Source organism: Citrobacter sp. wls716, from assembly GCF_005280975.1.
GTDB classification, from domain to species: domain Bacteria; phylum Pseudomonadota; class Gammaproteobacteria; order Enterobacterales; family Enterobacteriaceae; genus Citrobacter; species Citrobacter youngae.
This window is the reverse complement of record NZ_SZWX01000055.1, coordinates 57,672-114,635: the sequence shown is the minus strand read 5'-3', so window position 1 is coordinate 114,635 and position 56,964 is coordinate 57,672. Positions and strand designations below refer to the sequence as shown.

Genomic DNA, 56,964 nt, shown 5'->3' with positions numbered 1-56,964 from the left:
GTGAATCATCTTCGCGCGAGTAAGTACGGTGCTCGGCATCCAGCGCCTGATGAACGGCACGGATGTCAGTTTTCGGCAGTGCCGCTTTTTCGATATCCGAAAGCGGCATTGCGTCAATATACTCAGTTGTCTTATTCATTGGCAGGTAACTGGTAGCTCCAGGTTTCACTCAACGGCTGATCGGCATTGGCCAACGCAGCACGCATTTCAGTGGTTTTCTTCGCATCTTTCACTTTCACGCGCAGCATCAAGCGCCACCCTTTCGTAACCGGGTTGTAACGCACGGTGCTTTCCACGATTTCACCGTTGTCGCCAATACTGGTTTGCGCGGTAATCGGGGTGTCCTGCGGCAGCTTCTTCATCTCGGTGCCGGTGAAATCCACCACAAACGCGATAGTGCCGTCAGGCTGACGAATGAGATTAGATTGTTTGACATCCCCTGTGGAACGGCGAGTCTGCTGCACCCAGGCATTTTCTGGCGCATGAAGCTTATCTTCATCGCGCGTAAACGTCAGGGTGTACTTAAAGTTCATCTCTTTACCTGCTTCCGGCAGTTGATCCGGTGTCCAGTAGGCAACGATGTTATCGTTTGTTTCGTCGTTAGTGGGGATCTCAACTAATTCAATTTTGCCTTTACCCCAGTCGCCTTTTGGCGTGATCCAGGCACTTGGGCGCAGGTCATAACGGTCGTCGATATCTTCGAAACGGGAGAACTGACGTCCACGTTGCAACAGGCCGAATCCTTGCGGGTTTTCCATCGCAAAGCTGCTCACCGCGAGATGTTTCGGGTTATTCAGCGGACGCCAAATCCACTCGCCGTTACCAGCATGGATAGACAATCCGTTTGAGTCGTGCAGTTCCGGACGATAATTTGTCGTCGGAGATGGCTGGTTCGGTCCGAACAGGAACATACTGGTTAACGGAGCTACGCCCAGCTTGCCCACTTTATCGCGCAGATAGACTTTGGACTGAACATCCACAACCGTGTCACGGCCTGGAATAATCACAAAGCGATACGCCCCGGTTGCACGCGGGGAGTCCAGCAGGGCATAAATGGTTAAACGTTTGTCAGTCGGTTTTGGACGTTCGATCCAAAACTCACGGAAGCGGGGAAACTCTTCACCAGAAGGCAGTGCGGTATCTATCGCGAGACCGCGCGCAGACAGACCATAGACCTGGCCTGCGCCAAGTACGCGGAAATAGCTGGCGCCGAGCATGCTGACGATTTCATCGTTTTTGTCTTTGCTGTTGAGCGGATACAGTACCTTAAACCCGGCGAAACCGAGATCTTTTACCGTGTCTTTATCGTGCTGCACATCGCCAAAATTAAAATAATCCGGGCTGTATTTGATTTTTTTCACCGCAGTTGCGGTAACTTCGTTGATCTTGACCGGCGTGTCGAAGTACATACCCTGGTGGTAGAATTCGAGCTTAAATGGGGTCTTAAGATTGCTCCAGTATGCTTTGTCGCGATTAAACTGGATCTGCTGATAATCCGCATATTTCATGTCGCGGAAAACGGAGGGCAAGTTACTTTTTGGCGCCTCGTAGCCTTTATCGGCTAAGGATTGAGCTTGCTTTGCAACATCATCAATACTGAACGCCCAGCTCGATGACGTATACAGCGTTAACATTACTGCTGCACCCAACCAACGCATTTTCATCATTTGTAGTTTATGTTTCATAATTAGTAAGCACTTCCCCCTTTGTGTGCTTATATTGATCCGATCCATTTTAATGGATAATCGGGTATTCCGACAACTGAATCCCTGTATTGTTCGCGTGCTGGCTCATGGTTTAAGCAGGTTCGCCTGCCTGTTTTCACTTTGAGTGCTTATCCTGGAGACAGGTTGTTGGACTTCGTGTAGGGTTGCCTTCGAATGTAACCATAATTCGTCTTAGGGATAAGACGAAAAGTCTGAGAATACGTAACTGTCTATGAGCTCTGTATCTCCACCACGTGAATATTTTCTGGATTCCATCCGTGCCTGGCTGATGTTGTTGGGGATTCCCTTCCATATCTCGCTGATCTACTCCACACATACCTGGCATGTGAACAGCGCAGAACCGTCATGGATATTGACCCTCTTTAACGATTTCATACATGCATTTCGCATGCAGGTCTTCTTTGTTATTTCGGGTTACTTTTCATACATGCTGTTTTTGCGCTATCCCTTAAAGCGGTGGTGGAAAGTGCGTGTTGAACGCGTGGGTATCCCTATGCTGACCGCCATCCCGCTACTCACACTGCCGCAATTTATCATGCTGCAATATGTGAAAGGCAAAGCCGACAGTTGGCATACTCTCAGTGGGTACGATAAATACAACGCACTGGCATGGGAGCTGATTTCCCATCTGTGGTTTTTACTCGTCCTTGTCGTTTTAACAACCGTGAGTATGTGGGTGTTTAGCCAAATGAAACACCGGTTGACGAGCCCCGATGGCGTCAGCACGTCCACGATATCGATGACAAAACTGACGTTGATCTTTTTGTTGCTTGGCGTCGGATACGCCGCCGTCAGAAGAACAATTTTTATCGTCTACCCGTCTATTCTCAGCGATGGCATGTTTAATTTTATCGTCATGCAAACGCTGTTCTATGTGCCGTTCTTTATGCTCGGCGCGCTGGCGTTTATCAATCCGCAGTTGAAAGCACTGTTCACAACGCCCTCGCGCAGCTGCACGTTAGGCGCGGCATGCGCTTTTATGGCTTATCTGCTTAATCAACGCTATGGAAACGGCGATGCCTGGATGTATGAAACCGAATACGTGATAACAATGGTGATGGGACTGTGGATGGTTAACGTCGTTTTCTCGCTCGGCCACCGTTTATTGAATTTCCAGTCAGCCCGCGTCACCTATTTTGTCAATGCATCACTGTTTATCTATCTGGTGCATCATCCGTTAACGCTGTTTTTCGGCGCCTATATCACACCGCACATTACATCAAACCTGCTGGGTTTTCTCTGTGGGCTGCTGTTTGTTGTCGGGATTGCGGTAATATTGTACGAAATCCACTTGCGGATACCGGTGCTGAAGTTCCTCTTTTCAGGGAAACCCATCGTTAAGCAGGATAAAAGCAAGGTCATTGCCGGATAGCAGGCCTGTCATTGCATGGTTCAGAGCAACCATTCAATCGGTAATACAGAGGCCAGCCTCACCAGAACCCGCTTCCAGAATCCTGTGGCGGGTTCTTTTTTCACTACCCGCTCACTGCCGCCAGGACAATCTACCCAGTTTATCCGGCCCCAGCGGTCCAGGCGCAATTGCCAGGCCACATCACGCTGGCTTTGCATAAAGCGTTTATGAATCAATGACGCCAGCACTTCACTCTCAATCACAAATCCCATTTCCGTATTGAGCAACGTTGAGCGCGGATCAAAATTAAGCGAGCCGATGAAGACTTTGCGGCCATCAATGCTGAAGGTTTTCGCATGCAGACTAGAGCCTGAATTGCCGGTCAACCCGCGATCGTGTACCACCGTACCGCGATCGCGGGTTGGTTTTAGCTCATACAGTTCTACACCATAGCGCAGCAATTTTTTCCGCCAGCGCGCATATCCTGCATGCACAATTGCCACATCATTCGCGGCCAGCGAGTTAGTTAAAATAGCAATCTTTACCCCTTTTCGGACCAGGCGCAGGAGTTGTGCGACTCCGGCACGTGTCGGCACAAAGTAAGCGGAAATAATATCAATACGCTCAGTGGGTGAGCCCATGACGTCAAACAAACGCTGCGGTAATAGCGAGTGACGCGGCGCTTTCCCCTCTCCTTTTGCCGGATCGTCACTGAGCAGGCGCGTTTTGGCCCAAATCAGCGACAGTGAACCCTGGTCAAGATGCGTCATAAACTGGCTGGTCTCCAGTTTGTGCAAATAGCGTCGGGTAATATCGTCGTTATACCAGGATTCAGGCAGTTCAATGCGTTGAGTCGTTTCTGGTTCAGACAACTCCAGGACTCTTTGTAACGTTGAAACTGACTGACATTGCCAGTATCGCTCAAAATCATCCGCGACCTCTTTCACCACTGGACCGATGGCCATCACGTCAAGATCGGAAAACAACGGTTCTTCACCCGCACCGAAATAGGCATCTCCGATATTACGCCCGCCGACCAGCGTCACTACACCGTCCGCGGTATAACTTTTATTGTGCATGCGGCGATTGAGCCGGGCGAAATCGGTTAAATACCCCAATGCGCGAAGGATGCGAAATGAAAAGGGATTAAACAGGCGGACTTCAATATTTGGATGGTTATCCAACAGACGCAGCGTGTCATCAAGGCCCGGAGTGTTGTTATCATCCAACAGCAAACGAACCCGTACCCCGCGTTTCGCCGCGGCCAGCAGAACAGAAAACAGCAGCAGCCCGGACATGTCGTTCTCCCAGATGTAATACTGCACATCCAGCGTTCGTTCCGCCATTTCTGTCAGCCGATAACGGGCTGCGAAAGCATCCAGACTGTCATCCAGTGCCAGAATGCCGCACTGGTCCGGATGGCTTGCGCACAATGGGGTAATGGCACGCTCAAGTCGCGTCATATCAGGCCGTGTTATCATCGCCTTGTTGGGTGAGTAATCTCTTGTATAACCTGGCATTTTCCTCATCAAAACACACGAAGTAGATTTGATCAGGTAGCGCACGGCGGGTGATAAATTTTTGCACCGTATTCACCGCAATCTCCGCCGCCGCTGCACGTGGATATCCGTAGGCTCCGGTGCTGATAGCCGGGAACGCAATAGATTGATAGCCATTGGCCAGTGCCAGTTGTAATGAATTGCGATAGGCCTCTTCAAGGCGTTCTGCTTCATGATGATCGCCGCCCTGCCAGACGGGCCCAACAGTGTGGATCACCGCTTTAGCGGGAAGATTGCCCGCCAGGGTGATAACCGCATGGCCGGTTGGGCATTCGCCCTGTTGCTGTAATACCTGTTTGCAGGCCTCCAACAGTGCAGGTCCAGCGACGCGATGAATCGCTCCATCAACGCCACCGCCGCCCAGCAACGAGGAGCTGGCCGCATTGACAATCACATCAACGGCGATTGTCGTAATGTCGCCCTGTAAAACATGAACACGCGATTGCATAAGTTCCCCCTGACAAAACACTCTCCGTTAAGTGTACAGCAGGGTTTTCTATGAAATCTCACTTTTTAACTATACAGGTGCATATCTACGCCAGAACGATTCATTTATATTCAATATTAAGAATTGCCAGATTTTTCTGTTCATTAAGGTACTGCATTCTCATACTGGCAATTTGCTGGAGGCTTTCAGGGGCCATCGTTATCTGTTGTGTGTTATAGCGACTACTCCGTAACTTGCCATCACGTATACATGACACTTCAATCTGCTGTTGTTGCGAGCTCACATCACAAGGCGATTCAACTATTGCGCCACGAAAATGGATAATCCCGCCAGGTGTGATTTGCTGCGCCGTTGCGGGGAAGATAAAAAAAGAAGTAACACATAAACTGGTACTTAAAATACGTTTTAATAAGGTGCTCATAAGGGTTCCTCAATGATAAACCATCCTTGAGGGATCGAAGTGATCCTTCACCGCTGCGATTAACGACCAAATAAAAACGTTTTCACGTCTCTATATTCATAGAACAGCACCGCTTTCCCAGCCACACCTTTAAAGCAAATACAGCAAAAAATCATGAGCGATTGCTTGAATCAGGCCACTGCTGGGACAGATGCAATGACTGCCCATCCGAAACGGTAACGACAATGTTGACCGTATCTTCAGGTGAAATATTAAAGCTCAGTTTTGTTAATTCAATCGGCCGATTAGCAGGGATCGACAGGCTTGTTTTCTGTTGCGTTTGGCTTTGCCCCCCCGACCCTTTACGTATGGCAAGAACTTGTACCTCGCACACGCAGGGTTGCGATAATGTCACCTGCGGAATAATGGTATACATCTCACCTTGCTGGGTTGTATTAAAGGTTATTTGATTTGAAAGCGCGGCAATGAGTAATAGCGTATGCATAATATGCTCCCGAAAAAAAACAGGGCTTTCGCCCTGTTTATTATCAGTTATAAAACTGAATTAGTGCTGGTTAGCTGTCGCATTGTTGCCATAACCAACCTGCTGAATCAGAACATTCGAGTCAGATGCAGTCTGATTAACCACCGCACCGTTACGACCACCGAACTGAGTTACACTGATGTCAGCATTTTTTGCATTCCACTGATTGATATCAGCGCTGTTCTGGAAGCCAGTCTGTTTCAGGCTAATGGTACTGTCATCAGCACCTTGCCCGACGGTAGCGCCGTTACCATGTCCGTGTTGTGTGATGGTCACGTCTGATTTACGTGCATCACTTTGCAGCGCATTCGCAACGTTACTTGACCCATATTGGTAAATACTCAATGAAGAGTCCGGGCCATAATTACTACCGCCACCATGATGATTGCCGCCCCATTGCGGAACAACACCAGCCAGAGCACTGCCAGAAACTACGATTGCTGCGAATGCTGCCACTTTTAAAAGTTTCATGGTAAACCCCCATCGGATTGATTTAAACGTCGTTTACGGATTAGCGTTGAGTAACGCGAATTGCCATTTGCGACTGTCTCTGCACCACAACTGCTGTTTTTTGTGTACCGTACTGGGTAATATTTGCTTTATTACCAGAACCTTTCTGGATAATCATCGCTGTATTACCGTAAGAACTTTGTTTAATACTCGCATCATTGGAGCTTCCCGTTTGATCAATATATGCAAAATTATATGATCCTGTCTGATCTGTTCTCGCCCGGTTACCTGAACCTTCTTGCGAAATGACCGACAATAACTTGCTGCCCTCCTGGCGAGTATTTGCACTGTTAGCAGTGCCAACCTGACCAATAATGGCTGCCTGATTAAATGAAGACTTACTTAATTCATTTACCGCAAAGTTATATTCTGAATTAGCTAAATCATAACTGGTTGCGGATGCAATCCCAGGCACACCCAGTATTGTAAACATCATAAATAACAACTTGTTTTTCATGCTGTCACCCTGGACCTGGTCGTACATGAAGTTAAATTAATTACCACTCAAATTGTTGTTAACATGACTTACATTTGTTAACGCCACGTTACGATGAAGAGTATGTCCGTTGAAACATTTTAAATAACTCACCCGCGAGTGGTATTTTGATATCCAGATTCACCCCAAAGTACTAATTAACAGTGAATAACACCGCTACAGGTATAGGTTTTATTTTTATTTCTCAATCAGAAATGAATTTCTATGCAGTCACTGAAAAAGTGCATTTTCCGCGATTTCAGGGCTTCGCAGCACCGTGTCGCGATAGTCATCGATGCAAGTCGTGACAAAGGTCAGTTTTTTCCTCTTAAAATTGTCCAACGTAAAGTGGGACAAAGAATTTAGAATTCATTAGAAATCTAAAACTCGCTAATCATTAATTAAAACCTTATAAATCAATAAATTATTATAATTTGTATGATTTTTTAAATCTATGCAGTAACGGTAAAATGTACAACTTTCCTATCAAATCTAAACTCCAATAAAACCTAAAAATCACATTTTAATATATAATTTTACATCCTGTTACATGTTTAACACTTGCTTTAAGATTTGTAATAGCTAGATTGAAATCAGTTGAAGTCCATTTGTTTTAATATTTTCACCCCTTTGGGTCGATATTTTATTTCTACACAGCAGTGCAACATCTGTCAGTACTTCTGGTGCCTCTATTTTAGTAGAGACAGCTGTCAGGTGTGCGACTAAAAAGTGGAGTTTCATCATGTTTAATGAAGTCCATAGCATTCATGGTCATACATTATTGTTGATCACGAAACCTTCTTTGCAGGCAACTGCATTATTACAACATTTAAAACAATCACTGGCGCTAACCGGAAAACTACATAATATTCAACGTTCTCTGGATGATATTTCCTCCAGCTGCATTGTTTTACTGGATATGATGGAGGCAGATAAAAAACTGATCCATTACTGGCAAGATAATTTGAGCAGAAAAAACAACAATATAAAGACGTTATTGTTGAATACCCCTGATGACTACCCTTATCGGGATATCGAAAACTGGCCACATATCAATGGCGTGTTTTACGCAACTGAAGACGAACAGCGTGTTGTTAGCGGCTTGCAGGGCGTCTTACGCGGTGAATGTTACTTCACGCAAAAGCTTGCCAGTTATCTGATCACGCATTCTGGAAATTATCGTTATAACAGCACGGAATCAGCGCTGCTGACACACCGTGAAAAAGAGATACTTAATAAATTGCGTATCGGCGCCTCAAATATTGAAATCGCTCGCTCACTATTTATCAGTGAAAATACGGTAAAAACACATCTTTATAATCTTTTCAAAAAGATAGCTGTCAAAAATCGTACGCAGGCGGTCTCATGGGCCAATGATAACCTCAGGCGATAAAGCCATGAAACGCTATTTGACCTGGATTGTGGCAGCAAATTTATTCTTTGCTGCCGGGAATTTGCACGCGGCTACAAGCGTAGAAGTGGAGGTTCCCGGACTGTTAACTGACCACACTGTCTCTTCAATCGGGCATGATTTTTATCGTGCATTTAGTGACAAGTGGGAAAGTGAGTACACAGGAAATTTAACTATCAATGAAAGACCCAGTGCGCGTTGGGGAAGTTGGATCACCATAACGGTCAATCAGGACGTTATCTTCCAGACTTTTTTATTCCCCACGAAAAGAGACTTCGACAAAATTGTCGTCTTCGCATTGGCACAAACTGAGGAAGCATTAAATCGCCGGCAAATAGATCAAACACTATTAAGCACGAGCGATTTAGCGCGCGATGAATTCTAAAACATGATTTTGTCCGGAGGCTTTCATGCGTGTCAAACATGCAGTGGTTTTGCTCATGCTAATTTCACCATTAAGTTGGGCCGGAAACATGACGTTCCAGTTCCGAAATCCAAACTTTGGTGGCAACCCGAATAACGGCGCTTTTTTGTTGAACAGCGCTCAGGCGCAGAACTCCTATAAAGATCCGAGCTATAGCGATTACGGAATTGAAACACCGTCAGCGCTGGATAACTTTACTCAGGCGATTCAGTCACAAATTCTCGGCGGCCTGCTCACCAACATTAATACCGGTAAGCCGGGAAGAATGGTGACCAATGATTTTATCATTGATATCGCTAACCGGGACGGGCAGCTGCAATTGAATGTTACCGACAGGAAATCGGGAAAAACATCAACGATCGAAGTGTCGGGTTTACAAACACAGTCAACCGATTTCTAAGCCATAGCCACGAAAGGAAAAAATCATGCAGCGCTTACTTATAATGGTTGCAGTATTTTTACTCAGCGGATGCTTAACGTCCCCACCGCAAGAAGCCGCTAAACCGACATTAATGCCTCGCGCCCAAAGTTACAAAGACTTGACGCATCTCCCGATGCCTACGGGTAAAATCTTTGTATCGGTTTACAATATCCAGGATGAAACTGGTCAGTTTAAACCTTATCCGGCAAGTAACTTCTCCACTGCCGTACCGCAAAGTGCCACGGCAATGCTGGTTACCGCACTGAAAGATTCGCGTTGGTTCGTCCCGCTGGAGCGTCAGGGATTACAGAACTTACTGAACGAACGAAAAATCATCCGTGCGGCACAGGAAAACGGCACGGTTGCCATTAACAACCGAATTCCGCTGCAATCATTAACCGCAGCTAACGTGATGGTGGAAGGTTCAATCATCGGCTATGAAAGCAACGTTAAATCAGGTGGTGTCGGCGCGCGTTATTTCGGTATTGGTGCCGATACGCAATATCAACTCGACCAGATAGCGGTAAACCTGCGCGTAGTTAACGTCAGTACCGGTGAGATCCTTTCTTCGGTCAATACCAGTAAAACCATCCTGTCTTATGAAGTGCAGGCAGGGGTATTCCGTTTCATTGACTACCAACGGCTTCTGGAAGGGGAAATTGGTTATACCTCTAACGAACCGGTCATGCTTTGCCTGATGTCAGCCATTGAAACTGGCGTTATCTTCCTGATAAATGACGGTATCGATCGCGGCTTGTGGGATTTGCAGGATAAGAAACAAGTTGATAACGACATTCTGGTCAAATACCGCCATATGTCGGTACCTCCAGAGTCCTGATACTAAAGAGAGAATAAAAAGCGTGAGGAAGCCCTCACGCTTTTTTTATTTACTGGTCAGCGTGGATGAAGCCGGGTTTTCGCGACGTGATGCCAGCCACAATCCGCTGTTTTTCATCGCATAGCCGAATACCAGACCTAGCGCCAGAGACGGCACAACCAGTTGCCAATCCCCTTGCCCTGCAAACGTTGCGCATGCGCCAATAAACGTGCCTGGCACAAATGAAAGCAGCCATTGCTTTGCCTGGATACACATCATAAATGCGACAATTCCCGTCATGACATAGCCAAGGATGTCCATATGTGGAGCAAGTGCACTACCATTAATAATCACCAACGCCCACACCACACCGCTTAGCAGCGTACACGCCGAGATCCACAGCCCTTTCAGTCCACCTTGTGGGCAGGCAAAATAGGCTGTACAGCCCAGGAAGCCAGCCCAACTGAGTAAACCAAGAGAAACGGCCACCCATCCCCAGAGTCCGGAGAGAATGCCCGTTGTGATTGCAATAGAGAGAAGTATGTTCATGCCGCGCATCTTAGCAGAAAAACGGCATGGTAATGAGATCGTGCACACAATTCATGCAAGATGATGAATTACGTTGCAGTATATAGTGACTTAAATCACATTTATTCGTCTGTATCTTCCTGTAATTCATCCCACATTGCACTAATTGCATCGCGCGTCAGTGGCGCCATAGTTCGCCAGAAAGCGGTATTCGCATGCGCCTCAACTTTACCAAGGAACGTGTCGCACCAGGGAAGCAGGTAGTCAACAAACAAGGTTTCCAGTGCTTCACTCTCATCTTCTGCGGACTGGTCTTCAAGCCAGGATGCCGCCAGCAACAAGGTACCAATATGATCGGCAGGTGTATCCGCCAGCGGCATTCCACGCGCAGACAGGAATGCACGAACATCCGCTTCCTTCGCCCCTTCTACCCAGGCGCTACGATAAGGCGGCACTGAACACTCTTTCCCGACAAACAGCGCGTTGTAATCTGCAGCAAGCTGGGGCATATCACAGCTTTTCTGCAAACGGGCCAACAGCTCATCCTGTTCCAGTGGCCAGTTAGCAGACAGTTTACCTTCGCTAATCAAGGTAAACAGGGGAACCAGTAAAGGGTCCTGCGGTTGGCGGTAAAACAGCGAGCCCAGTACACGGCACAGGATAGAAAACTCGTTCATTGATATATTCCAGTTAGTAACAATTAAAGTTCAGCAAATTCCGCGATAGGCTCCATGCCCCGCGATTCCAGAAACGACAGCAAGCGTTTTGGTGAAACGTTCAGAATTCGGTCTTCCGGGAAGCCCACATCATCCAGAATCTTACGGCATTCACCGAACTCTCCCAACGTGAATGCGGTATGAGAATCTGAACCCAGGGCCACCCAGCCACCTGCATCACGTACTGCCGCAGCCACAGCGCGACAGTTATCTTCACTGCCCTTACGCGAATGCAAAAACGAGGAATTATTGATTTCCAGCGCAACCTGATATTTTGCCGCCGCCTGTGCAATTGCAGTGATATCGACGGGATATTTGGGATTTCCTGGATGGCTGATAATATGCACATTGCCGCTCGCCATCGTGGCGATCATCGCCTGGGTATTCGTGTCTTTATCGTGAGGTGCAAAAACCGGCTCATGGAAGCCCGCAATAATCAGATCGAGTGAGTCAAACATCGGCCCTGAGCAGTCAATTTCACCTTCAATATTCTTAATATTCGCCTCAATGCCGCGCAGGATCCCTACGCCATCTACAACACGCGGCCAAATACGCATGTTAATAAAGTGCCAGTGATGAGGCGCATCCGCCATGTCCGGTCCATGATCGGTAATGGCAAACAGCTTGATGCCTTTGCGATGAGCTTCAGCGATGTAATCACTTAAGGTGCTGTAGGCATGGGTGCTGGCAACGGTATGCATATGCAGGTCAACGGGATACATAACTCTCTCCTGTAGTCGTTTTCCGTCAAGGATAGCAGGTATCGCCGCCATTAATACCCTAAATAATTCGGGTTGTATTTAGTCGAAACCCGGCGCTGGCCGGGTTGACATTGATATCAGTAACCCCGAACGCGATCAACCTGACCGGTAACCGCTTTTCCACTTTCCAGGCTCAGGATTGTACGAGAAATATAATCCACCGCTTCCGCTGGGCGCGTTACCGCAGCAATGTGCGGCGTCATCGCCACACGTGGGTGTTTCCACAATGGGTTGTCTTCCGGTAGCGGTTCTCGGCTATAGACATCCAGCATCGCACCTTTCAGTTTTCCGCTATCCAACGATGCCAGAAGATCGTCTTCATTGAGATGAACACCACGCGCCAGGTTCAGCACATAGGCTCCATCCTGTAATTGATTCAACAGTCCGGCATTAATAATGCCTACCGTTTCTGCCGTATTGGGCAGAAGATTAACCAGCACACGCGTCTGGCTTAAAAATGCACTCAATTCTTCGGTGCCCGCAAAACTTTCCACACCAGGCCAGGATTTACGGGTACGGCTCCAACAGCGCAGTGGGAACCCCCATGCCTGCAGGCTCTCTGCCACTTTAGCCCCTAATACACCAGCTCCCATGATGCCGATGGTAAATTCATCACGGGTGTACTCTTGCAACGGCTGCCACTTTGCCTGGGATTTTAATGCCTGATAGTCATCAAAGCGGCGGAACCAGTGCAACACCTGACTCACCGCATACTCCTGCATTTGCAGACCCATACCGGTATCTTCCAGACGGAAAAGTGGAATCGAGGTATCCAGCATCTCCGGGTGTGCTTTAAGCTTACTGAGGATGGAATCCACTCCGGCTCCCAATGCAAAGACAGCTTTTAACTTTCGCCCTGCCAGCATTTCAACCGGAGGATGCCAGACCAGCGCATAGTCGGCATGGGCATTATCACCCGCTTTCCACTCGCGAACGTTAGCGCCAGGGATGGCTTTCGTCAGCGCCTTTACCCACCAGGCCGTATCAAATGTAGGGTGATAGAAAATTATTTCCATATTGTCTCCTGAACATTGTTATGCGGAACATTCTCGCACTTATTATCATCATTTTCCGAGGGAACATCAGATTAGCAAATTTCAGAGTGCTGGCAAAAAAAACAATTCCCGCTCATTTAAGCCCCATGTTGCTTGAAGTTTGTGTAAATGCACGTTTTTTTGAAAAAGTAGATTGACGCCGGGGCGGTATTTCCCCTACATTAGCGCCCGTTCCAGCAGTACAGGAACAACAATATGGTGAGGTGTCCGAGTGGCTGAAGGAGCACGCCTGGAAAGTGTGTATACGGCAACGTATCCGGGGTTCGAATCCCCGCCTCACCGCCATATTCGAGAAAGAGCTCGTACGCATGTACGGGCTTTTTTTTCGCATGTTGCACAGTCTGGCGGGGATGAGAAGCCCGGACCGGAGTACGGGCTTTTTTTCGCCTCTGTCCCATACAGACTATCAACCGCCCTCAGAACCCGTCGATGGATCTTCGCTTTCAGTCAGTTCCTACGCCATATATGCATTCCTGACATACACTAGTTAAAACGATAAAAGTGAGGCAACAGGATGATAGCATTCCCGGCCAGCTTACTGATCCTGAATGGAAAAAGTGCTGATAACCTTCCCCTGCGTGACGCTATTGCTCAACTGCGCAATGAGAGTGTCGAAATCCATGTTCGCGTGACCTGGGAAAAAGGCGATGCACAACGTTACGTTGATGAAGCGCTCCGGTTGGGCGTAGCAACGGTGATTGCCGGCGGTGGTGACGGTACCATCAACGAAGTATCCACTGCGCTGATCCACTGTCAGGGGGAGAATGTTCCGGCGCTCGGGATTTTGCCATTGGGAACGGCAAATGATTTTGCTACCAGCGTTGGCATTCCTGAAGCGCTGGACAAGGCATTAAAGCTGGCCATTGCCGGGAATTCGGTAGAGATTGATATGGCGCAGGTCAACGATAAAACCTGCTTTATCAATATGGCGACCGGAGGGTTCGGTACTCGGATCACCACCGAAACACCGGAGAAACTCAAAGCCGCCCTTGGCGGTGTGTCGTACTTTATTCACGGGTTAATGCGCATGGATACGCTGAAGCCAGACAGTTGCGAAATTCGCGGCGAAAACTTTCACTGGCAGGGGGACGCGCTGGTGATTGGTATTGGCAATGGGCGTCAGGCCGGTGGTGGACAGCAACTTTGCCCGACAGCGCTCATTAATGACGGCCTGCTGCAACTGCGAATCTTTACCGGTGAGGAGCTGATTCCGGCACTGCTATCGGCGATAACTCAGTCCGAAGACAATCCGAATATCATTGATGGCACATCATCATGGTTTGATATCCGTGCGCCACATGAAATTACCTTCAATCTGGATGGTGAACCGCTCAGCGGGCAAGAGTTTCATGTTGAAATCCTGCCTGCAGCCCTGCGCTGCAGGCTACCGCCGGGTTGCCCATTATTGCGCTAATCCGACGGCACTCTACTGACATCAGGCAATCGTGACTTTGTTATCCAGATAAACATCCTGGACGGCATTAATCAGCTTCACGCCGTCAGCCATGGTTTTCTTGAACGCTTTACGTCCAAGAATTAACCCCATGCCACCGGCACGCTTGTTAATCACCGCGGTACGTACCGCATCGCTGAGATCGGTTTCTCCGCCGGCCGCACCACCGGAGTTAATGAGTCCGGCGCGTCCCATATAGCAGTTCGCCAGTTGATAACGCACCAGGTCAATCGGGTTATCACTGGTCAGCTTGCTATAGACACGATCGTCGGTATAGCCGAAGTTAACCGCTTTATACCCGCCGTTATTCTCCGCCATTTTCTGTTTAACGATATCCGCGCCGATAGTTGCCGCCAGATGGTTTGCCTGCCCGGTCAAATCAGCCGAAACATGATAATCCACACCGTCTTTCTTAAACGCAGAGTTGCGCAAATAGGCCCACAGTACCGTCACCATGCCCAGCTCATGGGCGCGCTCAAAGGCTGCAGAGATCTCTTCAATCTGGCGGCGCGACTCCTCTGAACCAAAATAAATGGTTGCCCCCACCGCGACCGCGCCCATATTGAACGCTTGCTCCACGCTGGCATACAGCGTCTGGTCAAAGGTATTCGGGTAGCTAAGCGTTTCGTTATGGTTAATTTTCACCAGGAATGGAATGCGATGCGCATAACGGCGGGAAACAGACGCCAGCACGCCATAGGTTGACGCGACGCAGTTGCAGCCCGCTTCAATCGCCAGCTCAACAATATTTTTCGGATCAAAATACAGCGGGTTTGCGGCAAACGATGCCCCAGCAGAATGTTCCACACCCTGGTCTACAGGCAGAATCGACAAATAACCGGTCCCGGCGAGCCGTCCGGTGTTGTACAGCGTCTGCATATTACGCAGCACGGCGGGGGGACGGTTATTGTCAACCATCACGCGGTCGACGTAATCATGTCCTGGCAGGTAAAGTTGGTCAGAAGGAATGGTCATACAACGATGCTGTAAAAGGTTGTCGGCATCTTTGCCAAGCAACTGCGCAATATCAGTCATAGCTATGCTCCCGTAAGTTCCGATTTGATCTCGGAAGTGGATTGTCCTGACCCGCCTGATGGCGGGCAGCAATAAGTCTGGTACTGACTGCGCATTTTTTCCATCTTTAGCGCACTTTTCAGCGATTTCCGCTGGCTCGATTCAGGCATCAAAAAATGATACAGCGGTCAAATTTAGACCATAAAGGTATTTAAAAGGTATTGTTGAGTGGTACTATCCAGACGTACCTTACCTGTCATGAAGGATTTAAAGATGAAAACTACAGTTAAGCTGTCGTTCATGATGTTTGTGGAGTGGTTTATCTGGGGCGCCTGGTTTGTGCCGCTTTGGCTCTGGCTGAGTAAAAGCGGCTTTACTGCTGGTGAAATTGGCTGGTCTTATGCCTGTACCGCCATTGCCGCGATCCTCTCCCCGATCTTCGTCGGTTCGATCACTGACCGCTTTTTCTCTGCGCAAAAAGTACTGGCAGTGCTGATGTTTGTCGGCGCGATTTTGATGTATTTTGCAGCGCAGCAGACGACGTTCGGCGGATTCTTTCCGCTATTGCTGGCGTATTCACTCACCTATATGCCGACGATTGCACTAACCAACAGTATCGCCTTCGCCAACGTCCCGGATGTAGAACGTGATTTTCCGCGCATTCGCGTAATGGGCACGATCGGCTGGATTGCTTCCGGCCTGGCTTGCGGGTTCTTACCGCAAATGCTCGGCTATAACGACATTTCACCGACCAACATTCCGCTGCTCATTACGGCCGCGAGTTCCGCGTTACTGGGTATCTTCGCTTTCTTTTTACCGGATACGCCACCGAAAAGTACTGGCAAGATGGATTTCAAAGTCATGCTGGGTCTGGATGCGCTGATCCTGCTGCGTGATAAGAACTTCCTGGTCTTTTTCTTCTGCTCTTTTCTGTTTGCCATGCCGCTGGCGTTTTACTACATCTTCGCCAACGGCTACCTGACAGAAGTTGGGATGAAAAATGCGACCGGCTGGATGACGCTGGGCCAGTTCTCTGAAATTTTCTTCATGCTGGCACTGCCGTTCTTCACCAAACGCTTTGGCATTAAAAAGGTACTGTTGCTTGGTCTTATCACTGCCGCGATCCGCTACGGATTTTTTGTTTACGGCGGCGCGGAAGAATATTTCACCTACGCCCTGCTATTTCTCGGCATTCTGCTACATGGCGTGAGCTACGACTTCTACTACGTTACGGCCTACATCTATGTCGATAAAAAAGCGCCAGTGCACATGCGTACCGCTGCGCAGGGGTTAATCACTCTCTGCTGTCAGGGATTCGGCAGCCTGCTCGGCTACCGCCTGGGTGGGGTGATGATGGAAAAAATGTTTGCTTATAAAGAGCCGGTGAATGGCCTCACCTTTAACTGGGCTGGCATGTGGGGATTTGGCGCGATCATGATCGCCGTTATCGCCGTGCTGTTTATGATTTTCTTTCGCGAGTCAGACAAAGAAATCACCGCCATTAAGGTGGACGACCGCGATATCGTATTGCAACAAGGGGAAATTAAATGAAAGCAGAACGTATTCTCGGTGCTCTTTATGGGCAGGCGTTAGGGGATGCGATGGGTATGCCGTCGGAACTGTGGCCACGAACCCGGGTAAAAGCTCACTTCGGTTGGATCGACCGTTTTTTGCCCGGTCCGGCGGAGAATAATGCCGCCTGCTATTTCAGCCAGGCGGAGTTCACTGATGACACCTCCATGGCGCTGTGTCTGGCAGATGCCCTGCTTGAGTGCGACGGAGAAATTGTACCCGACGTCATTGGTCGCAATATTCTGGCCTGGGCAGAGCGCTTTGATGCCTTTAATAAAAACGTGCTGGGTCCGACCTCAAAAATTGCGCTCAATGCCATCCGCGATGGTAAGCCCGTTGCTAAGCTGGAAAACAACGGTGTCACCAATGGGGCGGCTATGCGCGTGTCGCCGTTAGGATGTCTGCTGCCCGCGCGCGATCTCGATGCCTTTATCGACGACGTAGCATTAGCTTCCAGTCCAACGCATAAATCGGATCTGGCTATTGCTGGCGCAGTTGTGGTCGCGTGGGCGGTATCACGCGCCATTGATGGCGGTAAATGGTCGGAGATTGTCGACGCACTGCCCGCCATTGCCCGGCATGCCCAGCAAAAGCGGATCACCACCTTCAGCGCGTCTCTCTGTGCACGCCTTGAACTGGCGCTGAAAATCGTCCGTAATGCCGACGGCTTTGAGTCTGCCAGTGAGCAGCTGTATCAGGTGGTGGGGGCTGGAACCAGTACGATTGAATCCGTACCTTGCGCCATCGCGATGGTCGAACTGGCGCAGACCGATCCCAACCGCTGCGCCATTCTGTGCGCGAACCTCGGCGGCGATACCGACACCATCGGGGCGATGGCAACCGCCATTTGTGGCGCGCTGCACGGCGTCGGCGCGATTGACCCGGCCCTGAAACATGAGCTTGATGCGGTAAATCAGCTGGACTTTATCCGCTACGCCAGTGGATTACTGCGCCTGCGTGAGCAGCGGGAGGCGCTATGAGCACCGCGCGTCTGCAACAACTTCTCTCGCAGTTACGTACACAGCGGCCAGTAACGGTGGTGGGTGCGGCGGTGATTGATGTCATTGCCGATGCGTATGCCCTTCCCTGGCGAGGCTGTGATATCGAACTCAAACAGCAAGGCGTGAACGTTGGCGGCTGCGCGCTCAATATTGCCGTGGCGCTTAAACGTTTAGGTATCGAGGCCAGCAATGCGTTACCGCTGGGTCAGGGCGTGTGGGCCGATATTATCCGCAACCGTATGGCGAAAGAAGGATTGCACAGCCTGATCGATAATGCCGAAGGCGATAACGGCTGGTGTCTGGCATTGGTAGAGCCAGACGGTGAACGCACATTTATGTCCTTTAGCGGCGTTGAGAATCAGTGGAATGCCGCCTGGCTGGCACAGCTGGATATCCCGCGTCATAGCCTGGTGTATCTCTCGGGTTATCAGCTAGCATCCCCGTGCGGTGAATTGCTGGTGCAGTGGCTGGAAGGTCTGGAAGAGGTGACGCCGTTTATCGATTTTGGCCCGCGCATCGGCGACATTCCCGAGCCCTTACTGGTACGAATTATGGCCTGCCGTCCGCTGGTGTCACTTAATCGTCAGGAGGCGGAAATTGCTGCCGAGCGATTTGCATTGAGTCAGGATGTGGAAGGTTTTGGCGCAGAATGGGTGCAGCGTTTCACCGCACCGGTGGTCGTGCGTCACGATAAAGACGGCGCATGGTATTTCAGCGCACAGACATCTGGCTGCGTACCGGCATTTGCAACGGCGGTCGTTGACACCATTGGCGCAGGTGACAGCCACGCCGGCGGCATGCTGGCTGGGCTGGCATCAGGCTGGTCGCTGGGCGATGCCGTCCTGCTTGGCAATGCGGTAGCATCCTGGGTGGTAGGTCACCGCGGTGGTGACTGCGCCCCCTCACGCGAGGCGTTACTCCTCGCAGACAAAGACGTATAGGTCGCTTCGACAGTAACTGATACTGTATTCAATAGGCCGTTGCTGCTGATCAAGCGCTACCTGCTTGATCACCAGCACCGGCACTTTGCTGTCCATCTGGATATGTGACTGAAACTCGGCGTCCGGCATCCGCGCGCTAACGCGTGAGCGTGTGCGCTGTGGAAAGATATGCTGGCTGCGGAAATAGTCGTACAGGGAAACGCCAATGGCATCCACGTCATGGATAAGATGAGCGGGTACCCATGATTCTTCAATAGACACAGCATCTTCATCAACATAGCGAATTCGCTTGAGCAAGAAGACCTCACTGCCGACAGCAATGGCCAACTGCTGAGCCACCTCTTCCGGGCAGGGCACCACGCGTTTATTCACCCACAGCGTATCCGGCTTTTTACCGCGTAACACTACCTGTTGTGAAAAACCGCGCGCTTCTTTGAGCGAATACTCGAAGATGTTATTGATTTGCGTCCCGTAGCCACGCGCACGCGTCACCACCCCCTCTTCTTCCAGCGCCTGCATCGCTTTGCGCACCGTAATGCGTGAAACGCCGGTCAACTGGCTGAGGTCGCGCTCACCAGGCAGGATATTGCCATGCTCCAGGATCCCACTGCGCACGGCGTTCTTAACCGTTTGAGCGAATTTCATATACAGCGGCGTGTTGTCCGCCGCTGAAATACGTTCATTCAGTTGCGCGATAAGCTGGGTATGCGCTTGTTCCATTTATCTTTTTCCTGGCAGCCGTTTCTGTAGCCAGTATACCATTTCTGCTCATCACCACCACGCGTGGAAATGATGCACCGGACCAATCCCCTTGCCCACTTCCAGCGTATCCGCCTGCGCCAGCGCCGCAGAGAGCCACAACTTAGCCTCCTGTACCGTATCAGCCCAGTTAACATGGCGTGGACGCAGTGCCGCCAGCGCTGCTGACAACGTGCACCCCGTTCCGTGCGTATTTTTTGTCACCACCCTTGGCGCGGTGAAACGCTGTTCGCCATCGCGGGTAAACAGCCAGTCAGGGCTTTGCTCATCATCAAGATGACCCCCTTTCATTAATACCGCCTCACAGCCCAGCGCCCGCAACGCGCGCCCCTGCTCTAACATTTCCTGCTCCGTTCGGGCATGCGATGCCCCGAGCAACGCCGCCGCCTCCGGCAGATTAGGGGTAATAATCGACACTTGCGGTAACAGACGGGTACGCAGCGTTTCAACCGCAGAGGAAGACAATAGCGGATCGCCGCTTTTTGCCAACATTACCGTATCCAGTACGACGTTTTGTACCCGGTGACGCTGTAAACGTTCGGCAACGGCTTCGACAATATCGGTTTCTGCCAGCATGCCGATTTTGGTGGTATCGATGCGCACATCGCTGAACACCGAGTCCAGCTGTGCAGCAACAAAGTCAGGTTCAATGCGATACACCGACTGCACCCCGCGCGTATTTTGTGCCACCAACGCGGTAATAACTGAGCAGCCGTATGCGCCAAGCGCCGAGAAGGTTTTTAAATCGGCCTGGATACCCGCGCCACCGCTTGGATCGGTTCCGGCGATCGTTAATGCGTTAATCCGTTTCATGCTTGCTCCTGGGCGTTCAGGTTATAGAGAGCGTCGAGAAATGCCGGAACAAAACTTCCCGGTCCCGTCGATTGTTCAGTGGCGCGTTGTCCGGCTTGCTTCATCCAGCTACAGGCTGAAGCAACATTGTTCAACCGGTCGCCCTCCAGGGCGCAACTGGCTGCGACTACCGCTGACAATGCACAGCCGGTGCCCACTACGCGCGTCATCAACGGGTCACCGCCGTTCACGCAGACGGTACGCTGACCATCGGTAACATAGTCAACTTCGCCGGTCACCACGACAATGGTTCCAACCTGGCGTGCCAGTGTTTGTGCTGCCGGAAGGGCTACCGCTGGCGTATCCGTCGTGTCTACACCGCGCCCCACTCCGTTCATCCCCGCCAGCGCAAGGATTTCTGAGGCATTACCGCGAATAGCCGCTGGCTGTAGCGCCAGTAAATCCAGACAGAAGCGACGACGAAACGCCAGTGCGCCCACGGCAACGGGATCGAGCGTCCAGGGGGTTTTCGCCTGCTGCGCCTGTTCAACGGCGGCACGCATTGCCGTTGCCCGCGCCTGAGTCAGTGTCCCAACATTAATGAGCAGCGCCTGGGCAATAGCAGCAAACTGGCTGGCTTCCTCAGGTTCGATCACCATCGCGGGCGATGCGCCAAGTGCCAGTAACGTATTGGCAGTGAAGCTTTGCACAACCTCGTTGGTCATACAGTGAGTGAGGGGGGAAAGCGTTCTAAATTGGTGTAAGGTGTGGGCCGCAAGTGCGCGGCTGTGCAGGTCAGGCTGCATGGTTCAGCTCCTGCCCGCGTGAAAGAAGGGACACGAGCAGTGTCAGACTTCCCTACGCTGGCATTATCCAGATCAGGTGGTACGGGTATTTCTCAGCCTTCACGCGGAAGGGCACCCCGAGTCGTTGAAACACAAATATGATATTCAGGTTTCAGCAACAGGATACTGTCTGCACGCCATGTTGTAAATTGCAGGCCAACATTGCCTACATATCTGCACTTCATTTACACTTTTTACGAAATAACTGGGGTACACACAAAATAGTGCTTGTCAGATATCCTGTAAGCCAGAAATGATACACGACTGATTTTGATGACCCGAAGAGGTAGAAAGGATGGGTATGAAAAATAAAATGTTGCTGGGCGCACTTCTGCTTGCGAGCAGCGTCGTCTGGGCCGCGCCAGCCGCAACAGCAGCCCCCACCGGTATCGATAAGTATGAGCTGAGCAGCTTTATTGCTGACTTCACCCATTTCAAACCCGGTGACAAGGTTCCACCACTGTATCTCACCGAAGAATACACCATTAAGCAGTGGAATCTGCGCAACCTGCCCGCACCGACGCCAGGCACCCACTGGACCTATATGGGCGGCGCGTATGTGCTGGTCAATGATGCCGACGGTAAAATCATTAAAGCCTACGACGGCGAGATTTTTTATCACCGGTAAAAAAACACGCACCCTATATAAAGGGTGCGTCAATTAAATATCACTCGTATTCCGTAACAACTTTAACTCTACTTTGTACTTTACCTGGTCGAATATTTTGTCCATATACAACATATCTCCCATATAGATTTAAGTTAACGCGTTGTTCTTCTGGAGTTACATCTTTAAAATTCAAAAGATCATAGCTGGAACTATTCCCTGCACTAAAATTAATTGCTTGACTTCCATTTAGTGAGATTTCAAACCCAACATCCCCAGCACCTCCATATTCATTTTCATATTCATTCTTGAGGATATTACCTTGAATACTCTCCGACTCAAAATGATACTTAAAAGAATAAGAGGACAATCCTTTATTGCAAATAAAAGATACGTTACCTGATGTAGGTTCAAGCTTTAGATACCTGGAAGCATTATTATTCAGATCTGATATCGTAACTGCTGGGGCAGTAAGTACACCATCATTAAATCTACAAGTTTTTGTCATTTGCGTGATTTGTGGGATATAAGTTACACGATAATAATGATTCGTATTATCATGCCCGAACAAACATCCTGTTGAAAAGCATTTCTCAGGAATAAAATCTATCTGGATGCCTTCATTTATATTTTTTGCATTTTGACTTATCCCAGTAGCTTTTGAAACAACATCAAAAGTTAAGGTAATTTCTGCCTTATTTATTTTTCCTATATCCATCTCTGTAAAAGAGTTTTTTTTATCATACAAGATATGTGCAGGGTCAGAAGAAAATGTAGCCCTCAAATATATGTCACCAGCATCAGCATGGTATACATAATAGGTTTCCCTAGGAAATTCTATACTAAATACAGTTCCCCCCCCCATGTCAAATAAATTTCTACATATAGGCTTATGCGTAAATTTAAAATTGGATATATTGACAACATTGCCTTTCATATTATTAAGCTTTAATTCATCGCCAGACACATAGGTTTCAGCCCCATTAGAAATATAACAATGACTACTTGCACCAAAACTAATTAATGCAATTAAAAAAAACAAATATTTCATATCCACCTCTCACCGACAAATATAAACTTTACTTTCATCAATCGTTTTGCCGAAAGTGATTGAGCATGAAAGTCCCTGTTGTTTATCGACCGCCACTTTTATCACCGATGGCACTTCATTGGTGCGAATAAAAAGCTGGCTTCCCTGGCCTACTACGCCAATATTGTGTCCATGATTGTCTTCAACTTCATAACCAAACGTCAGCGGTAAACCATCAGGGCGCTGCGCCCGGATATACCACGGTTTACGCTGGTCAGTATCAAATGTTGTCAGCACTACCGCACCGCGATATGGCGCAACGTTCCGGCGGTTCCCCTGCAGATCGGTTTCACTATTGGTATTGGACACATCCAGCATCAGATGGTTTTCGCGATAAGGCGTTAAGCCGTCGTAAACCACCACGCCATTGTGGTCAGTGGTGCGATATTTCTGCCCGTTCACATACGCCCCTTCCAGACCAGGCGCATGCATGACGGCAAACGTTTCTGACAGTCTGTTGGCTAAATTCACGCCACCAGACCAGGCCACAAGGCCACCTGAAATACTGCCGCCAGTTTGTGTGTATTTAGACGACTGACTGTAGCTGCCGTTAAGCGTCGCAACTGGCGCATTCCACGTCAGATTGCCGCCTGCTGTTGTTTCGCTACCCTGCCGTTGATGGCTCAGATTCACCCCATAGTTAAACTGATCGCGACTGCCTGCGGTGCCCGAAAGTCCGGTATTGTTGGACGCAAAACCATCATCATCAAACGTCGTGGAATTAGACACATATAAATGCCTGCGTGGAGCGCTAATATCATCTCCCCAATCGAAAGGTATAGAGATAAAGACGTTAAAACGTTTATCTTCATGATGATCTTCATCGTAAGTCTGGCTGGCGGAAAAGGTATAGCTAATCCGTTGCCAGCTATTGGAATAACTCACCTGATAATCTTTACTGTTACCGCTCCGTCCCCAGTAATCGCGCCACAGCGTACTGAGCGAAAAAGAGCCCCAACCTTGCGGCAAAGACTGGCTGACGTTAGCCGAAAAGCTGTTTTTACGACCAAAATCATTCTGGTAATAATCCGCGATGTCGTACACATCATTTTCATCGCGATGGTAGTTGTTCTTATTGTTTGCCCAGACATGATCGTTAAATGTCCGATAATCCCGTGATGAGTAGCGATAAGCTGCCAGGCCAAAACGGGTGGCGGTTTGCGTCAAATATTTGTTATAGGCAATCTGGTAGCTCTGCCCGTCAAACACATCACCATTATCCTGTTTGCTGTGCGATTGTGTCGCATCGACGGAAATCGCGCCGATACGTGTATTCCAGCCGGTTCCAAGCGTAAACGCATTGTAGTTATCTGCCAGCATGGTGCCGCCATACAGCGTTAACAGATTATTCAGCCCGTATTGGTAGCTCATCTGCGCAAAATCGGTCTGGTTGCTGGCGCCTTCGATATGGCTACGTCCAGCGGCAAAATCATATTTTGAGACCCCCGGCTGCAGCATATTGGGCACCGCAGCGTACGGTACCAGATAGGTTGTTACCGAGCCGTCAGCCTCTTTGATACTGACGTCAAGATCCGCTCCCCCTCCAGCCAGCTGCAAATCAGCAATGGAGAACGGGCCAGGCGGAACCTCTTTCTGGTAAACCACAAAACCGTTTTGTTCGATGGTAACCAGCGCGTTGCTTTGCGCAATCCCCTGAACCAGCGGCGTAAAATTCTGCTTTGAGTTTGGCAGCATCTGCATATCGCGATACAGCCGCACGCCACGAAAGCGCACTGCGTCAAAAATATCTGATGAGGTATACATATCCCCGGCACGCAGAGTGCCCAGAATTTGCGGGATGCCACGTTCCAGATACAGGGTATTACTTTTCCACTCCCCGTTGCTGTCATCGGTTTTGTTATAGCTGGCATCGGAATGCAACTGCCAGCCCAGCAGATTTAACCCACTGGTAAAGCGCGCATAGGTACTTTTACTGTTACCAGAATCCTTATAGTCGCTGTAATACTGGCTGGCATAGTACGAGGTATAGAAGGCATTGATGCCACGATCCCAGTTTTCCGGAGGAACATAGCCATTCTCAAGCTCATCGACATACGCCTGCGGTACGCTGAGATCAAGACGAAACGTGCCGATATTCCAGGCGTAACTGCCTCCCTGTACCGCCTGCTTTAGGGTTGGGCATTCATTCTGCTGGTCCAATGCTTGTGTATTTATCCCCAGACGCGTTAATGCGTCACGGGATAAACAGGTGTCATCCGGATTATCCTTAACGGTTATTTCATACTTACCACGCCACTGCTTATTGACGTAGATATCAATATCATATTGGCCTGGCAGCGGTTGGTTATCATCGAGGCGAAAATTTGAGACTTTTTCGCCTTTCATACCGCCCATCATAAAGTGGGTGTCAAACGTATCTTCTGCGGCCTGGGCGTCAATGCCAACCAACAACAGCAGTATTGCCGAAGCAAGCGGAGTCATCCTTAACATAACCAGCTCCTGTTATTTTAGGCTGACGTTATCACTAATATAATTGCCGTGATCGTCAATAATGGTCATTTTATACTGATTGGCATTAGTATTTTTCAATGCCACATTCGCACTGGAGAGCGGAGCAAGCATAATACTTTCATTGTTGATTTTGACATTATTAGCTTTAACTTCTGTCACCGTAACCCAGTTAGCAGCATCATTTCTGATAGAATAAATATTACCACTGCGTGTTAACGCCAGTTTATGGAAAGTATTTTTATTAACGGCGGCAATACCTTTTGGCCGATAAAAAAGTTTAATTCGATTCTGCATGGCGAATTTGAGTACATTTTTTCCGGCGCTATCAGGATTATTCGGTGGAATATCCAGTACATTAAGAAAAAATAAACTCTCTTTATCGTTAGGCAGCGTATTCGGCATTTTTTTAATTTTCAGTTGCTGGCCTGAATCTCCGGGAATCTTCGCTACTGGAGGTGTAAGCATAAAGGGTACGTTAATTTTTTCCGGCGGTAATGACGTATTGCCGTCATCAATCCATGATTGCACCAGTGACGAACGCTCCCCTTGGTTCATCAACTGTACCAGAACTTCATTTTTTTCTGCTGGGTAGATTACGCGAGTACCATAAATCACGATCCCTGCGTGTCCAGAAAAAGAGCATATCACAAGCATTGAGATAAATATTCGTTTCATACGGTGCCATCCAAAATAATGCCGGTAATAATTACCGGCAAAATAATTTATTCAGCCGAAACAGAAAAAGTGACTGTGGCGCTAAGTTGACCATTTTTAACCGGATTTAAATTCAATCGAGAATAGTCGGCATCAAAATTCAAAGTATAGATCTCCCCTTCCACTCCCAGCTTTTTATTTAAAGATGAAATATCAATAACGCCAGTTTTATCAATATGCTTTTCGTCAATTTTAAGTTTGAAACCAACGTTAGTATCCGCCCCTGTTGACGGTTTAATAATGCCGCCATCACCAAAAACAACATTTGTGATATTAATGCTTGTTAAATTCGAATTCCCAGGGCAAATTATCTTCATATTTGTTGTTTTTTGGGCATTGCCTTCAACCACCTCCCCGACCGCTTTATTGGCGAAAAGTGATGCATCAACGGCATTCAATTGAAGAATTTCAGAGTCTTTGCCACTGTCAAAATAGCAAGAAGATCCTTTAATTTCCCCATTAATAGTTAGAGTACCCTCTTCATTATTAGCAGCAAAAACCCCAGCGCTCATAAATACAGCAGACAGAACAGCAGCAGAAATAATTGAACGTTTCATAATATCTTCCTTAATGAATTAATTTCGATTTGTTAAGAGGGGTTATCTCTTGAAATTAAATTCTCACAGGTGAAACGTTGCCGCAATGTAAACACGTTGTTTTATTGATTTAAAACAAGTTACAAATCGCAATATACATGTAACAAATAAATCAGGATTTGTATTATTTTCAGAATTAATAAATTTATGCGATTAACTGTCTGGAGAAATTTATTCTATGCATAGAAAACCACATATCATTCATTAAAATGATATGTGGTTAATAAAGGCGTTCTTTTTAATCGTAGCGATTGAGTACGATCTGTCGCGTGGTATCGCCAGGGACTGTAACCATTTCCGTCACCACCCCACGTGCAGGTGAAGAAGCGACATTGTTAACAGTTGAAAAATGGAACGTCTTACCACACCGCTGTTGCACGTCGTTATTCACAACATCGGTACTACAGGTTGGTTCGGTTACTCGTCCACTGATTGTTAAGGTCGCGGTATCGGAAGCAAACGCAGATGCACTTATTCCATAAGTCAGAATTATAGTTCCCATCAGCGAGCTAATTTTCATTTTTATCGTCACCTCTGTGGTTAACATCAAATAACATGCAGATGGCCTGTCAGCGTAATACGGGTGAAACGCGCTGTTCAATCCAATGGAAATTATAGATTAATGAGATCAATTTGATCAATTCTAATGATGCATTGAGGGCGTTCATTCAGAAAAAGACATGGTTTATTAAGGCAGGATGAAATATATCGTGGACTTTTTAGCTCGATATATTCACCACATCAATATATCATTGATGTGGTGAATATTTGTAACACTGTTAATTACACGGCGCGGAAGGCGATCTCACCAGGGATAACTTCTCCCTGCCAGTAAAGCTGGGCAGCAACACGCCCTGCCAGGCTGCGGTAAATCGCGGTGAATTCACTGTCGGGACGACTGATAACCGTCGGCATACCGCGGTCGAGATCTTCACGCAAGGAAATATGCAGCGGCATTTGTCCCAGCAGTTGGGTGTGATACTGCTCGGCCAGTTTCTGCGCGCCACCCGTGCCGAAAATCGGTTCATGATGACCGCAGTTGCTGCAAATATGCATGCTCATATTTTCAACAATACCCAGCACTGGTACTTCCACTTTTTCGAACATCACGATGCCTTTTTTCGCATCGATCAGCGCAATGTCCTGCGGCGTAGTCACCACAACAGCACCCGTTACCGGAATGTTCTGCGCCAGCGTCAACTGGATGTCACCCGTACCCGGCGGCATATCCAGTACCAGGTAATCCAGATCCGGCCATAAGGTTTCCTGCAGCATCTGCAGCAGCGCTTTGCTGGCCATTGGACCACGCCACACCATCGCGTTATCGTCAGTGACCAGATAACCAATGGAGTTCGTCGCCAGACCGTGAGACATGATCGGCGCCATATGGGTGCCATCTGGCGAGGTTGGACGCTGGTTTTCCGCGCCGAGCATTGTCGGGATAGACGGGCCATAAATATCGGCGTCCAGAATACCTACCTTCGCTCCTTCCGCAGCCAGCGCCAGCGCCAGGTTCACGGCGGTAGAGGATTTACCCACACCACCTTTGCCGGAACTAACGGCAATGATGTTTTTCACACCATTTATGCCCGGCTGGTTTTTCACACGCTTCAGCGTCGCGATGTTATGCGACAGTTTCCAGTCGATCGCTTTCGCTCCGGTAATGCGCAGCAGATCGGCGCTACATTGCTCTTTTAAGTCCTCAAACGCGCTATGCCAGACAAACGGCATGACCAGCTCAACGTGCAACGTGTCATCCATCCAGGCGACGTGATGCAACGCTTTAAGCGTCGTCAGATTATGCTTCAGGGTTGAATGCTGAAAATTCGCCAGCGTCCCGGCAACCATCGCGCGCAGGGTCTCTGGTGATTTGGCCTGGGATTGTGCGTTCATCCCGACTCCTTTTTGTTGTTCTGAATATACAATAGTCACCAGGTAGTTTACTCCAACCGCAACAATTATTCATTTACGGATAAATGCCCTTATCGCTTGGCGCAGTAATTACCATTTTGGTACTATCAAAGCCCTTTTCACTACAAAAGAAGTAATTGCCCACTATGACTCAAGTCGCGAAGAAAATTCTGGTAACGTGCGCGCTGCCGTACGCCAACGGCTCAATCCACCTCGGCCATATGCTGGAGCACATCCAGGCTGATGTCTGGGTCCGTTACCAGCGAATGCGCGGCCACCAGGTTAACTTCATCTGCGCGGACGACGCACACGGTACGCCAATCATGCTGAAAGCACAGCAGCTTGGGATCACACCAGAGCAGATGATCGGTGAAATGAGTCAGGAGCATCAGACTGATTTTGCAGGTTTTGACATTAGCTATGACAACTACCACTCAACGCACAGCGAAGAGAACCGTGAGCTGTCTGAGCTGATTTACACACGCCTGAAGGAGAACGGTTTTATTAAGAACCGTACGATTTCCCAGCTTTACGACCCGGAAAAAGGTATGTTCCTGCCGGATCGTTTCGTTAAAGGCACCTGCCCGAAATGTAAATCTCCGGATCAGTACGGCGATAACTGTGAAGTCTGCGGCGCAACCTACAGCCCGACTGAACTTATCGAGCCGAAATCCGTTGTGTCTGGCGCGACGCCGGTAATGCGTGACTCCGAGCACTTTTTCTTTGACCTGCCGTCGTTCAGCGAAATGCTGCAGGCGTGGACGCGCAGCGGCGCGTTGCAGGAGCAAGTGGCGAACAAAATGCAGGAGTGGTTTGAATCCGGCCTGCAGCAGTGGGATATTTCCCGCGATTCACCGTACTTCGGTTTTGAAATTCCGAACGCACCGGGCAAGTATTTCTACGTCTGGCTGGATGCGCCAATTGGCTACATGGGCTCGTTCAAAAACCTGTGCGACAAGCGTGGCGACACAACCAGCTTTGATGAGTACTGGAAGAAAGATTCCGACGCCGAGCTGTATCACTTCATCGGTAAAGATATCGTCTACTTCCACAGCCTGTTCTGGCCTGCCATGCTGGAAGGCAGTAATTTCCGTAAGCCGACCAACCTGTTCGTTCACGGGTATGTGACGGTAAACGGCGCGAAGATGTCCAAGTCTCGCGGTACCTTCATTAAAGCCAGCACCTGGCTGAAACACTTTGATGCCGACAGTTTGCGTTACTACTACACCGCGAAACTCTCTTCGCGCATTGATGATATCGACCTGAACCTGGAAGATTTTGTTCAGCGCGTTAACGCCGATATCGTCAACAAAGTAGTGAACCTGGCGTCCCGTAACGCAGGATTTATTGCGAAACGCTTTGACGGCATTCTGGCTGCTGAACTGGCCGATCCGGCACTGTACAAAACCTTTACCGACGCCGCAGCGGTAATTGGCGAAGCGTGGGAAAGCCGTGAATTCGGGAAAGCAATCCGCGAAATCATGGCGCTGGCCGACGTGGCGAACCGCTACGTTGACGAACAGGCACCGTGGGTCGTGGCTAAACAGGAAGGCCGTGACGCCGACCTGCAGGCAATTTGCTCCATGGGTATTAACCTGTTCCGCGTTCTGATGACGTACCTGAAACCGGTACTGCCGACGCTTGCTGAACGTGTTGAGGCATTCCTGAACAGCGACCTGTCCTGGGATGCCATTGAGCAACCGCTGCTCGGTCACAAGGTCAACACCTTTAAGGCGCTCTACAACCGTATCGACATGAAACAGGTAGAAGCGCTGGTGGAAGCCTCCAAAGAAGAAGTGAAAGCCGCAGCCACACCGGTGACCGGCCCGCTGGCGGATGACCCTATCCAGGACACTATCACCTTTGACGATTTCGCCAAAGTTGATCTGCGCGTGGCGCTGATTGAAAACGCCGAGTTCGTGGAAGGTTCCGACAAACTGCTGCGCCTGACGCTGGATCTTGGCGGTGAGAAGCGTAACGTCTTCTCCGGGATTCGCTCCGCCTACCCGGATCCGCAAGCCCTGATTGGTCGCCAGACTATTATGGTGGCGAACCTGGCGCCGCGTAAGATGCGCTTCGGTATCTCTGAAGGGATGGTGATGGCAGCAGGCCCTGGCGGAAAAGACATCTTCCTGTTAAGCCCGGATGACGGTGCGAAACCTGGTCAGCAGGTGAAATAACAAAAAAGCCGGAGATTATCTCCGGCTTTTTTTTGTTTTTTTCCGGCTGTCGGCTTCGCCTTACCCGGCCTACAAATCCCGTAGGTCCTGCAAGCACCGCGCCGCTGGCCAAAAATCACGACTTCGCGTTATGTACTCGCGCAGTTAAACCGCGCAAGAAATAGCGCAAGAATTGATCGCCACATTCGCGATAATTTTTATGGTCCGGTGCACGCATCATCGCGGTGATTTCCGGCATCGATACGCGAAATTTCTGTTCGGTCATGATGGCCAGAATATCATCAGTTTTCAGTGAAAACGCGATACGCAGTTTTTTCAGCACCGTATTGTTGTTAACACGACGTTCAATCGCCAGTTCCGGCGCAGAATCATCTTTGCCACGCAGATGATAGATAAGACCGTTCAGGAAACCGGAGAGAATGATATCCGGGCAGCGAACAAACCCGTCCTCATCTTCTTTTGTCATCCAGGTGTCGAAACCTGCTGAGGTGGATTCCATCTCAGCAAGCGCAAGAATGCGCACCATATCGTTATTGTTCGCTTTCAGGGTGTAGCGCAGGCTACGAAGAATATCGTTACTTAGCATAGAGCCTTCAACTGTCGGTGATGCAATAGCGCGCAGTGTACCAGTTTTACAGGCCAATCGCCTCTTTTAGACTTTTGAGGTACCGACGGCTCACCGGGACAGTCAGTCCGTTACGTAAAATCAGCTCAGCCTGACCGTTATCTTCCAGACGGATCTCCTGCAAATGGGCCATGTTGACCAGGTATTGTCGGTGGCAGCGCAGCAGCGGAGTACGGCTCTCCAGCGTTCTGAGCGTCAGCTCGGTGAATCCTTCTTTGCCATCGCTACTGGTCACATAAACGCCGCTCATCCGACTGCTGACAAACGCCACATCATCCATTTGCAGCAGATAGATTCGGCTATGACCGCTACATGGAATGAACTTAAGCGCCTGCTGATGTTCCGGCAGTAACGACACATCCTGCTTCGTGCGCTCCTGACGTAAACGGATCAGCGTTTTCTCCAGCCGCGTTTCTTCAATCGGCTTAAGCAGATAATCAAAGGCATGTTCTTCAAAGGCTTTCACTGCATATTCGTCAAAAGCGGTGAGAAAAACGATATACGGGCGATGCTCGGGATCCAGCATACCCACCATTTCCAGCCCGCTGATACGCGGCATCTGGATATCGAGGAACAGCACATCCGGACGCAGCTTATGTACTGCACCAATGGCCTCTACCGCATTCGAACACTCTCCGACTATCTCGATGTCGCTTTGCTCCTGTAACAGGATCCGCAGGTTCTCGCGCGCTAACGGTTCATCATCGACAATCAGCACTTTGATCATGCCAGTTCCTCCAGGGGAAGTCGTAAAGTAATTCGGGTAAAGAGGTCAGGCTCACAGGCTACGCTGATGCCAAAATCATCGCCAAACCGTTCCCGCAGGCGTTTGTCCACCAGACTCATTCCAAGCCCGCTGGACTCAGTCGTGGGCTGATACAGTCCGGCATTATCTTCAATATCCAGCATCAGATACTGCCCTTCCTGACGAGCCGTGATAGAGACTTCTCCGGTATCAAGTAGCTGGGAAGTGCCATGCTTAATCGCATTCTCGACTATCGGTTGCAGAGTAAACGCAGGCAATTGCTGATACGCAAGCGCTTCCGGGACCGTTAAGGTCACCTGCAGACGGGACTGGAATCGTGCCTTTTCAATTTGCAGATAGGCATTTACGTGTTCAATTTCATCAGCCAGCGTCACAATTTCCGACGGTCGTTTTAAATTCTTACGAAAGAAAGTCGAGAGATATTGCACCAGTTGGCTGGCCTGTTCGCTGTCACGACGGATCACGGCTTTAATCGTATTCAACGCGTTAAACAGAAAATGGGGATTAACCTGAGCGTGCAGAAGTTTGATTTCTGACTGCGTCAGCATCGCTTTTTGTCGCTCATATTGTCCGGCCAGGATTTGCGCGGAAAGCAACTGAGCGATCCCTTCTCCCAGCGTGCGGTTAATTGAGCTAAAGAGACGGTTTTTAGCTTCATACAGTTTAATCGTCCCCATCACCCGCTGGTTTTCACCACGCAACGGGATCACCAGCGTCGACCCTAATTTGCATTGCGGATGCAATGAACAGCGATAAGGCACTTCATTACCATCGGCATACACGACTTCTCCAGTTTCAATCGCCCGTTGAGTATATGAAGAGGATATGGGCTTGCCTGGCAGGTGATGGTCATCACCAATGCCGGTAAACGCCAGTAGCTTCTCGCGGTCAGTAATCGCCACCGCACCGATATCCAACTCTTCATACAGCACCTGAGCGACCTTCATGCTGTTAACCTCGTTAAATCCCTGTCGCAGAATCCCCTCCGTAGAGGCGGCAACTTTTAGCGCAGTGGCAGAAAACGCCGAGGTGTATTTTTCAAACATCGCGCGTTTGTCGAGCAGAATACGCATAAACAACGCAGCGCCAACGGTATTGGTCACCATCATCGGCGCGGCAATGTTACTGACCAGGTGCAAGGCATCCTCAAAGGGACGCGCAATCAGCAAAATGATCAGCATCTGCACCAGCTCGGCGACAAAGGTAATCGCGCCCGCAGTCAGTGGACTAAACACTTTATCAGTACGGCCACGTCGGGTAAGGACACTGTGTACCAGTCCCCCAAGCAGGCCTTCCACGATGGTCGAAATCATGCAACTGAGCGCCGTCATGCCCCCCATCGAATAGCGATGAAGACCGCCGGTCAGGCCAACAAGTCCCCCAACAACAGGACCGCCAAGCAGACCGCCCATCACCGCGCCGATGGCGCGAGTATTCGCAATGGAGTCTTCAATATGCAGCCCAAAGTAGGTGCCCATGATGCAAAAGATGGAGAATGTGACGTAACACAGAAGTTTGTGCGGCAGTCGTATAGTGACCTGCATCAGCGGGATAAACAGGCGCGTCTTGCTCATTAGCCACGCGATAACGAGAAACACGCACATCTGCTGAAGCAGCAGCAACACCAGATTAAACTCGTACATACCCGCCAACCACACATTTCTTAAAAGCGCGTAACATACATGGGCTGCGCGTAACTTTCTTTGAACTGTTGCAAAAAAACAGGAATTTGTGAGAACGATCACTCGAAAGCGCGAGTATGACGACAATCTCACCCTCCTTTTGATCAAAAAACAGACAAAACTACCTGGTTCGCAAAAGAGCGTCTAAAGTAAAACTGGGACCTCGCGAGCAAGAGTGAGACAACGATGGCGCTTTACACGATAGGTGAAGTGGCTTTGCTTTGTGATATCAACCCTGTCACTTTACGTGCATGGCAGAGGCGTTACGGATTACTAAAACCTCAGCGTACAGACGGGGGGCATCGCCTGTTTAACGATGCGGACATTGACAGGATCCGTGAGATAAAACGCTGGATAAATAATGGCGTTCAGGTCAGTAAAGTTAAAATGTTACTCAGCAATGAGAACATTGATGTGCATAACGGTTGGCGTGAGCAACAAGAAACGCTATTGAGCTATTTGCAAAGTAACAATTTGCACAGCCTCAGGTTGTGGATCAAAGAGCGTGGTCAGGATTACCCTGCGCAAACGCTCAATACGCATTTGTTTATTCCCTTACGCCGACGTCTGCAATGCCAGCAGCCCATTCTTCAGGCGCTATTGGGGATCCTTGACGGTGTGCTCATCAATTATATTGCGATTTGCCTTGCCTCGGCGCGTAAAAAGCAGGGTAAAGATGCCCTGGTAGTCGGCTGGAATATCCACGATACCACCCGCTTATGGCTGGAAGGCTGGGTTGCCAGCCAGCAAGGATGGCGTGTTGATGTACTGGCCCACTCGCTCAATCAGCTACGGCCCGAACTGTTTGAAGGACGCACCCTGCTCGTCTGGTGCGGAGAGAACCAAACCCCTGCACAACACCAACAACTGGATGAGTGGCGCGCGTTAGGTCACGATATTTATCCACTCGGTATTTAATATTTTATTAACAAACGTGTACAATCCTTGAATTCACATAAGGAGTACAAAATGAGCGCAGCTAAAATCGGTGTTATAACCCTCTTCCTGCTGATGGCCATCGGTGGTATCGGCGGCGTGATGCTGGCAGGTTATACCTTTATTTTACGTGCCGGGTAAGGTAGTACGCTAATCGCTCAAACCCGCGATCGACAATGACTGCGGCCAATGCGACCAGCAGCGCCCCCTGGATCACATAGGCGGTATTAAACCCGCTTAACCCGATAATAATCGGTGTTCCTAACGTATTCGCACCAACGGTAGAGGCAATCGTTGCGGTGCCAATATTAATAATCACTGACGTGCGAATCCCGGCCAGAATAACCGGTGCCGCGAGCGGAAGTTCGATTTTGCGTAGCCGCTGCCCCTGACTCATGCCCATCCCGCTGGCGATATCTATTACGCTGGCAGAGATCCCTCCCAGCCCTGCCAGCGTTGCCTGTAAGATCGGTAACACCCCATACAGGATCAGCGCGATAATCGCAGGCTCCGGGCCAAACCCCATCACCGGTACGGCGATCGCCAGCACCGCAACCGGCGGAAAAGTTTGCCCCACCGCGGCAATCGTTTCAACCAAAGGTCTGAACTCTACTCCCCATGAGCGGGTTACCGCTACACCTGCCCCAACGCCAATAATGACAGCAATCAGGCTTGAAATGCCCACCAGCGTGAAATGCGCCAGCGCCAGTGCCATAAAGCTCTCTTGCTGATAAACAGGGCGCGGCAATTGGGGAAACAACGCGCTGAACAGTGTCTGGCTGTGGGGCAATCCCACCAGCAACACCAGGAACAACGCAATGAGCCACAGCAGAGGATCAAACAGATGTTTCACTGTGCGGTGTCTCCGAAAGCAGATCGTGAAAATGCAACGTACCACGGGCCACGCCATGGGCATTAACCACCGGCAACGCATCACAGCCACGGGCGACAAAAACAGATAACGCATCACGTAACGTCATCTCGTCCACCAACGGCTCACCGGCCAACTGTTCACCACGGCGGGTAAAATCTCCCACCGTGCGCAATGACAGCAGTCTTACACCCAGTTCACTGTGGCCAAAAAAGGTCCGCACGAAATCATTCACCGGAGCCGTCAACATCGACAGCGGCGTGCCCTGCTGCACCACCTGGCCCGCATCCATTAACACCAGGTGCTCCGCCAGTCTCAGCGCTTCATCGATATCATGCGTCACCAACACGATGGTACGACCCAACAGACGGTGGATACGCGTCATCTCCTGCTGTAGCGCACTGCGTGTTACCGGATCCAGCGCGCCAAAAGGTTCGTCCATCAGCAGGACCTGAGGGTCAGCCGCCAGCGCGCGTGCCACACCGACCCGCTGCTGTTGGCCGCCGGAAAGCTGATGCGGATAGCGGTGACGCAAATCCGCTTCCAGCCCCAGCAACGCCATCAGTTCTTCTGTTCGGTCATCAATACGTGCACGTGACCACTTCTGCAGCTGTGGTACGGTGGCAATGTTCTGGGCGACAGTCCAGTGTGGAAATAAGCCAATCGACTGGATGGCATAGCCCATACGTCGTCTTAATTCCAGCACCGGCAGGCTACGGATCTCTTCCCCGGCAAAACGGATCTGCCCACTGTCATGCTCGACCAGCCGGTTGATCATTTTCAACGTGGTGGATTTCCCCGAACCGGAGGTCCCAATCAATACCGAAAAGCTCCCTTCGCCTAAATGCAGATTGAGATCGCTCACGGCCTGTTGCTGGTTATAGGTTTTATTGACATGGCTAAATTCAATCATCGTTTGTCACCTTCAGCAGCGCTAAGCCTAAATCAAACAGCGCATCAATCAGCACTGCCAGTACCACCACCGGAATCACACCCAGTAGCACTAAATCAACGGCGCTACTGAGCAGTCCCTGAAAGACCAACGCGCCAAATCCGCCAGCCCCTATCAATGCGGCAATGACCGCCATCCCCACCGTCTGTACCATCACCACCCGCAAGCTACGCAGGAAAACGGGTAGCGCTAACGGAAGCTGCACCGAAAGAAAACGCTGACGCGCGCTCATCCCCATCGCCCGCGCACTTTCCATCACATCACGCGGAACCTGATTCAGCCCAGCCACCACGCCACGAACCAGTGGCAATAAGGCATACAGCACCAGCGCAATCAGCGCCGGCGTCAGGCCCGTTCCCGCTACGCCGAGCGAGCTAAGCCACGGGAAATGCTTAACCAGTCCGGCAAGCGGCGCGATCAACAAACCAAACAACGCGACGGAGGGGATCGTCTGGATGACATTCAGCACAGCAAATATTGGCCCCTGACGCGAAGCAGAAAAGGTGCACCAGATACCCAGCGGCACGCCAATACACAGCGCAGGCACCACAGTACCGAACAGAATAGTCAGGTGCTGCGCCAGAGCATCATCAAAGACATCATGGCGGTTGGCATATTCTTTGAGCAGAGAAAGATCGTTAAGGGTGCCGGTCAGCAGCAGCGCCACTGGCACAATGACAATTTGCGCATGCAGCACCCAGCGCCACAGCGGCTGAGCGGTGATACGCCGAATGGCGTCACTGCCAGCCAGCAACAACACCCCTACCCCAAGCCAGAAACCGCTCCCCAGGCTGGTTCTGGCGACAGAAGTTCCCGTCTGAGCCAGATGCGTTGCCGTTTTCCCGGCCATAAACAACGCCGCTATCACCAGTAACTGGACAACAACCAGCGTCAATACACTGCCGGATTTACCGGGTATGAAGCATAGAACCACGAGCAGTAAAAGTGTCGCCGCCAGTCCCCACGCCATGTGGGGCCAGACCTCCCAGAGTTGGCGACCTTCACCGGAAACCAGACGATTAGGGGCATAACTGATGAAAGGAAGCGCGGCTGCGGCCACGGTCAGGACCACCAGCAGCAACAGCACCCGATTAACGGATATCTTCGACACAACACTCACCTGCTGCAAATCCGTTACTTCACCCATCCTTTTTGCTTCAGGTAATCTGCCGCGACTTTTTTCGCATCCAGCCCCTCAACGGCGATACTGGCGTTGAGCTGCTGCAGCGTTTTTTCATCCAGGCTGGCAAATACCGGCTGTAGCCATTCCCCCATTTGCGGGTAGTCTTTCAGCACCGACTCACGCACGACGGGCGCTGGCGCGTAAATCGGCTGAACCCCTTTAGGATCGCTTAATGTTTGCAGCCCCAGCGCGGCAACAGGGCCATCGGTTCCGTAAGCCATTGCGGCATTAACTCCGGAGGTCTGCTGCGCCGCAGCTTTAATTGTCACCGCAGTATCGCCCCCTGCCAGCGACAACAATTGGTTCTGATTGAGTTTGAAGTCATACGCTTTTTCAAATGCGGGCAGCGCGTCTGCACGCTCAATAAACTCAGCAGAGGCCGCCAGTTTGAACGTCCCCCCCTCTTTCAGGTAGCGGCCTAAATCCGCAAGAGAGACAAGTTTGTTTTTTTCAGCGATATCCTGACGTACTGCAATAGTCCAGGTATTGTTGGCTGGCGCAGGCGTTAGCCAAATCAGTTTATTTTGCTCAGCGTCCAGTTTTTTCACTTTGTCGAAACCGGCCTGCGCATTTTTCCACGCGGGGTCGTTTTCATCTTTAAAAAAGAATGCGCCATTGCCGGTATATTCCGGATAAATATCCAGTTCACCGGAAGTGATGGCCCCACGCACCACGGGCGTAGTGCCCAGTTGTACTTTATTGACAGTTTTCACGCCGTGGCTCTCAAGCACCTGCAAAATAATATTGCCGAGCAGCGCCCCTTCGGTATCAATTTTTGACCCCACAGTGACGGGTGACGCGGCCTGTAAAGGCAAGCTTATCGTGGCCAGTAACGCCAGCGAACCCACCCATACCTTTGAGATTATCATGCTGCTCTCCTCATCCTTTTGCTGCCCTTTTCAGAGACTTGAGGAAAAAGCATAGTCGAAAAATCAGGGCTTAACCTGCAATTGGGGAGTAAGAGAGGGATTCGTTAACCGTAACATGATGAGAAATAAGAAGCAGACGCGGCGCGTACGCCTAAAGATAAAGGCCGGAAACCCGGCCTTTATTCGCTAATCAATTACAGCAGCTCAAATTCGCCCTGCTTCACTCTGGCAGAATCCACGCCGATAAAGACGTTAAACTTGCCCGGTTCGGCATCGTATTGCATACGCTGATTCCAGAACTTCAGCGCTTCAATGTCTATCGGGAAGCTGACGGTCTGGGTTTCACCTGGCTTGAGGTTCACTTTCTCAAAACCTTTCAGCTGTTTGACCGGACGACTCATTGAAGCGGTCACATCCTGCAAATACATCTGAATAACCGTTGCACCTTCGCGCTTGCCGGTGTTGGTCACCTGCACGCTGGCCGTCACGGTCCCGTCACGCTTCATCGTTGGGGAGGAGAGCTTCACATCAGAAACCGTGAACGTGGTGTAGCTCAGACCATAGCCAAAGGGATACAACGGACCATTCGCTTCATCAAAGTAGCGCGACGTGTACTTGTTCGGCTTGTCCGCATTATACGGGCGACCGGTATTGAGATGGCTGTAATAGACCGGGATATGTCCGACAGAGCGCGGGAAAGACATCGGCAGTTTACCTGACGGGTTGTAATTACCAAACAGCACATCGGCGATGGCGTTACCGCCTTCCGTCCCGGCAAACCAGGTTTCGAGGATCGCATCAGCCTGTTGATCTTCTTTAACCAACGCCAGCGGACGACCGTTCATCAGCACCAGCACCAGTGGTTTACCGGTTGCTTTCAGCGCGGCAATCAGGTCACGCTGACTCTGTGGAATAGTGATATCGGTGCGGCTGGAAGCTTCATGCGCCATACCCTGCGCTTCGCCGACTACCGCAACCACCACGTCAGACTGCTTCGCTGCGTTCACGGCTTCATCGATCATCGCCTGCGGCGAGCGCGGGTCAACCTTCACCGCCTCTTCATACAGATTGAGGAAATCGACAATGCCTTTGTCGTTGGTGATATTCGCCCCTTTGGCGTACAGCACTTTGCCCTTATCACCGACGGCATTTTTAATCCCAGTCAGTACCGTTACCGACTGATCGGCAACACCGGCAGCGGACCAACTGCCCATCACATCACGCTTGCTGTCGGCCAACGGACCGACGACTGCCACGGTGGCGGATTTTTTCAGCGGCAACGTTTCCAGACGGTTTTTCAGCAATACCAGACTTTCACGCGCCACGTCACGCGCCTCTTTGCGATGCAAACGGCTTTCCGCGTTGGTGTCCTGTGGGTCAGATTCTTTGGCCCCCAGATGACTGTACGGGTCATTAAACAGCCCCATATCATATTTTACATTCAGTACATGACGCGCGGCATCATCGAGTTCCGCCATCGTAACCTTGCCCGACTTAATCAGCCCCGGCAGATACTTACTGTAATACTCATCGCTCATACTCATATTGATGCCGGACTTGATCGCCACACGCACCGCATCTTCAGGATCGGAGGCGGTACCGTGCTTAATCAGTTCCTTAATCGCGCCGTGATCGGAAACGGTAATACCCTTAAAGCCCCATTCATCACGCAGCACGTCTTTTAGCAGCCAGGCATCAGAGGTGGCGGGCGTCCCATTCAATGAATTAAGCCCCACCATCACCGCACCGCTACCGGCATCCAGTCCGGCCTTGTATGGCGGCATATAGTCGTTGAATAAACGCTGCGGACTCATATCCACAGTGTTGTACTCTTTTCCGCCCTCAACGGCGCCATAAGCAGCGAAGTGCTTGACGCTGGTCATCACTGAATACCTGTCCGCCGGGCTTTTCCCCTGCATCGCTTCCACCATGGTTTTGCCCATGATGGCGGTCAAATACGTATCTTCACCAAAACCTTCGGATGCACGGCCCCAACGCGGATCGCGAGAGACATCGACCATCGGCGCCCAGGTCATATTCAGACCATCGTCTGCGGCTTCATACGCAGAAATACGGCCAACGGTTCTGACCGCATCGAGATTAAAAGAGGACGCCAGGCCGAGACTTATCGGGAACACAGTACGTTGGCCGTGCAATACGTCGTAGGCAAAAAAGAGAGGAATTTTCAGGCGGCTGAGTTCCATCACCTGATCCTGCATTTTGCGGATATCCTGGCGCGTGACGGTGTTAAAAATCGCCCCAACCTGTCCATCTTTGATCATCTCGCGGATGGCTTCTTTCGGGTTATCAGGTCCGACGCTTATCAACCGCAATTGCCCGATTTTCTCATCCACGGTCATCTGTTTGAGTAAATCGGTCACAAACGCATCCCGCGCTTCAGGCGTCAGTGGATGGTTACCAAACAAGGTGTCCGCCAGCGCTGGTTGCAACGCCAGGCCCACAGCGACACCTACAGAACATAGCCATTTCATGTTGATTCTCTCTTAATTTCTACCCGACGAGGCAGCGAAAATATAACAAAAACCGCAGCTTGCCGTAAGCCTAAACGGGAGTGGGGAAGAAAGCTAAGGATATTCTCTGAATTTTCAAAACCAGCATGAATCAGTGGGATACAACACAGAGACAATGCGAATGAGAAAGCGTATTGTCATACATAGCGCTATGCTTGTTCCTGATATTGAGTCCCACCACAAGGAGTGGAGAATGTCTTCCATTACAACAATTGATAATAAAGCGTTTCTGACTGAATTGACCCGACTGGTCGGCCATTCACACCTGCTCACCGAACCGGCCAAAACTGCCCGTTATCGTAAAGGCTTCCGCTCGGGCCAGGGCGATGCGCTCGCCGTCGTATTCCCTGGCTCGCTATTAGAGCTGTGGCGTGTCCTCAACGCCTGCGTCTCGGCTGACAAAATAATCCTGATGCAAGCCGCCAATACCGGTCTGACCGAAGGCTCTACGCCTAGCGGCAATGATTACGATCGCGACATCGTTATCATCAGCACTCTGCGCCTCGATAAGCTGCACGTCATCGGCAACGGTGAACAGGTGCTGGCTTATCCCGGTACGACACTTTATTCGCTGGAAAAGGCGCTCAAACCTTTTGGCCGTGAGCCACATTCTGTGATCGGCTCTTCCTGTATTGGCGCTTCGGTAATTGGCGGCATTTGCAACAACTCCGGCGGATCGCTGGTGCAACGTGGTCCGGCATATACCGAGATGTCGCTGTTTGCACGCATTGACGAACAAGGTAAATTGCAGCTGGTCAACCATCTGGGTATCGAGCTGGGTCAGACTCCGGAGCAGATCCTGAGCAAACTTGATGACGAGCGGATCAAAGATGATGATGTCCAGCACGATGGGCGTCATGCACACGATCACGATTACATCACCCGCGTCAGAGATATTGAGGCCGATACGCCGGCACGCTATAACGCAGACCCTGAGCGTTTGTTTGAATCTTCTGGTTGCGCCGGAAAGCTTGCGGTGTTCGCCGTGCGCCTGGATACCTTTGAGGCTGAGAAAAACCAGCAGGTATTTTATATCGGTACCAACCAGCCAGAAGTGCTGACAGAAATCCGTCGTCATATTCTGGCCAAATTTGAACATCTGCCGGTCGCGGGTGAATATATGCACCGCGATATCTATGACATCGCCGAAACCTATGGCAAAGATACGTTTCTGATGATCGACAAACTCGGCACTGACAAAATGCCGTTTTTCTTTACGCTGAAAGGCCGCACCGATGCGATGCTGGAAAAAGTGAAAATTTTCCGCCCGCACTTTACCGACCGGGCGATGCAGAAGTTTGGCCATTTATTCCCCAGCCATTTACCGGCACGGATGAAAAGCTGGCGTGATAAATACGAACATCACCTGCTGTTAAAAATGGCCGGTGGCGGTGTAGCTGAAGCACAAAGCTGGCTGACTGAGTTTTTCAAAACTGCCGAAGGTGATTTCTTTGCCTGTACGCCGGAAGAAGGTAGCAAGGCATTTTTGCACCGCTTCGCAGCGGCGGGCGCGGCCATTCGATATCAGGCCGTCCATGCGGATGAAGTGGAAGATATTCTGGCGCTGGATATTGCGCTGCGTCGTAACGATACCGAATGGTATGAGCACCTGCCGCCGGAAATAGACAGCAAACTGGTGCACAAACTCTATTACGGCCACTTTATGTGCTATGTCTTCCATCAGGATTACATCGTGAAGAAAGGTGTGGATGCTCACGAACTGAAAGAGCAAATGCTAGTGTTACTGCGTGAGCGCGGGGCACAATATCCTGCAGAACATAACGTGGGGCATCTGTATAAAGCACCTGAAACATTGACGCGTTTTTATCGCGAAAACGACCCGACCAACAGTATGAATCCGGGTATTGGCAAAACCAGTAAGCAGAAGTACTGGAAAGAATCGTAGGCCCGATAAGCGTAAGCGCCATCGGGCACGTTGCCGGGGGCGCTTCGCTTGCCCGGCCTACGGTTTAATCGTTTTGCGCGGTTTGCTCACCTGTCGCTGAACCCGCTGCCGCCATCTGTGCGGCTTTTTGCTTTTTATAGCTCAGCGCCGCGGCCGGAACAGGCATCACCTTGCCGGTTTCGATCCAGGTGCGTAAACGACTGGCATCAGCAAAGTGGGTATATTTGCCAAAGGCATCCATGACCACCAGCGCTACCGGCTTGTTATTAATAACCGTACGCATCACCAGGCAGTGACCAGCGGCATTAGTAAACCCAGTTTTGGTGAGCTGAATGTTCCAGTTATCACGGTACACCAGATGGTTGGTGTTACGGAACGGCAACGTATAAGCCGGATTAGCAAAGGTCGCCATGTCTTCACGCGTCGTACTCAACTGACCAATCAGCGGATACTGCTTGCTGGCAATCAGCAGTTTAGTTAAATCACGCGCCGTCGAGACGTTATGAATCGATAACCCGGTCGGTTCCACAAAGCGCGTCTGGGTCATTCCCAACGACTTCGCCTTCGCATTCATCGCCTTGATAAATGCGTTATAACCGCCCGGATAGTGGTGCGCCAGGCTTGCCGCTGCGCGGTTTTCTGAGGACATCAGCGCCAGTAGCAGCATATTCTTACGACTGATCTCACTGTTCAGACGCACACGAGAGTAGATGCCTTTCATTTCCGGCGTCTGACTGATGTCAACTTTCAGTTTTTCATCCAGCGGCAGTCGTGCATCAAGCACCACCATCGCCGTCATTAATTTGGTAATCGACGCAATCGGACGCACGAGGTCCGGGTGGTTCGAATAGATAACTTTGTTGGTATTCAGATCAACAATCATCGCACTACCAGAAGCAATCTCAGGTTGAGATGCCGCTGCAGTAGTCGCCGTTTTCGCTACGGCTTGGGGTGCAAAAGGAACAGCCAGCACCAGGGCAAGACTTAATAATGAAACTCGGAATTTCAGCATGATGAGGTTTCTGATAATGGTTCACGCACGTCACAACGCACACCGCCTGAAATAAGGATTATCTCAGGCTAGCTCTGGCATCATAGCGATCCGGCAGGTTTGCCGCTACAGAAGAATCATCTCGAAATGCTGCGTTGCTGACTTTTACGCCAACAACGCAGCACAGACAGGTTGTACGCCTAGAACAATCGGTACCCGTAACCCCACAGGATCACCGTAATCGCCAGCAGAACCTCCAGCACCAGCACGCCAATCGCCAGCGTTGAACTGGAAAAGCTCAGCCCTTCTTCTTTAGTGATATTCAGGAACGTTGGAATACCGAGATAGAGTAAATAGCCGGTGTAAAACAGCGCGATGGTTCCCACGAGCGCACACAGCCAGACCAGCGGATACAGCGCCACCAGCCCGCTTAAAAACAGCGGCGTGGCAACATATCCGGCAAAGACCATACAATGCGCCAGCGACGGGCGTCGCGAGTAATTACGCGCCATCCACCAGATAACTCTGCCCATGATGGCCACACCCGCCAGCATCACGCCGTAAAACAGAATTGCCATCGCAAATCCGGTAAACAGGGATAACTTCAGTATATTGCCGTCGCCAAAATTCCAGCCAATTTGCGTGGTGCCAATAAACGCACAAATCACCGGGATTGCCGCCATCAGCAATACATGGTGGGTATAGTGATGCGAAACACTTTCGTTTTCGCTGTTGATCACGTGCATTTCACGATCGGGATGGGAAAACAGCCCCCAGACATGGTTCATACCGCCCCCTTCTTGTCAGCTCCGGACCTCAACACTTCAAGTATAATTCAGCTTTTGATTATTTTATGTACACATGAAAAATACCGATACGCTGAGTTGCTGCTTTTCCGGCATGAACTATTCACTGGGTGTATGCTATGGAACGTGGAGGTCATACAACGTATGGATATAACGCATTATGTTGAGCAATACGGCTATGCGGCGCTGATTATTGGCAGCCTTGCCGAAGGCGAAACCATTACCTTGCTAGGCGGTGTTGCTGCGCATCAGGGAATTCTTAAATTTCCGCTGGTGGTACTCTCCGTCGCGTTGGGTGGGATGATTGGCGATCAGTTACTCTTCTTACTTGGGCGTCGTTTTGGCGGCAAAATCTTACGTCGTTTCTCGCGTCATCGGGCAAAAATCCACTACGCGCAGAAGATGATCCAACGGCGTCCCTACCTGTTTGTGGTCGGCACGCGCTTTATGTACGGTTTTCGCGTCATTGGCCCGTTGCTGATTGGGGCCAGCCACCTGCCACCGAAGATTTTCATCCCACTGAATATCCTGGGGGCGTTTGTCTGGGCATTGCTGTTTACCACGCTCGGCTATGTGGGCGGTGAAGTGATTGCCCCATGGTTGCATAGCCTCGACCAGCATATTAAACATGGGGTGTGGTTGGTTCTGGTTATCGGCGTTGTAGTGGCTGCCCGCTGGTGGATGAAACGGCGAAGTAAACGCAAAGAACACGCAAATTGACCCGACAGAGGCTTCTGCCGGGTCAGACTATCAGGAGGCGCGGTAACCGCCGCCCAGTGCGCTGGTCAGCTGTATAGAAGCATCCAGCCACTGTCCCTGTAAAACCAGACCATTAAGCTGTTCGCGTAATGCCGGAATTTTGGCCTCGCTAACCCGGGAACCTGCAATGATACCGGCGCTATATCGTGCCTGCGCAAGCCCCACGACGCGCTGAGCGTCATGTTCAATTTGCTGCTGATGCTGGTTCTTCTGCGCCAGCGTTTCTACCTGTGATGCCGCACGCGCCACGTCATTCACCGCATCGACCACTGCCTTGTTGTAATTTGCCACCGTCAGGTTACTCTGCGCTTTCGTGATATCGAGATTCGCATTCAGTCTGCCGCTATCAAAAATAGGCAGCGTCAGTCCAGCCGTCACGCCCATCTGCTGTGCGGAATGGCGGAACAAATCGCTCAGATGCAGCGCATCCTGCTGTAAAAACGCCATCAGGTTAACGTCCGGATAGAATGCCGCTTTTGCCGCATCAATGCTGCTCAGCGATGACTCGATGTACCAATGCGCGGCCTGTAAATCAGGGCGGCGGGCCAGCAGCGAATAACCAAGCTGTGACGGTAGCTGGCTTTCTACCGCCGGTAGCGTCGTTGCTTTAAGCTTCATGACGGAAGATTGCGAGTTGGTCAGTGCGCTCAGCCGCGCCTCTATCACCTTCATTTTGCCGCTGACATCGTTCAGCTGCTGCTCCGTTTTACTGGAATCGATATCCGTTTCAACACCTTCGACAGAAGAGGTAATCCCGTTTTGATACAGTTGACGATCGACGGTGATGACGTTCTGTTGCTCGGTTTTAATCTGCGTCAGCACGGTTTTAAGCGCCGCCTGTGTCTGCCACTCCCAGTACAAACGCGATACGCCGCTCGCCAGTAGCTGGCGAGTTTGCTCACGTTCAGCCTCACGCGCTTTCACCTCGCCAATACGCGCCGCCACTTCAGCCCGGTTTTTACCCCACAGATCCAGGTTCCAGCCTGCGGTTAAACCAAAGGTTCCATTGGTGTACCACGGCCCGGTCGTGCCTGCAGCAGGATCGGTAATGGCAAATGGTCCCATTAAACCTTCTGCCGACATTCTTTGACGTTCAACGTCTGCGGAAAAATCAACTTCTGGACCATCCTGCGCCTTAACCGCTTTAGCCTGCGCTTCTGCCAGTTGAATGCGCTGTTCTGCTACCTGCATGTCTGGAGAATTCTTAAGGGTGCTGTCAATCAACGCATTCAGCTGTGGATCGTGATACGCCTTCCACCATTGGCTGTCCGGCCAACCATTTTTTAATGCCGCGGGCAACGCGGAGTCAACGTTCACAGCGGGCGTCTGCTGTGACAGCGATTGACGATTGTCATGCATAGGTGCACAACCGACCATCAAAATAAGCAGCGGCAAACATGCCGTTGCAACAAGAACAGAGTTACGATTCATGGGAATATACAGGTAAGAAAAGATGCACAGAGAGTACGACTTATCGCATTCTCTTTTTTAGTTACGCGTGGCAATACATCTTTTGAAATAAAATCACATAGTAAAGAAACATATACATGGTAAATGGTTCTGTCAAAATAATTCCAATAAATTATAAATGGAGGCGTAATGTCACAAAATATCTATGATGACCCGACATTCTTTGCCGGATATGCCACGCTGGATCGTTCAGTAAAGGGACTCGACGGCGCACCAGAGTGGCCAACAATACAAGCCATGTTCCCTCGCCTACAGGGAAAAAATATTCTTGATTTAGCTCACTGGCACTGCATTATTTGCACGATATAGAACGATTATTGCAAACCATTTACCAATCATTAATACCGTGCGGAATGCTGGTTTTCTCCGCTGAACATCCTATTTATACCGCGCCGCTCAGCCAGGGGTGGATTAAAGATAAAACCAGGTTTGGATGAATGGGGTCCATCGGTTGAACAAATTGCCGCCATCCGGCAATAAATCAGGCAACACTTGTGATGGCCTGAATCGCGCGTGCAATATCCGGTGAATTATTCAAAGCCCGAATTTCCTGAAACAGTTCTGTCGCTTCAACATATTCTTTACGAAGATAGCCCAGCCACTGTTTGATACGCGCCACATGATACAGCCCGGTATCACCTTGTTTTTCCAGTCGGGTATATTTTTGCAGTAACGTCACGACTTCAGGCCATGGCATACGCGGTTCATTATATTTCACCACGCGACTCAAATTCGGGATATTAAGCGCACCGCGCCCGATCATGACGGCATCGCATCCGCTGATGGCCATACAGTCCTGTGCGCTTTGCCAGTCCCAGATCTCACCATTCGCGATAACCGGGATATTGAGACGCTGGCGAATCTCGCCAATGGCCTGCCAGTTAATGTACTCGGCCTTATAGCCCTGTTCTTTGGTTCGACCGTGTACCACCAACTCGCTGGCACCGGCCTGCTGGACGGCATCAGCAATTTCGAATTGCCTGTCACTGCTGTCCCAGCCCAGACGCACTTTTACCGTCACCGGTAAATGGGCCGGAACCGCATCACGCATGGCCTTAGCGCCACGGTAAATCAGCTCAGGGTCCTTCAGTAACGTTGCGCCGCCGCCGCTGCCATTCACCAGTTTCGACGGGCATCCACAATTTAGATCGACGCCATACGAACCCAGCTCAACCGCGCGGGCTGCATTTTCTGCCAGCCACTGCGGATACTGCCCCAGCAGTTGTATACGCACCGGCGTACCGGATGTCGTGCGGCTGGCGTTAAGAAGTTCAGGGCAAATGCGGTGAAAGACTTTTACCGGCAGTAGTTGATCTACCACGCGAACAAATTCGGTGATACAGAGATCATAATCATTTACTTCAGTCAGCAGCTCGCGCACCAGTGAGTCGAGCACGCCTTCCATCGGCGCCAGTAAAACACGCATATTGTTACCCGCAAAAAAGAGAGGCGCTATGGTAACGTCTCTATGCAGGAGATTAAAGCGTCTCAGCGCCGGGCACAGATTTGGTTATGCTGATTGGGGGTATTGCCTGATGTTCCTGATATCTATTTCCACTATGCTTAGAATTCATGATGTGATCGGTAGCACGTTTTAAAGTTTAATTGTATGATGAATCAGTCTCGTCAAGGGTTTCAATTATGAGCAAGTCACTGAACATTATCTGGCAATATTTACGCGCATTCGTCCTCATTTATGCCTGCCTCTACGCAGGTATTTTTCTTGCATCACTGCTGCCTATAACGATTCCAGGCAGCATTATCGGCATGCTGATTCTGTTTGTATTACTGGCATTACAGATCTTACCAGCAAAATGGGTAAACCCAGGGTGCTACGTACTGATTCGTTACATGGCCCTGCTGTTTGTCCCGATTGGCGTGGGGATCATGCAGTACTTTGACTTGCTACGCGCACAATTTGGTCCGGTCGTGGTGTCCTGCACCATCAGTACACTGGTCGTATTCCTGGTAGTGAGCTGGAGCTCGCACATTGTTCACGGCGAACGCAAAATCGTTGGCCAAAAAGGGTCTAAACAATGATGTCGTATATCTGGTGGTCGTTACCCCTCACCCTGGCGGTATTTTTTGCTGCACGTAAGCTGGCAGCGCGATTTAAAATGCCGCTATTGAACCCGTTGCTGGTCGCCATGGTGGTGATTATTCCCTTTCTGATGCTGACCGGTATCCCCTACGATCACTACTTCAAAGGCAGCGAGGTGCTGAACGATTTACTGCAACCTGCTGTCGTCGCGCTAGCCTATCCGTTATATGAGCAGCTGCACCAAATCCGTGCCCGCTGGAAATCCATTATCGCAATCTGTTTTGCCGGGAGCGTTGTGGCGATGGTAACAGGTACAACAATCGCTTTGTTGATGGGCGCATCACCGCAAATTGCCGCGTCTATTATGCCTAAATCGGTAACCACGCCTATCGCTATGGCTGTGGGTGGCAGTATTGGCGGCATTCCAGCTATCAGCGCCGTATGCGTTATTTTTGTCGGTATCCTCGGCGCCGTATTTGGCCATACCCTGCTTAATGCGATGCGTATTCGCACCAAGGCCGCTCGTGGGCTGGCCATGGGCACCGCTTCGCACGCCCTGGGCACAGCTCGTTGTGCAGAACTGGACTACCAGGAAGGCGCGTTTAGCTCACTGGCGCTGGTGATTTGCGGGATTATTACCTCATTGGTTGCCCCATTCCTGTTCCCGGTTATCCTGGCAGTGGTTGGCTAATCTGCATTTTTAAGCTGTTTATTTGCGATGCGTTGCACATTTTTCATTTAAGTTTCATTAGTTGCATAAACAATGAGATTTGGATCACATATAAAGCCCTATCAGGCCCGTAAACTACGGTTCCATTACATTGTTATGAGGCAACGCCATGCATCCACGTTTTCAAACTGCTTTTGCCCAACTCGCGGATAACTTGCAATCAGCCCTGGCCCCTGTTCTGGCGGATGTACATTTCCCCGCCATGCTGACGGCTGAGCAGGTTTCTTTGCTGAAACGCGAATCGGGACTGGACGAAGACGCGCTGGCATTCGCTCTGCTGCCTTTAGCTGCGGCCTGCGCGCGTACTCCGCTGTCCAACTTCAACGTTGGCGCAATCTCACGAGGTATCAGCGGAACCTGGTATTTCGGTGGGAATATGGAGTTTCTTGGTGCCACAATGCAGCAAACCGTTCACGCCGAGCAGAGCGCCATCAGCCATGCCTGGTTACGTGGCGAAAAAGGACTCGCTGCGATTACCGTCAACTACACCCCTTGCGGGCACTGCCGTCAGTTTATGAATGAGCTGAACAGCGGACTGGATTTACGTATTCACCTGCCTGGGCGTGAACCACACGCACTACGCGACTATCTGCCGGACGCTTTTGGGCCAAAAGATCTCGACATCAAAACGCTGTTGATGGATGACCAGGATCACGGCTTCGCGCTGCAAGGCGATGCGCTGACCCAGGCGGCGATTGCCGCCGCCAACAGATGCCACATGCCGTACAGCAAATCCCCGAGCGGCGTGGCGCTGGAGTGTAAGGATGGTCAAATTTTCAGCGGCAGTTATGCTGAAAACGCCGCCTTCAACCCAACGCTGCCACCGTTGCAGGGTGCATTAAACCTGCTGAGTCTGAACGGTTACGACTATCCGGACATTCAACGTGCGGTGCTGGCAGAAAAAGCGGATGCGGCGCTTATCCAGTGGGACGCGACATCTGCCACTCTGAATGCGCTGGGCTGCGACAATATCGAGCGCGTACTACTCGGTTAATGGTTTCAATAACGCCAGTTCGTAGGCTGGATAAGGTGTTTACACCGCCATCCGGCAATACGCAGAATGCCTAAAATCCCCTCAATCAGACTGCTGTTTCTTGCGCTCCGCCGTTGGGTACAGTAGCCTGATTGAAATTCCATCCAAATAACGAGTTTTCTGCATGTTAAAGCGCGTGTTTTACAGCCTGTTAGTCCTGGTAGGCTTGCTGCTGTTGACTGTGCTTGGACTCGACAGATGGATGAGCTGGAAGACGGCCCCCTACATCTATGACGAATTACAGGATCTCCCCTACCGTCAGGTTGGCGTTGTCCTCGGCACGGCAAAATACTACCGTACCGGCGTCATCAATCAGTATTATCGCTACCGAATTCAGGGCGCATTAAATGCGTATAACAGCGGCAAAGTAAACTATCTGCTACTTAGCGGCGACAACGCGCAGCAAAGCTATAACGAACCGATGACGATGCGTAAAGACTTGATTGCCGCGGGCGTCGATCCCGCTGACATCGTGCTTGATTACGCAGGCTTCCGTACGCTTGATTCGATTGTACGCACCCGCAAAGTATTCGATACCAACGATTTCATCATCATTACCCAGCGATTCCACTGTGAGCGAGCGTTGTTTATTGCGCTACATATGGGGATTCAGGCCCAGTGTTATGCGGTACCTTCGCCAAAAGATATGCTTACCGTGCGGGTGCGCGAATTCGGTGCTCGCTTTGGTGCGCTGGCCGATCTCTACCTTTTTAAACGCGAGCCACGTTTTTTAGGTCCGCTGGTGCCCATCCCGACCATGCATCAGGTACCTGACGATGCTCAGGGATATCCGGCAGTCACTGCAGAACAATTACTCGAATTACAAAAGAAACAAGGAAAATAAGCATGGATGTACAAACTCTCTTCGTCGTATTGGCCTTTCTGCTCATTCCCCTCTTTTGTTTCCGTGAAGCCTGGAAAGGCTGGCGTACTGGCGCGGTAGATAAAATTAAGAAGAATGCGCGTGAGCCGGTTTATGCCTACCGGAATGAAGCCCCATTACAGTTCTGGTCTTATGTATTAGTTTATGCCGGATGCGGATGTTTATCTTTCGGTATGGTTATTTATTTAGTCTTTTATCGCTAAAGAGATTACCGTTATATTAGCACTTGAGAATAGCTAATATTATGATAATGGTTACCATTTCAATATAAGGGATTAATGCTGCCCGCCAGCATTTCCCTCAAACTATCTTCTATTTGTGAATCCTTTCACAGAATACTCTTCCTGCAGTGCTTAGCCTTAAGAATAGCCTTTCACTTTTTATATTTTGTTATTAACGGTTTGCCTTAATTTACTCAAGCATTAAGGAAGAAAATATGCCACAACAAAATTATCTGGATGAGCTCACGCCTGCTTTTACCCCTTTATTAGCCATAAAAGAGGCTTCCCGCTGTTTATTATGTCACGATGCCCCTTGTAGCCAGGATTGCCCGGCGCAAACCGACCCAGGGAAATTTATTCGTTCCATTTATTTCCGCAATTTTAAAGGCGCGGCTGAAACTATCCGCGAAAATAATGCGCTCGGTGCGGTGTGCGCTCGAGTTTGCCCAACCGAAAAATTATGCCAGCGCGGGTGTACGCGTTCAGGAATTGATAAACCTATCGATATCGCGCGTCTGCAGCGCTTTATTACCGATTTTGAACAGCAAACCGCGATGAAAATCTATCAGCCGGCAACAAAAACGCTGGGTAAGGTCGCCATTATCGGTGCAGGTCCGGCAGGATTACAGGCCAGCGTAACGCTGAGCAATCTTGGTTATGACGTAACCATCTTCGAAAAACAGGCTCAGCCAGGCGGCTGGTTGCGCTATGGCATCCCAGAGTTTCGTTTGCCGCATTCGGTTTTGGATCATGAAATTGCCCGTATCATTGAAATGGGAGTGACCATCACGTGCAATTGCGAAGTTGGCCATGCCCTTTCCATTGAGCAACTCAAAGCTGAATATCGCGCTGTACTGGTTACCGTAGGGATGTCTTATGGTTCAACGTTACCTCTGTTTGAGAGAGCGAATCACGTTGAAATTGCCGTCGATTTCCTGCAGCGCGCCCGACAAGCCAGCGGCGATATTACCGTCGCAAAAAGTGCATTGATCATCGGCGGCGGCGATGTGGCGATGGATGTCGCCAGTACACTGAAACTGCTGGGCTGCCCGTCCGTCACCTGTGTCGCGCGTGAAGAACTAGCCGAATTCCCTGCCAGCGACAAAGAGTTCAACAGCACCCAGGCATTAGGGGTATCAATTATTGACGGTTTCACGCCTGTGGCGGTTAGTGGAAATCGCGTAACCTTTAAGCACGTACGCCTGCCAGGAGAACTCTCGTTTGAAGCCGAACATATTATTCTTGCCGTCGGTCAACATGCGCAGCTTGATGATTTTGCCGCGTTAAAGCCACAGCGCAATCTTATCGATACGCACAATTACCAAACCGCCGATCCGGTTATGTTTGCCGCGGGCGATATTGTTAAAGGCGATAAAACCGTTGTATACGCCGTGAAAACCGGAAAAGAAGCCGCTCAGGCCATTCATCACTATTTAGAGGGAGCTTGCTCATGTTAACGAAAGATCTTTCTATTACCTTTTGCGGCGTCAAATTTCCCAACCCGTTCTGCCTCTCTTCTTCTCCGGTAGGCAACTGCTATGAGATGTGCGCCAAAGCCTATGATAGCGGCTGGGGCGGCATTGTTTTTAAAACGATCGGGTTCTTTATTGCCAATGAAGTCTCCCCGCGCTTTGACCATCTGACCAAAGAAGATACCGGCTTTATTGGCTTCAAAAACATGGAGCAAATTGCCGAGCATCCGCTGGAGGAGAATCTGGCCGCTATTCGGCGACTGAAACAAGACTACCCGGATAAGGTCCTGATTGCGTCGATCATGGGTGAAAACGAAGAACAGTGGCAGGAACTGGCCCGCCTGGTTGAAGAGGCAGGTGCCGACATGATCGAGTGTAACTTCTCGTGCCCGCAAATGACCTCGCATGCTATGGGCAGCGATGTAGGACAAAGCCCTGAGCTGGTTGAAAAATATTGTCGGGCAGTGAAACGCGGCTCGTCTCTGCCAATGCTGGCTAAAATGACGCCGAATATTGGTGATATGTGTGAAGTGGCGCTGGCGGCAAAACGCGGAGGTGCGGACGGTATCGCGACCATCAATACGGTTAAATCCATCACTAATATCGACCTGAACAGGAAAATCGGGATGCCGGTCGTCAACGGTAAATCCAGTATTTCCGGCTACTCCGGCAAGGCCGTCAAGCCTATCGCCCTGCGATTTATCCAACAGTTGCGCACGCATCCCGAACTGCGCGATTTCCCGATTAGCGGCATCGGGGGAATTGAGACCTGGGAAGATGCCGCCGAGTTTTTACTGTTAGGCGCGGCCACGCTGCAGGTGACCACCGGGATCATGCAGTATGGCTATCGGATTGTGGAGGACATGATCAGCGGACTGTCACATTACCTCGCCGATCAAGGGTTTGACTCACTGGAGGAGATGGTTGGTCTTGCTAATAGTAATATCATCCCCGCCGAGGAGCTTGACCGTAGCTACATCGTTTATCCGAACATCCATCTGGATAAATGCGTTGGCTGTGGGCGCTGCTACATCTCATGTTACGACGGTGGGCATCAGGCGATGGAATGGAATGAGGAAACCCGTACACCGCACTGCAATACGGAAAAATGTGTGGGATGCTTATTGTGCGGTCACGTTTGCCCGGTAGCCTGTATTGATCTGGGCGAGGTGAAATTTAAACCCGGCGAGAATGCGCATGCGTTGACGTTGTAACGCAGATAAAAAAGCCCGGTGCAGATTGCGCTGCACCGGGCTTTTTACATTGTACGATTACTTCTTACGCGCGTATTTCAGTGAATCCAGCGCGACCGCGAAGATGATAATGCCGCCCTTGATAATATACTGCCAGTAAGGGTTTACGCCGATGTAGGTCAGACCGTAGTTGATGACGGTGAAGATAATCACACCGGTCACCACGCCAAACACGGTTCCTACCCCGCCGCTAAACGACACGCCGCCAACCACGCACGCGGCAATCGCATCCAGCTCATACATAAAGCCGAGGTTGTTGGTCGCCGAGCCAATACGCCCAGCTTCGAGCAAACCACCAAAAGCATAGAACACGCCAGACAACGCATAGATGATCAGCAGGTTCAGCGCGACGTTTACCCCGGACACTTTCGCCGCTTCAGGGTTACCGCCGATGGCGAAAATGTTTTTACCGAAGCGGGTCTTGTTCCACAGCACCCACACAAAGGCCACGGCAATCAGCGCGTAGAAGGTGATGTAGGAGAGTCGGAAACTGCCCAGCGCAATAAAGCCCTGTGCAAAGGTTGAGAATCCGCTGTCAAAGCCAGAAATTGGCGATGCGCCGACGAAGTCGTAGTACAGGGAGTTGATCCCGTAAACAATAATCATCGTACCCAGGGTGGTAATAAACGGCGTCACGTTCAGATAAGCAATGATGATACCGTTCACCAGACCGATAATGGCGCCAATCACGCAGACAATCAGCACCACCACGATGATTGGCATCGTCGCCATTTCCGGGAACACCTTGTTGGCGTTCTCCATCGACTGCAGCAGGGTTGCCGCCACAACCGCCGCCAGCCCGACCTGACGCCCTGCAGACAGGTCGGTCCCCTGGGTAACAATCAGCCCGGCTACGCCCAATGCGATAATAATACGCACCGAGGATTGCGTCAGAATATTACTCAGGTTCAGTAAACTTAAGAAAGTGGGATCCTGGAAAATAATAATCGCCAGCAAAACCAAAAGAACAACGTAAATTCCGCCTTCTTTCAGATAAGTAAGAAAACTTTTCTTATTTAACGCACTCATGAGGAGCCCCTAATCTTAAAGGTGCAAAGACGCAAGACGGAGGATTTCGTTTTGCGTTGTGGTTTTGGTTTCAACAATTCCAGCGACGAGGCCATTGCTCATCACCAGAATACGATCGGTAATACCTAACAACTCCGGCATTTCAGAGGAAATAATAATGATCCCCTTTCCTTTTTTCGCCAGTTCAGCAATCAACTGATAAATCTCAAATTTCGCGCCGACATCGATACCGCGTGTAGGTTCATCCAGCATCAGGATTTCAGGCTGCGTTAACAACCAACGGCCAATGACCACCTTTTGCTGATTACCACCAGAAAGCGAACCTATTTGCGTACGATGCCCTGGCGTTTTTACCCTCATCGAGTCAATTACCCACTGGGTATCGCTCTTCATGCGGGAATTATCCAGCAGGCCGACTTTATTTTTATAGTTCTGGATATTGGAGATTAACGAGTTAAAACCAATGTCCAGATAGGCATAAATACCGGTTGAGCGACGCTCTTCGGTGACCAGCGCAAAACCATGGTTAATCGCTTCATTCGCGCTGTGGTTATTGATTTTTTTGCCGTGGAGCGTAATCGTGCCCGATGATTTCTCACGAATGCCAAACAACGTTTCAACAATATCGGTGCGTTTCGCGCCAACCAGGCCGGCAATGCCGAGAATTTCCCCTTTATGGAGATCAAAAGAGATATCACGAATCGACGGCTGACGCAGAGAAGTCAGGTTACGCACTTCCAGAATCACTTCTCCCGGCTTGTTCTCTTTATCCGGGAAACGTTGGTTCAGTGAGCGTCCGACCATCATAGCGATGATCTTATCCATATCCAGCCCTTCCAGCGGCTGGGTCGCAATCCATTG

At 50.3% G+C, this 56,964-nt stretch carries 58 protein-coding genes, 1 tRNA gene, 1 pseudogene and 1 riboswitch (2 of these 61 running past the window's edge); of the genes and pseudogenes, 24 read left to right on the top strand and 36 right to left on the bottom strand.

The window, feature by feature from the left end; translation table 11 throughout:
- Together mdoH and mdoG are read right to left on the bottom strand one after the other, a co-directional pair.
- Positions 1-139: the beginning of a glucans biosynthesis glucosyltransferase MdoH gene (gene mdoH, locus FDX24_RS21495; protein WP_040230656.1), read on the bottom strand. The gene continues 2,390 nt to the left of window position 1, outside the view; only the first 139 of its 2,529 coding nucleotides appear in the window; its start codon is at positions 137-139; its stop codon lies beyond the left edge, outside the window.
- Positions 132-1,667: a glucans biosynthesis protein MdoG gene (gene mdoG, locus FDX24_RS21490; protein WP_086523802.1), complete on the bottom strand. Its 1,536-nt coding sequence runs from the start codon at positions 1,665-1,667 to the stop codon at positions 132-134. Before mdoG ends, mdoH begins: the two co-directional genes overlap by 8 nt.
- Positions 1,668-1,938: 271 nt before the next feature.
- Between mdoG and mdoC the strand changes: the two genes are divergently transcribed.
- Complete coding sequence (mdoC, locus tag FDX24_RS21485; protein ID WP_101742052.1) at positions 1,939-3,099, top strand: glucans biosynthesis protein MdoC; 1,161 nt, start codon at positions 1,939-1,941, stop codon at positions 3,097-3,099.
- 20 nt (positions 3,100-3,119) lie between these two features.
- Here mdoC and FDX24_RS21480 read toward each other — a convergent pair whose 3' ends face one another.
- From FDX24_RS21480 to csgB, 6 genes are all read right to left on the bottom strand, one after another.
- A complete protein-coding gene (locus tag FDX24_RS21480) occupies positions 3,120-4,607 on the bottom strand; it encodes a phospholipase D family protein (RefSeq protein WP_086523385.1) in 1,488 nt (495 codons plus the stop codon).
- Positions 4,543-5,085, bottom strand: coding sequence for an O-acetyl-ADP-ribose deacetylase (gene ymdB, locus FDX24_RS21475; protein ID WP_137364892.1), 543 nt, complete (start codon positions 5,083-5,085; stop codon positions 4,543-4,545). Before ymdB ends, FDX24_RS21480 begins: the two co-directional genes overlap by 65 nt.
- Positions 5,086-5,185: 100 nt before the next feature.
- Positions 5,186-5,506, bottom strand: coding sequence for a type 1 fimbrial protein (locus tag FDX24_RS21470; RefSeq protein WP_061068135.1), 321 nt, complete (start codon positions 5,504-5,506; stop codon positions 5,186-5,188).
- A gap of 151 nt (positions 5,507-5,657) precedes the next feature.
- Positions 5,658-5,990: a curli assembly chaperone CsgC gene (gene csgC / locus FDX24_RS21465; protein WP_048211208.1), complete on the bottom strand. Its 333-nt coding sequence runs from the start codon at positions 5,988-5,990 to the stop codon at positions 5,658-5,660.
- A 60-nt stretch (positions 5,991-6,050) separates the two neighbouring features.
- Positions 6,051-6,500 carry a curli major subunit CsgA gene (gene csgA, locus FDX24_RS21460; protein WP_048211207.1) on the bottom strand — a complete coding sequence of 150 codons (450 nt, stop codon included), beginning with the start codon at positions 6,498-6,500 and terminating at the stop codon, positions 6,051-6,053.
- A gap of 40 nt (positions 6,501-6,540) precedes the next feature.
- Positions 6,541-6,996, bottom strand: coding sequence for a curli minor subunit CsgB (gene csgB / locus FDX24_RS21455; RefSeq protein WP_048211206.1), 456 nt, complete (start codon positions 6,994-6,996; stop codon positions 6,541-6,543).
- Positions 6,997-7,756: 760 nt separating this feature from the next.
- Between csgB and csgD the strand changes: the two genes are divergently transcribed.
- The 4 genes from csgD to csgG are packed head-to-tail and all read left to right on the top strand — an operon-like array spanning position 7,757 to position 10,108.
- Positions 7,757-8,407, top strand: a complete 651-nt coding sequence (gene csgD / locus FDX24_RS21450) for a biofilm master transcriptional regulator CsgD (RefSeq protein WP_005129125.1) — start codon at positions 7,757-7,759, stop codon at positions 8,405-8,407.
- A gap of 4 nt (positions 8,408-8,411) precedes the next feature.
- Complete coding sequence (gene csgE / locus FDX24_RS21445; protein WP_061068136.1) at positions 8,412-8,810, top strand: curli production assembly/transport protein CsgE; 399 nt, start codon at positions 8,412-8,414, stop codon at positions 8,808-8,810.
- Positions 8,811-8,835: 25 nt separating this feature from the next.
- On the top strand, positions 8,836-9,249 hold the full coding sequence (gene csgF, locus FDX24_RS21440) for a curli production assembly/transport protein CsgF (protein ID WP_005129126.1): 414 nt from the start codon (positions 8,836-8,838) through the stop codon (positions 9,247-9,249).
- Positions 9,250-9,274: 25 nt separating this feature from the next.
- Entirely contained in the window at positions 9,275-10,108 is an 834-nt protein-coding gene (gene csgG / locus FDX24_RS21435) for a curli production assembly/transport protein CsgG (protein WP_048211204.1), read from the top strand.
- A gap of 45 nt (positions 10,109-10,153) precedes the next feature.
- Here the strand turns inward: csgG and FDX24_RS21430 are convergent, their stop codons facing one another.
- From FDX24_RS21430 to ghrA, 4 genes are all read right to left on the bottom strand, one after another.
- Positions 10,154-10,636 (bottom strand): DUF1097 domain-containing protein, encoded by a 483-nt coding sequence (locus tag FDX24_RS21430; RefSeq protein ID WP_048211203.1) that lies wholly within the window; start codon positions 10,634-10,636, stop codon positions 10,154-10,156.
- A 101-nt stretch (positions 10,637-10,737) separates the two neighbouring features.
- Positions 10,738-11,292 carry a molecular chaperone gene (locus tag FDX24_RS21425; protein ID WP_005129133.1) on the bottom strand — a complete coding sequence of 185 codons (555 nt, stop codon included), beginning with the start codon at positions 11,290-11,292 and terminating at the stop codon, positions 10,738-10,740.
- 23 nt (positions 11,293-11,315) lie between these two features.
- Positions 11,316-12,053, bottom strand: a complete 738-nt coding sequence (locus tag FDX24_RS21420; protein WP_048211201.1) for a phosphatase — start codon at positions 12,051-12,053, stop codon at positions 11,316-11,318.
- Positions 12,054-12,169: 116 nt separating this feature from the next.
- A complete protein-coding gene (gene ghrA / locus FDX24_RS21415) occupies positions 12,170-13,108 on the bottom strand; it encodes a glyoxylate/hydroxypyruvate reductase GhrA (protein WP_048211200.1) in 939 nt (312 codons plus the stop codon).
- Between the two features lie 236 nt (positions 13,109-13,344).
- Between ghrA and FDX24_RS21410 the strand changes: the two genes are divergently transcribed.
- Positions 13,345-13,432, top strand: a tRNA-Ser gene (locus FDX24_RS21410).
- 229 nt (positions 13,433-13,661) lie between these two features.
- The gene (gene yegS / locus FDX24_RS21405; protein ID WP_061068138.1) at positions 13,662-14,561 is read left to right on the top strand and encodes a lipid kinase YegS; all 900 of its coding nucleotides are present in this window, start codon (positions 13,662-13,664) and stop codon (positions 14,559-14,561) included.
- A 21-nt stretch (positions 14,562-14,582) separates the two neighbouring features.
- Here yegS and fbaB read toward each other — a convergent pair whose 3' ends face one another.
- Positions 14,583-15,635 (bottom strand): class I fructose-bisphosphate aldolase, encoded by a 1,053-nt coding sequence (gene fbaB, locus FDX24_RS21400; protein WP_005129139.1) that lies wholly within the window; start codon positions 15,633-15,635, stop codon positions 14,583-14,585.
- Positions 15,636-15,887: 252 nt separating this feature from the next.
- Here fbaB and FDX24_RS21395 point away from each other — a divergent pair, with 252 nt between their 5' ends.
- From FDX24_RS21395 to FDX24_RS21385, 3 genes are read left to right on the top strand one after another with little or no spacing between them, the layout of a single operon-like run.
- Positions 15,888-17,165 (top strand): nucleoside permease, encoded by a 1,278-nt coding sequence (locus FDX24_RS21395; RefSeq protein ID WP_048211198.1) that lies wholly within the window; start codon positions 15,888-15,890, stop codon positions 17,163-17,165.
- Complete coding sequence (locus FDX24_RS21390) at positions 17,162-18,166, top strand: ADP-ribosylglycohydrolase family protein (RefSeq protein ID WP_137364891.1); 1,005 nt, start codon at positions 17,162-17,164, stop codon at positions 18,164-18,166. The genes FDX24_RS21395 and FDX24_RS21390 overlap by 4 nt, the downstream gene beginning before the upstream one ends.
- On the top strand, positions 18,163-19,128 hold the full coding sequence (locus FDX24_RS21385) for a PfkB family carbohydrate kinase (RefSeq protein ID WP_137364890.1): 966 nt from the start codon (positions 18,163-18,165) through the stop codon (positions 19,126-19,128). The genes FDX24_RS21390 and FDX24_RS21385 overlap by 4 nt, the downstream gene beginning before the upstream one ends.
- Here FDX24_RS21385 and FDX24_RS21380 read toward each other — a convergent pair.
- The 3 genes from FDX24_RS21380 to thiM are packed head-to-tail and all read right to left on the bottom strand — an operon-like array spanning position 19,102 to position 21,485.
- A complete protein-coding gene (locus FDX24_RS21380) occupies positions 19,102-19,848 on the bottom strand; it encodes a GntR family transcriptional regulator (protein ID WP_005129153.1) in 747 nt (248 codons plus the stop codon). The two genes, FDX24_RS21385 and FDX24_RS21380, sit on opposite strands and share 27 nt — an antisense overlap.
- Positions 19,849-19,899: 51 nt before the next feature.
- Positions 19,900-20,700 carry a bifunctional hydroxymethylpyrimidine kinase/phosphomethylpyrimidine kinase gene (gene thiD / locus FDX24_RS21375; protein ID WP_137364889.1) on the bottom strand — a complete coding sequence of 267 codons (801 nt, stop codon included), beginning with the start codon at positions 20,698-20,700 and terminating at the stop codon, positions 19,900-19,902.
- Entirely contained in the window at positions 20,697-21,485 is a 789-nt protein-coding gene (gene thiM, locus FDX24_RS21370; RefSeq protein WP_101742044.1) for a hydroxyethylthiazole kinase, read from the bottom strand. The genes thiD and thiM overlap by 4 nt, the downstream gene beginning before the upstream one ends.
- A 32-nt stretch (positions 21,486-21,517) precedes the next feature.
- A riboswitch (TPP riboswitch) is annotated at positions 21,518-21,614 on the bottom strand.
- Positions 21,615-21,819: 205 nt separating this feature from the next.
- Between thiM and FDX24_RS21365 the strand changes: the two genes are divergently transcribed.
- Entirely contained in the window at positions 21,820-22,152 is a 333-nt protein-coding gene (locus FDX24_RS21365; RefSeq protein WP_086523387.1) for an RcnB family protein, read from the top strand.
- Between the two features lie 40 nt (positions 22,153-22,192).
- Here the strand turns inward: FDX24_RS21365 and FDX24_RS21360 are convergent, their stop codons facing one another.
- From FDX24_RS21360 to apbC, 6 genes are all read right to left on the bottom strand, one after another.
- Positions 22,193-23,182, bottom strand: coding sequence for a fimbrial protein (locus FDX24_RS21360; RefSeq protein ID WP_137364888.1), 990 nt, complete (start codon positions 23,180-23,182; stop codon positions 22,193-22,195).
- Positions 23,183-23,191: 9 nt separating this feature from the next.
- Complete coding sequence (locus tag FDX24_RS21355) at positions 23,192-25,672, bottom strand: fimbrial biogenesis outer membrane usher protein (protein WP_115601790.1); 2,481 nt, start codon at positions 25,670-25,672, stop codon at positions 23,192-23,194.
- A gap of 12 nt (positions 25,673-25,684) precedes the next feature.
- A complete protein-coding gene (locus FDX24_RS21350; protein ID WP_137364887.1) occupies positions 25,685-26,368 on the bottom strand; it encodes a fimbria/pilus periplasmic chaperone in 684 nt (227 codons plus the stop codon).
- A gap of 47 nt (positions 26,369-26,415) precedes the next feature.
- Complete coding sequence (locus tag FDX24_RS21345) at positions 26,416-26,964, bottom strand: fimbrial protein (RefSeq protein ID WP_137364886.1); 549 nt, start codon at positions 26,962-26,964, stop codon at positions 26,416-26,418.
- Between the two features lie 277 nt (positions 26,965-27,241).
- Positions 27,242-27,523 carry a DUF2574 family protein gene (locus FDX24_RS21340; protein ID WP_071887363.1) on the bottom strand — a complete coding sequence of 94 codons (282 nt, stop codon included), beginning with the start codon at positions 27,521-27,523 and terminating at the stop codon, positions 27,242-27,244.
- Between the two features lie 263 nt (positions 27,524-27,786).
- Positions 27,787-28,896, bottom strand: a complete 1,110-nt coding sequence (gene apbC / locus FDX24_RS21335) for an iron-sulfur cluster carrier protein ApbC (RefSeq protein WP_048211189.1) — start codon at positions 28,894-28,896, stop codon at positions 27,787-27,789.
- Positions 28,897-29,060: 164 nt separating this feature from the next.
- Between apbC and metG the strand changes: the two genes are divergently transcribed.
- A complete protein-coding gene (gene metG / locus FDX24_RS21330; RefSeq protein ID WP_048211188.1) occupies positions 29,061-31,094 on the top strand; it encodes a methionine--tRNA ligase in 2,034 nt (677 codons plus the stop codon).
- Positions 31,095-31,209: 115 nt separating this feature from the next.
- On the opposite strand, the gene FDX24_RS21325 is transcribed toward metG, so the two are convergent.
- Genes FDX24_RS21325 through FDX24_RS21315 form a run of 3 tightly spaced genes read right to left on the bottom strand, consistent with a single transcriptional unit; the run spans position 31,210 to position 34,128 of the window.
- On the bottom strand, positions 31,210-31,680 hold the full coding sequence (locus FDX24_RS21325; protein ID WP_005129173.1) for a DUF1456 family protein: 471 nt from the start codon (positions 31,678-31,680) through the stop codon (positions 31,210-31,212).
- A gap of 46 nt (positions 31,681-31,726) precedes the next feature.
- Complete coding sequence (gene btsR, locus FDX24_RS21320; RefSeq protein WP_005129174.1) at positions 31,727-32,446, bottom strand: two-component system response regulator BtsR; 720 nt, start codon at positions 32,444-32,446, stop codon at positions 31,727-31,729.
- On the bottom strand, positions 32,443-34,128 hold the full coding sequence (locus FDX24_RS21315) for a sensor histidine kinase (RefSeq protein WP_061068154.1): 1,686 nt from the start codon (positions 34,126-34,128) through the stop codon (positions 32,443-32,445). The genes btsR and FDX24_RS21315 overlap by 4 nt, the downstream gene beginning before the upstream one ends.
- 225 nt (positions 34,129-34,353) lie before the next feature.
- Here FDX24_RS21315 and mlrA point away from each other — a divergent pair, with 225 nt between their 5' ends.
- Positions 34,354-35,085 carry an HTH-type transcriptional regulator MlrA gene (mlrA, locus tag FDX24_RS21310; protein WP_048211186.1) on the top strand — a complete coding sequence of 244 codons (732 nt, stop codon included), beginning with the start codon at positions 34,354-34,356 and terminating at the stop codon, positions 35,083-35,085.
- Between the two features lie 51 nt (positions 35,086-35,136).
- Positions 35,137-35,244: a protein YohO gene (locus FDX24_RS21305; protein ID WP_003027354.1), complete on the top strand. Its 108-nt coding sequence runs from the start codon at positions 35,137-35,139 to the stop codon at positions 35,242-35,244.
- Here the strand turns inward: FDX24_RS21305 and FDX24_RS21300 are convergent.
- The 5 genes from FDX24_RS21300 to bglX all read right to left on the bottom strand — a co-directional run bounded on the left by FDX24_RS21300 (position 35,225) and on the right by bglX (position 41,470).
- Positions 35,225-35,956: an ABC transporter permease gene (locus FDX24_RS21300; protein ID WP_115601788.1), complete on the bottom strand. Its 732-nt coding sequence runs from the start codon at positions 35,954-35,956 to the stop codon at positions 35,225-35,227. The genes FDX24_RS21305 and FDX24_RS21300 overlap by 20 nt on opposite strands.
- Positions 35,940-36,887: an ABC transporter ATP-binding protein gene (locus tag FDX24_RS21295; RefSeq protein ID WP_137345574.1), complete on the bottom strand. Its 948-nt coding sequence runs from the start codon at positions 36,885-36,887 to the stop codon at positions 35,940-35,942. Before FDX24_RS21295 ends, FDX24_RS21300 begins: the two co-directional genes overlap by 17 nt.
- The gene (locus tag FDX24_RS21290; RefSeq protein ID WP_137364885.1) at positions 36,880-38,073 is read right to left on the bottom strand and encodes an ABC transporter permease; all 1,194 of its coding nucleotides are present in this window, start codon (positions 38,071-38,073) and stop codon (positions 36,880-36,882) included. The genes FDX24_RS21295 and FDX24_RS21290 overlap by 8 nt, the downstream gene beginning before the upstream one ends.
- Positions 38,061-38,978 carry an ABC transporter substrate-binding protein gene (locus tag FDX24_RS21285; RefSeq protein WP_048211182.1) on the bottom strand — a complete coding sequence of 306 codons (918 nt, stop codon included), beginning with the start codon at positions 38,976-38,978 and terminating at the stop codon, positions 38,061-38,063. The genes FDX24_RS21290 and FDX24_RS21285 overlap by 13 nt, the downstream gene beginning before the upstream one ends.
- Positions 38,979-39,172: 194 nt before the next feature.
- Positions 39,173-41,470: a beta-glucosidase BglX gene (gene bglX / locus FDX24_RS21280; protein ID WP_137364884.1), complete on the bottom strand. Its 2,298-nt coding sequence runs from the start codon at positions 41,468-41,470 to the stop codon at positions 39,173-39,175.
- Positions 41,471-41,702: 232 nt separating this feature from the next.
- On the opposite strand from bglX, the gene dld reads away from it, so the two are divergent.
- On the top strand, positions 41,703-43,415 hold the full coding sequence (dld, locus tag FDX24_RS21275) for a D-lactate dehydrogenase (RefSeq protein ID WP_061068158.1): 1,713 nt from the start codon (positions 41,703-41,705) through the stop codon (positions 43,413-43,415).
- A gap of 64 nt (positions 43,416-43,479) precedes the next feature.
- On the opposite strand, the gene pbpG is transcribed toward dld, so the two are convergent.
- Entirely contained in the window at positions 43,480-44,427 is a 948-nt protein-coding gene (pbpG, locus tag FDX24_RS21270; RefSeq protein ID WP_048211180.1) for a D-alanyl-D-alanine endopeptidase, read from the bottom strand.
- 179 nt (positions 44,428-44,606) lie between these two features.
- Positions 44,607-45,194 carry a Yip1 family protein gene (locus tag FDX24_RS21265; RefSeq protein WP_005129189.1) on the bottom strand — a complete coding sequence of 196 codons (588 nt, stop codon included), beginning with the start codon at positions 45,192-45,194 and terminating at the stop codon, positions 44,607-44,609.
- Between the two features lie 162 nt (positions 45,195-45,356).
- Here FDX24_RS21265 and FDX24_RS21260 point away from each other — a divergent pair, with 162 nt between their 5' ends.
- Positions 45,357-45,932 carry a DedA family protein gene (locus FDX24_RS21260; protein WP_048211179.1) on the top strand — a complete coding sequence of 192 codons (576 nt, stop codon included), beginning with the start codon at positions 45,357-45,359 and terminating at the stop codon, positions 45,930-45,932.
- A 30-nt stretch (positions 45,933-45,962) separates the two neighbouring features.
- On the opposite strand, the gene mdtQ is transcribed toward FDX24_RS21260, so the two are convergent.
- Complete coding sequence (gene mdtQ / locus FDX24_RS21255; protein ID WP_048211178.1) at positions 45,963-47,402, bottom strand: multidrug resistance outer membrane protein MdtQ; 1,440 nt, start codon at positions 47,400-47,402, stop codon at positions 45,963-45,965.
- Between the two features lie 168 nt (positions 47,403-47,570).
- Between mdtQ and FDX24_RS21250 the strand changes: the two are divergent.
- Positions 47,571-47,863, top strand: a pseudogene (locus FDX24_RS21250) (SAM-dependent methyltransferase); the annotation flags it as partial.
- 59 nt (positions 47,864-47,922) lie between these two features.
- Here the strand turns inward: FDX24_RS21250 and dusC are convergent.
- Positions 47,923-48,867: a tRNA dihydrouridine(16) synthase DusC gene (dusC, locus tag FDX24_RS21245; protein WP_048211177.1), complete on the bottom strand. Its 945-nt coding sequence runs from the start codon at positions 48,865-48,867 to the stop codon at positions 47,923-47,925.
- A 215-nt stretch (positions 48,868-49,082) separates the two neighbouring features.
- Between dusC and FDX24_RS21240 the strand changes: the two genes are divergently transcribed.
- The 7 genes from FDX24_RS21240 to preA all read left to right on the top strand — a co-directional run bounded on the left by FDX24_RS21240 (position 49,083) and on the right by preA (position 55,035).
- Positions 49,083-49,481 (top strand): CidA/LrgA family protein, encoded by a 399-nt coding sequence (locus tag FDX24_RS21240; protein ID WP_005129194.1) that lies wholly within the window; start codon positions 49,083-49,085, stop codon positions 49,479-49,481.
- Positions 49,478-50,173 (top strand): CidB/LrgB family autolysis modulator, encoded by a 696-nt coding sequence (locus FDX24_RS21235; RefSeq protein ID WP_048211176.1) that lies wholly within the window; start codon positions 49,478-49,480, stop codon positions 50,171-50,173. Before FDX24_RS21240 ends, FDX24_RS21235 begins: the two co-directional genes overlap by 4 nt.
- Positions 50,174-50,321: 148 nt before the next feature.
- The gene (gene cdd, locus FDX24_RS21230) at positions 50,322-51,206 is read left to right on the top strand and encodes a cytidine deaminase (protein WP_116360472.1); all 885 of its coding nucleotides are present in this window, start codon (positions 50,322-50,324) and stop codon (positions 51,204-51,206) included.
- A gap of 163 nt (positions 51,207-51,369) precedes the next feature.
- On the top strand, positions 51,370-52,089 hold the full coding sequence (gene sanA, locus FDX24_RS21225; RefSeq protein ID WP_048211175.1) for an outer membrane permeability protein SanA: 720 nt from the start codon (positions 51,370-51,372) through the stop codon (positions 52,087-52,089).
- A gap of 2 nt (positions 52,090-52,091) precedes the next feature.
- A complete protein-coding gene (locus FDX24_RS21220) occupies positions 52,092-52,331 on the top strand; it encodes a DUF2542 family protein (protein ID WP_048211174.1) in 240 nt (79 codons plus the stop codon).
- 233 nt (positions 52,332-52,564) lie between these two features.
- On the top strand, positions 52,565-53,806 hold the full coding sequence (locus tag FDX24_RS21215; protein ID WP_115643168.1) for an NAD(P)-dependent oxidoreductase: 1,242 nt from the start codon (positions 52,565-52,567) through the stop codon (positions 53,804-53,806).
- The gene (preA, locus tag FDX24_RS21210; protein WP_048211172.1) at positions 53,800-55,035 is read left to right on the top strand and encodes an NAD-dependent dihydropyrimidine dehydrogenase subunit PreA; all 1,236 of its coding nucleotides are present in this window, start codon (positions 53,800-53,802) and stop codon (positions 55,033-55,035) included. The genes FDX24_RS21215 and preA overlap by 7 nt, the downstream gene beginning before the upstream one ends.
- A 57-nt stretch (positions 55,036-55,092) precedes the next feature.
- Here the strand turns inward: preA and mglC are convergent, their stop codons facing one another.
- Both mglC and mglA read right to left on the bottom strand, forming a co-directional pair.
- On the bottom strand, positions 55,093-56,103 hold the full coding sequence (mglC, locus tag FDX24_RS21205; RefSeq protein ID WP_003027393.1) for a galactose/methyl galactoside ABC transporter permease MglC: 1,011 nt from the start codon (positions 56,101-56,103) through the stop codon (positions 55,093-55,095).
- Positions 56,104-56,118: 15 nt separating this feature from the next.
- On the bottom strand, positions 56,119-56,964 hold the 3' portion of the coding sequence (mglA, locus tag FDX24_RS21200; RefSeq protein WP_048211171.1) for a galactose/methyl galactoside ABC transporter ATP-binding protein MglA. 675 nt of this gene lie beyond the right edge of the window; the window shows 846 of its 1,521 coding nt (coding positions 676-1,521); the start codon falls outside the window, past its right edge; it ends in the stop codon at positions 56,119-56,121.

Coding starts and splice junctions, on each gene's coding strand:
- FDX24_RS21350 (WP_137364887.1), bottom strand. CDS start 26,368: ATGAAACGAATATTTATCTCAATGCTTGTGATATGCTCTTTTTCTGGA.
- FDX24_RS21385 (WP_137364890.1), top strand. CDS start 18,163: ATGAGCACCGCGCGTCTGCAACAACTTCTCTCGCAGTTACGTACACAG.
- FDX24_RS21365 (WP_086523387.1), top strand. CDS start 21,820: ATGGGTATGAAAAATAAAATGTTGCTGGGCGCACTTCTGCTTGCGAGC.
- pbpG (WP_048211180.1), bottom strand. CDS start 44,427: ATGCTGAAATTCCGAGTTTCATTATTAAGTCTTGCCCTGGTGCTGGCT.
- FDX24_RS21240 (WP_005129194.1), top strand. CDS start 49,083: ATGAGCAAGTCACTGAACATTATCTGGCAATATTTACGCGCATTCGTC.
- FDX24_RS21295 (WP_137345574.1), bottom strand. CDS start 36,887: ATGATTGAATTTAGCCATGTCAATAAAACCTATAACCAGCAACAGGCC.
- FDX24_RS21380 (WP_005129153.1), bottom strand. CDS start 19,848: ATGGAACAAGCGCATACCCAGCTTATCGCGCAACTGAATGAACGTATT.
- fbaB (WP_005129139.1), bottom strand. CDS start 15,635: ATGACTGATATTGCGCAGTTGCTTGGCAAAGATGCCGACAACCTTTTA.
- mdoG (WP_086523802.1), bottom strand. CDS start 1,667: ATGATGAAAATGCGTTGGTTGGGTGCAGCAGTAATGTTAACGCTGTAT.
- sanA (WP_048211175.1), top strand. CDS start 51,370: ATGTTAAAGCGCGTGTTTTACAGCCTGTTAGTCCTGGTAGGCTTGCTG.
- mglC (WP_003027393.1), bottom strand. CDS start 56,103: ATGAGTGCGTTAAATAAGAAAAGTTTTCTTACTTATCTGAAAGAAGGC.
- cdd (WP_116360472.1), top strand. CDS start 50,322: ATGCATCCACGTTTTCAAACTGCTTTTGCCCAACTCGCGGATAACTTG.
- FDX24_RS21220 (WP_048211174.1), top strand. CDS start 52,092: ATGGATGTACAAACTCTCTTCGTCGTATTGGCCTTTCTGCTCATTCCC.
- dusC (WP_048211177.1), bottom strand. CDS start 48,867: ATGCGTGTTTTACTGGCGCCGATGGAAGGCGTGCTCGACTCACTGGTG.
- csgD (WP_005129125.1), top strand. CDS start 7,757: ATGTTTAATGAAGTCCATAGCATTCATGGTCATACATTATTGTTGATC.
- FDX24_RS21480 (WP_086523385.1), bottom strand. CDS start 4,607: ATGAGGAAAATGCCAGGTTATACAAGAGATTACTCACCCAACAAGGCG.
- FDX24_RS21265 (WP_005129189.1), bottom strand. CDS start 45,194: ATGAACCATGTCTGGGGGCTGTTTTCCCATCCCGATCGTGAAATGCAC.
- thiD (WP_137364889.1), bottom strand. CDS start 20,700: ATGAAACGGATTAACGCATTAACGATCGCCGGAACCGATCCAAGCGGT.
- FDX24_RS21355 (WP_115601790.1), bottom strand. CDS start 25,672: ATGTTAAGGATGACTCCGCTTGCTTCGGCAATACTGCTGTTGTTGGTT.
- FDX24_RS21430 (WP_048211203.1), bottom strand. CDS start 10,636: ATGAACATACTTCTCTCTATTGCAATCACAACGGGCATTCTCTCCGGA.
- FDX24_RS21235 (WP_048211176.1), top strand. CDS start 49,478: ATGATGTCGTATATCTGGTGGTCGTTACCCCTCACCCTGGCGGTATTT.
- FDX24_RS21470 (WP_061068135.1), bottom strand. CDS start 5,506: ATGAGCACCTTATTAAAACGTATTTTAAGTACCAGTTTATGTGTTACT.
- FDX24_RS21290 (WP_137364885.1), bottom strand. CDS start 38,073: ATGGGTGAAGTAACGGATTTGCAGCAGGTGAGTGTTGTGTCGAAGATA.
- btsR (WP_005129174.1), bottom strand. CDS start 32,446: ATGATCAAAGTGCTGATTGTCGATGATGAACCGTTAGCGCGCGAGAAC.
- FDX24_RS21390 (WP_137364891.1), top strand. CDS start 17,162: ATGAAAGCAGAACGTATTCTCGGTGCTCTTTATGGGCAGGCGTTAGGG.
- apbC (WP_048211189.1), bottom strand. CDS start 28,896: ATGAACGCACAATCCCAGGCCAAATCACCAGAGACCCTGCGCGCGATG.
- csgA (WP_048211207.1), bottom strand. CDS start 6,500: ATGAAACTTTTAAAAGTGGCAGCATTCGCAGCAATCGTAGTTTCTGGC.
- thiM (WP_101742044.1), bottom strand. CDS start 21,485: ATGCAGCCTGACCTGCACAGCCGCGCACTTGCGGCCCACACCTTACAC.
- FDX24_RS21340 (WP_071887363.1), bottom strand. CDS start 27,523: ATGAAAATTAGCTCGCTGATGGGAACTATAATTCTGACTTATGGAATA.
- FDX24_RS21285 (WP_048211182.1), bottom strand. CDS start 38,978: ATGATAATCTCAAAGGTATGGGTGGGTTCGCTGGCGTTACTGGCCACG.
- FDX24_RS21420 (WP_048211201.1), bottom strand. CDS start 12,053: ATGTATCCCGTTGACCTGCATATGCATACCGTTGCCAGCACCCATGCC.
- mdtQ (WP_048211178.1), bottom strand. CDS start 47,402: ATGAATCGTAACTCTGTTCTTGTTGCAACGGCATGTTTGCCGCTGCTT.
- csgG (WP_048211204.1), top strand. CDS start 9,275: ATGCAGCGCTTACTTATAATGGTTGCAGTATTTTTACTCAGCGGATGC.
- csgF (WP_005129126.1), top strand. CDS start 8,836: ATGCGTGTCAAACATGCAGTGGTTTTGCTCATGCTAATTTCACCATTA.
- mlrA (WP_048211186.1), top strand. CDS start 34,354: ATGGCGCTTTACACGATAGGTGAAGTGGCTTTGCTTTGTGATATCAAC.
- csgE (WP_061068136.1), top strand. CDS start 8,412: ATGAAACGCTATTTGACCTGGATTGTGGCAGCAAATTTATTCTTTGCT.
- FDX24_RS21345 (WP_137364886.1), bottom strand. CDS start 26,964: ATGAAACGTTCAATTATTTCTGCTGCTGTTCTGTCTGCTGTATTTATG.
- FDX24_RS21325 (WP_005129173.1), bottom strand. CDS start 31,680: ATGCTAAGTAACGATATTCTTCGTAGCCTGCGCTACACCCTGAAAGCG.
- FDX24_RS21425 (WP_005129133.1), bottom strand. CDS start 11,292: ATGAACGAGTTTTCTATCCTGTGCCGTGTACTGGGCTCGCTGTTTTAC.
- dld (WP_061068158.1), top strand. CDS start 41,703: ATGTCTTCCATTACAACAATTGATAATAAAGCGTTTCTGACTGAATTG.
- csgB (WP_048211206.1), bottom strand. CDS start 6,996: ATGAAAAACAAGTTGTTATTTATGATGTTTACAATACTGGGTGTGCCT.
- ghrA (WP_048211200.1), bottom strand. CDS start 13,108: ATGGAAATAATTTTCTATCACCCTACATTTGATACGGCCTGGTGGGTA.
- yegS (WP_061068138.1), top strand. CDS start 13,662: ATGATAGCATTCCCGGCCAGCTTACTGATCCTGAATGGAAAAAGTGCT.
- bglX (WP_137364884.1), bottom strand. CDS start 41,470: ATGAAATGGCTATGTTCTGTAGGTGTCGCTGTGGGCCTGGCGTTGCAA.
- FDX24_RS21305 (WP_003027354.1), top strand. CDS start 35,137: ATGAGCGCAGCTAAAATCGGTGTTATAACCCTCTTCCTGCTGATGGCC.
- FDX24_RS21215 (WP_115643168.1), top strand. CDS start 52,565: ATGCCACAACAAAATTATCTGGATGAGCTCACGCCTGCTTTTACCCCT.
- FDX24_RS21395 (WP_048211198.1), top strand. CDS start 15,888: ATGAAAACTACAGTTAAGCTGTCGTTCATGATGTTTGTGGAGTGGTTT.
- FDX24_RS21315 (WP_061068154.1), bottom strand. CDS start 34,128: ATGTACGAGTTTAATCTGGTGTTGCTGCTGCTTCAGCAGATGTGCGTG.
- metG (WP_048211188.1), top strand. CDS start 29,061: ATGACTCAAGTCGCGAAGAAAATTCTGGTAACGTGCGCGCTGCCGTAC.
- mdoC (WP_101742052.1), top strand. CDS start 1,939: ATGAGCTCTGTATCTCCACCACGTGAATATTTTCTGGATTCCATCCGT.
- FDX24_RS21260 (WP_048211179.1), top strand. CDS start 45,357: ATGGATATAACGCATTATGTTGAGCAATACGGCTATGCGGCGCTGATT.
- preA (WP_048211172.1), top strand. CDS start 53,800: ATGTTAACGAAAGATCTTTCTATTACCTTTTGCGGCGTCAAATTTCCC.
- csgC (WP_048211208.1), bottom strand. CDS start 5,990: ATGCATACGCTATTACTCATTGCCGCGCTTTCAAATCAAATAACCTTT.
- ymdB (WP_137364892.1), bottom strand. CDS start 5,085: ATGCAATCGCGTGTTCATGTTTTACAGGGCGACATTACGACAATCGCC.
- FDX24_RS21360 (WP_137364888.1), bottom strand. CDS start 23,182: ATGAAATATTTGTTTTTTTTAATTGCATTAATTAGTTTTGGTGCAAGT.